This is a genomic window from Oerskovia sp. Root918 (assembly GCF_001428945.1).
Lineage (GTDB): Bacteria > Actinomycetota > Actinomycetes > Actinomycetales > Cellulomonadaceae > Oerskovia > Oerskovia enterophila.
The window spans coordinates 977,428-1,034,158 of record NZ_LMJG01000001.1 but is presented as its reverse complement, the minus strand read 5'-3'; the positions used below and the strand labels follow the sequence as shown (position 1 = coordinate 1,034,158).

The window sequence follows — 56,731 nt, the reverse complement described above, 5'->3', positions numbered from 1 at the left end:
GGGACGGACGAGAGCGAGGCGGCGCCGGGCCGGAGGGGCAGACGAGCCGCTGCCGGACAGCCAGGCTACGGCCAGGCCCTCAGACGACCACGCCGCGACGCCCGGGAGGGGCCGCCTCGAGCCACGATGCCAGACCCGCGTAAGCACCGCTCGACATGAGCAGCTCGAACCGTGTGCCCTCGTACGAGCACTCGACCAGGAAGAGGTCGCGGTCAGGGGCCTCGACGGGGCGACGGGACACGATCACGAGGTCCTGGCGCCGCCAGGACCTCGCGGGGCGCAGGGACAAGGACCAGCAACGCCACCAGTCGATGCGTCCGACGCCGTAGTGCGCGATGCCGAGCGACCACGAGGCCTGCTCGGCGCCCGCCGGGCGGGCGCTGCACTCGAACGAGCCGACCCGGTGGGCGATGGCCCGAAGACGCAGCGCCCCCAGCCCGACCACGACCAGGACCACCAGAAGGAGTCCGATCGCGATCCAGGCGGGGAGCGGCACGTGTGCTACCTGGTCCCGTCAGTGGCCGGAGACGGCGGAGGCGTCGAGCACCTCGGCGTCGTCGACCACGAGCATGACCTGGTTGGAGTCCACCGAGAGGAAGCCGCCGGTGACCTTGACGGCGATCTTCTCGCCGGAGACCCCGGTGATCCGGACGGTGCCCGCCTCCAGGACGGACAGGACCGGTGAGTGGTCCGCGAGGATCCCGATCTCACCGTCGGCGGCCGGCGCGCTCACTGCGCGCGCGGTCCCGGACCAGATCTTGCGGTCCGCCGCCACGAGGTCGACGTTCAGTTGTGCCACTTGAACTCCTTCATGTCGGTGCACGGGTCTGACGAAGCGCGCCGCGTGCTCGGCCGGTGGGCCGAGCGCGCGGCGCGCTCACGTCGAATCAGACGCCGTACTCCTTCTGGATGCGGGCCCAGTTGCGCTCGAGGTCCTCGAGGCCACCGATGTTGAAGAACGCCTGCTCCGAGATGTGGTCGAACTCGCCGTCCGCGATCTTCTTGAACGCCTCGATGGTCTCCGTCAGCGGAACCGTCGAACCCACGACACCCGTGAACTTCTCGGCCATGTAGGTGTTCTGCGAGAGGAACTGCTGGATGCGGCGCGCACGCGCCACGACCGTCTTGTCCTCCTCGGAGAGCTCGTCCACACCGAGGATCGCGATGATGTCCTGGAGCTCCTTGTTGCGCTGCAGGATCGACTTGACGCGCGTCGCGACGTCGTAGTGCTCCTGGCCCACGTAACGCGGGTCGAGGATGCGCGACGACGAGGTCAGCGGGTCGATCGCCGGGTACAGACCCTTCGAGGCGATCTCACGCGAGAGCTCGGTGGTCGCGTCCAGGTGGGCGAACGTGGTCGCCGGCGCCGGGTCGGTGTAGTCGTCGGCAGGGACGTAGATCGCCTGGAGCGACGTGATCGAGTGACCACGCGTCGAGGTGATGCGCTCCTGGAGCAGACCCATCTCGTCGGCCAGGTTCGGCTGGTAGCCCACCGCGGAGGGCATGCGCCCGAGCAGCGTGGAGACCTCGGAACCGGCCTGCGTGAAGCGGAAGATGTTGTCGATGAAGAGCAGCACGTCCTGCTTCTGGACGTCACGGAAGTACTCCGCCATGGTGAGCGCGGAGAGCGCGACGCGAAGACGCGTGCCCGGCGGCTCGTCCATCTGGCCGAAGACGAGTGCCGTCTTGTCGAAGACGCCTGCCTCCTCCATCTCGACGATCAGGTCGTTGCCCTCACGCGTGCGCTCGCCGACACCGGCGAACACCGAGACACCACCGTGGTTCTGCGCCACACGCTGGATCATCTCCTGGATGAGGACCGTCTTGCCGACGCCCGCACCACCGAAGAGGCCGATCTTCCCACCCTGCACGTACGGCGTCAGGAGGTCGATCGACTTGATGCCGGTCTCGAACATGTTGGTCTTCGACTCGAGCTGGTCGAATGCCGGGGGCTTGCGGTGGATGGGCCAGCGCTCGGTGATCTCGAGCTTCTCGCCCTCCGCGAGGTTGAGCACGTCACCGGTCACGTTGAACACGTGGCCCTTGGTGACGTCGCCCACGGGGACGCTGATCGGCGCGCCCGTGTCGGTGACGACCGCGCCACGGACCAGGCCGTCGGTCGGCTTGAGGGCGATCGCACGGATGAGCGAGTCACCCAGGTGCTGTGCGACCTCGAGGGTCAGTCGGAAGGACTTCTCCCCCTCGCCCTGGCCGGACAGGTCGATGTCCACGGTCAGTGCGTTGTAGATCTCGGGGATGGCGTCGGACGGGAACTCGATGTCGACGACGGGGCCGATCACGCGGGCGACACGGCCCACGCCGGGTCCGCTCTGGTGCTCGACCTGGGCTTCCACGGTGGTGGCGGTCATTACTGGCCTCGCTTCGCAGGGCCGGAGAGAGCTCCGGCAGGTTCGGTGCAGGTGATGGAGATCGACGTGTTCGTCGTGCGGTACCTCACGACGCCGCCAGGGCGTCGGCACCCGAGACGATCTCGCTGATCTCCTGGGTGATGTCGGCCTGTCGTGCCTGGTTCGCAAGTCGCGTGTACATGCGGACCAGGTCCTCGGCGTTGTCCGTCGCGGTGTGCATCGCGCGCTGGCGGGCGGCCAGCTCCGACGCGGCCGCCTGCAGCAGGCAGCTGTAGATGCGGCTGCGCACGTAGCGCGGCAGCAGTGCGTCGAGGACGGCCTCGGACGAGGGCTCGAAGTCGTACAGCGGGAGCACGTCGTGCTGGCCCGCAGGAGCGACACCCTCGACGACCTCGAGAGGGAGCATCCGCACGACCCGGGGACGCTGCGTCACCATGTTCACGAACTGCGTGTACACGATGTGCAGCTCACCGACGCCACCCTCGTCCGCGGGGGCGAGGAACGCCTCCAGCAGGGTGTCGGCGATGTCGCGGGCGACGTCGGCAGTAGGTGCGTCCGAACCGCCGGTCCACGACTGGGCGAGCTCACGGTGACGGAACGTGTAGTAGGTCACGGCGCGACGCCCGGCGGCGTAGAGCGCGACCTCCTTGCCCTCGTGCGTGAGGCGCTCGACGAGCCGCTCCGTCTCGCGGATGATCGACGCCGAGTAGGCGCCGGCCATGCCGCGGTCCGAGGCGACCACGAGCACCGCGACACGGTTCGTGTCGGTGCGCTCGGACGTCAGCGGGTGCCGCGTCGTGGAGTGCGTCGCGACCGCCGAGACCGCCTGCGTGATCGCCTGGGCGTACGGTCCGGCCTCGGCGGACCGGGCGCGGGCGCGCCCGATCCTCGACGCCGCGATGAGCTCCTGCGCGCGGAACATCTTCTTCAGGGACTGCGTCGACTTGATCCGCTGCTTGTAGACGCGCTGGGATCCGGCCATGTCAGGCCTTCTTCTGCCGGACGATCTGCTCCTGCTCGACGACGACGCCCTCTTCCTCGTCAGCGTCTCCACCGATGAGCGGCGAACCGTCGCCCTTGAGGAAGCCGTTGCGGAAGTCGTCGATGCCCTGAGCGAGCGCAGACTCGACCTCGTCCGAGAGCTTGCCGGTCGAGGCGATCGTGCCGAGCACGTCCGTGTTGCGGCGCAGGTGGTCGAGCAGCTCGCTCTCGAAGCGGCGCACGTCCTCGAGCGGAACGTCGTCCAGCTTGCCCTTGGTGCCGGCCCAGATCGAGGCGACCTGGTCCTCGACCGGGTACGGCGAGTACTGACCCTGCTTGAGGAGCTCCATGAGGCGAGCGCCACGGGTCAGCTGGCCGCGCGAGGCCGCGTCGAGGTCCGAGGCGAACATCGCGAAGGCCTCGAGCGAGCGGTACTGGGCGAGCTCGAGCTTGAGCGTGCCGGAGACCTGCTTCATGGCCTTGACCTGTGCGGCACCGCCGACTCGGGAGACCGAGATGCCGACGTCGACCGCGGGGCGCTGGTCGGCGTTGAAGAGGTCCGACTGGAGGAAGATCTGGCCGTCGGTGATCGAGATGACGTTGGTCGGGATGTACGCCGACACGTCGTTCGCCTTGGTCTCGATGACGGGCAGGCCCGTCATGGAGCCCGCACCGAGCTCGTCCGAGAGCTTCGCACAACGCTCGAGCAGACGGGAGTGCAGGTAGAAGACGTCACCGGGGTACGCCTCGCGGCCCGGCGGGCGGCGGAGGAGCAGCGACACGGCACGGTAGGCCTCGGCCTGCTTCGACAGGTCGTCGAACACGATGAGGACGTGCTTGCCGCCGTACATCCAGTGCTGGCCGATGGCCGAGCCGGTGTAGGGCGCGAGGTACTTGAAGCCTGCCGGGTCGGAAGCCGGGGCCGCGACGATCGTCGTGTACTCGAGCGCTCCGGCCTCTTCCAGCGCGCCGCGGACGGCGGCGATGGTCGAGCCCTTCTGGCCGATCGCGACGTAGATGCAGCGGACCTGCTTGGTCGGGTCGCCGGTCTCCCAGTTCGCCTTCTGGTTGATGATCGTGTCGATCGCGATCGCGGTCTTGCCGGTCTGGCGGTCACCGATGATCAGCTGGCGCTGACCGCGGCCCACCGGGATCATCGAGTCGATCGCCTTGAGGCCGGTCTGCAGCGGCTCGTGGACCGACTTGCGGTCCATGACGCCAGGGGCCTGCAGCTCGAGGGCGCGGCGGCCCTCGGTCGCGATCTCACCGAGACCGTCGATCGGCTGGCCCAGCGGGTCGACGACGCGACCCAGGTAGCCGTCGCCGACGGCGACCGAGAGGACCTCGCCGGTCCGGCGGACCTCCTGGCCCTCCTCGATCCCGGTGAACTCACCCAGGACGACGACACCGATCTGGCGAACGTCCAAGTTCAGGGCAAGGCCGAGGGTGCCGTCCTCGAAGCGCAGCAGCTCGTTGGCCATTGCGCCCGGAAGGCCTTCCACCTGGGCGATGCCGTCAGCGGCAAGGGTGACGCGACCGACTTCCTCGGTCACCGCACCCTGGGGCTCGTAGGACTTCACGAAGCTGTCCAGCGCGGCCCTGATCTCGTCGGGCCGGATCGTCAGCTCAGCCATTGCTCTTCTCCTGTCGTGGCCGCCCCGCGAGGTGCGGGAACGGTCGAACGTTCTTGTCAGTTCGCCGGCTCGGGAGCCGGCAGGGTGTCGACGACACCGGGGGCCGCGAGGACCTCAGTGTTCGGGCGAACAGGTCAGCTGACCAGTCGTCTGCGTGCATCGGCCAGGCGGGAGAGCACCGTCGAGTCGACGACGTCCGCTCCGACCTGGACGCGCAGGCCGCCGAGGACCTCGGGGTCCACGGTGACGTTCAGCTGGACTGCCCGGCCGTACGCGCGCTCGAGGAGCGCGGACAGACGGTCCTGCTGTGCCTGGCTGAGCACCGCACCGGTCGTCACCGAGGCGACGAGACGACGACGACGCTGTGCGGCGACCTCCCCGAGCCACACGAGGGTCGCCACGAAGCGACGCCCCCGGGGTGCGATGGTCGCCCGCTCCGCGAGGAACTGGGTGACCGGGTCGACCTTGCCCGCGAGCAGCGCGTCGACGAACGCCTTGCGACGAGCGGGGTCCGTGGAGGTCTCGGTGAGCACTCGACGTGCCTCGCGCTCCCCGACGAGCGACCGCGTGATGCGGAAGAGCTCGTCCTCGACGCGCTCGAGCGCGCCGCGGGCCTCGGCCGAGGCCAGGACCGCGTCGACACCGAGGTGCTCGACGGCGTCCGCGATGTCCACGTCGCGCGCCCAGCGTCCGCGGGCGACGCCCGAGACGAGGTCGACCACACGACCGTCGAAGCCCTCCCGGAGGAGGTCGGCGGCCAGGGCCGCCTTGTCCTCGCCCGACCGCGACGGGTCGGCGAGGGCGCGACGCAGGGGCACCGAGGCGTCCAGCGCCGCGGCGACGGTGAGGAGCTGCTCGCCCAGGGCGAAGGCTCCTTCACCCGCCGCGCGCAGCACCGGCTCGAAACGCTCCTGAGCCTGCGCGAGGGAGGCTCCGCTCGTCCCGCGCATCAGCCCTCCTTGCCGTTGGCCGCCGCGCTGGCAGCCCCGGCTCCCGCAGCCTCGAGCTCGTCGAGGAAGCGGTCCACGACACGCGACTGACGTGCGGAGTCCTCGAGGGACTCGCCGACGATCTTCGACGCGAGCTGGGTCGCGAGCGTCCCCACGTCGTTGCGCAGCGAGACCGACGCCTGCTGGCGCTCGGCCTCGATCTGGCGGTGTGCCGTCTCGACGATGCGAGCGGCCTCCTCGCCGGCCTTGACCTTCTGGTCGGCCACGATGGCCGTGCCCTCGGCGCGCGCGTCCTCACGGATCTTCGCGGCCTCGGTGCGTGCCTCCTGGAGCTGCTGGTGGTACTCCGCCAGCGCTGCCGCGGCCTCGGCCTGAGCGGACTCAGCCTTGGCCAGGCCACCCTCGATCTTGGCCGTGCGCTCGTCGAGCACCGCCTGGAACTTGGGAAGGACCATCTTGTAGAAGACGACCGCGATGATGATCAGGACGACCGCCGACCAGAAGAGGTCGTAGAACGGCGGAAGGAACAGCTGGATGGGGTCGACCTCGCCAGACTCTGCGGCGAGGACCGCCTGGGGGCCGATGGTCGACATCAGAAGATGAAGCCAGCGACGAAGCCGAGCAGGGCGAGGATCTCGACGAAGGCCAGACCGATGAACATGGTGCCGCGGAGCTGGCCGGCGACCTCGGGCTGGCGGGCCATGCCCTCGACCGTCTTGCCGATCAGGATGCCGAGGCCGATGCCCGGGCCGATCGCGGCGATGCCGTAGCCGATGGTGTTGATGCTGCCTTCGACAGCGGCGAGGGTGGTGACGTCCACGGTGTTTCCTTCCGTTGGGCGCCCGGTCGTGCGAACGGGCGTCAGGTGCGTTGCGTCAGGTGGAGCTCAGGGACGGCGCCGACGCCGAGGCGGCGGAACCAGGGTCTGCGGTGCGGGTCAGTGCTCTTCTTCGATCGACATGTTGATGTAGACCGTGGCGAGGAGCGCGAAGATGTACGCCTGCAGGCCCGCGACGAAGACCTCGAAGAGGGTGATCGCGATGCCCCCGGCGAGCGTCAGGGCGCTGATCGCCTTGAGGGCCGGAGCGGCCTCGAGCAGGAGGAAGTTCGTGGCGGCGAAGCACAGGACCAGCATGATGTGGCCGGCGACCATGTTCGCGGTCAGTCGGATGACCAGCGAGGCCGGGCGGATGATCAGGAGCTGGAGCAGCTCGATCGGCGCCAGGATGAAGTAGATCGGGAACGGCACGCCCGGGGGGAACAGGTTCGCCCGGATGTAGCCCCACAGGCCGTGCTGGCGGATGCCCGCGGCCCAGTAGGCCACGAAGACCCACAGGGCCAGGAGGATCGCCACGCCGGCGACCGAGGTGCCCGAGAGGTTCAGCCCGGGCACGACACCCGTGAGGTTGAACGCGAGGATCGTCACGAAGATCGTCGTGATCATCGGGACGTAGCGGCGAGCCCGCTCGGTCCCCATGATCTCCTCGACGATGTTCACGCGAGCGAAGTCGAGGACCATCTCGACGCCGTTCTGGAACCTGCCGGGCACGAGCTTGGCGCGCCGGGCCGCGATGAGGAAGATCGTCAGCAGGACGATCGTCGCGATCACACGGATGAGCTGCAGCCGGTTGAACTCGAACGGGGTGCCGGCGAAGAGGATGGCGTCGGGGAAGAACTCACCGATCGTCGGCGCGTGGAAGCCGCCTTCGCCTTCTGCAGCGGCAACGAAGGGAGAGGGGGTCGCGAGCGTGAACAGGGTGGACTCCCAGTGGTCGTCGGTTTCCGGGGCCGTGCGCGGGCACGCCGTCGGACCAGGCCTTCATGGATTCGCCGATAGCCTAACGCATGTTCGGACCTTCACAGGTCACTCACGTCGGGCAGATCTGCGCGAGGTGGGTCTAAGATGCCCCGGCGCCGGTCGCTGTGCGTCCCGGCGGCCGAGCCTCGCTGCGCCGTCGGGGGCGGCCCCGACCGGCCCGCGACCTCAGGACTTGGGCGTCACGTACGGGATACGACCGCGGTCGACCGCACGGTAGTCGAGCAGCGCCGAGCCGATCACTCCCACGAGGAGCACCACGGCGAACACGACCCGGTCGTAGAACTCGTAGTTCCGCAGGACCGCGAGGACGATCCCGAGCAGCACGATCTTGACGAGCCAGCTGCCCAGCACCACGGCGGCGGTGGTCGTCGGGGTCGAGCGGGCCGTGCGGGCCATGGCCACGATCGTCGTCCCGGAGAAGACGAGCGCGATCCCGACGCCCATGAGAGCTCCCCACACGCCGGCCGTCCCGGCCAGGAGCGCGCCGAGCGCGACGCCCAGGACGAGCAGCCCGACGAGCAGGATCAGGGTGTCGCGCAGCGCGGTGCGGAACACGGCGCTCACGGCGTCACCGACCGCGTCGGCCGTGACCTCGCCGGGCTGGGCCTGCGAGGCCGGCTGCTCCGGAGGGGTCGTGGGGTCGTCGGCGCCGTGGGGCGTGGGAGTCGTCATCGGGAGGTTCCTTCAGGGTGGGCCGGGCCCGTGCGGGCCGGTCGGGGGTCAGGATCGGGGACGGGCGCGGCAGTGCTCGGCGTCGCGCCGGAGACCGGGCTGCGGACGACGGGCGAGGCGCCGCTCGGCACCCCAGCGCGCCGCGGGACGGTCGTCGGGATGCCCTCGGGCGCGGTCACCGCGTCGTCGTCGAGGAAGCGGCCACGGGAGCGCAGGGGCCCGAGCGTGAGCAGCAGCGCGATCACGATCGCCACGCCCAGCCCGATCGCCACGGTCTCCGCGGGCCACCACACGAGCGACACGGCCCCGAACGCGAACACCGCGGTCCACAGGTACATGATGATCACGGCGCGGCGGTGGGAGTGCCCGAGCGCGAGGAGCCGGTGGTGCAGGTGGAGCCGGTCCGGGTGGAAGGGGGACTTGCCCGTCCCGACCCGGCGGAGCACCGCGAGGACCATGTCGAGCAGCGGGAGCAGGATCACGGCCAGGGGCAGCAGGATGGGGATGAGCGTGCGCTGCTTGCTCGGGTCCACCGCGACCCCGGGGTCGATGTTGCCCGTCACGACGATGACCGCCGCGCCGAGCACGAGCCCGAGCACCATGGAGCCCGAGTCCCCCATGAAGATCCGGGCCGGGTAGAAGTTGTGGGGCAGGAACCCGAGGCAGATGCCGACGAGCCCGGCCATGACGAGCGTCGCGAGGTTCGAGTAGTCGGTCGGGCTCGCCGCGACGGTCAGGCTGTACGTGTAGACGAAGTAGGCCGTGCCGCCGATCGCGATGAGCCCCGCGGCCAGGCCGTCGAGCCCGTCGACGAAGTTGACGGCGTTCATCACCACGACCACCACGAGCACCGTGACGATGAGCGAGAGCCGGGGCGAGCCGATCGTGAGCCCGCCGATGGGGAACGTCACGAGCTGCACGCCCTGCCAGGCGATGAAGAGCGCCGCGAGCACCTGTCCCGCGAGCTTGGTCATCCAGTCGAGGTCCCAGATGTCGTCGGCGACACCGAGCAGGCACACGATCACCGCGCCGCCGACGATTGCCCAGGCCTGCTGGTCGGTCGCGAAGACCCCGCTGAGGAAGGGCATCTGGGACGCGAACGTCACCGCGACCACGAGGCCCGCGGTCATCGCGAGCCCTCCCAGGCGGGCGGTCGGGACGGTGTGCACGTCGCGGTCGCGCACGGCAGTGATGGCGCCCGTCCTCGCCGCGACCCAGTAGGCGAGGGGCGTCAGGAGGTACGTGACCGCGGCCGCGATCAGCAGGACGAGCAGATAGACCCTCACCCGTCGTTCGCCTCCGGGTCGCTCGTCGTGGCGGTCGGGGCGGCGTCCGTGGTGGGTGCGGGCACGAGCCCGGGCTCGGACGGCGCGTCGCCGACCACGGCTGCACCGTCTGAGGGCACCTCGTCGGAGCCCGCGGCGTCCGAGGCCGGCTCGGGGGCCTGCGCCTCGTCGTCGGGCTCCTGCGGCTCCTCGCCGAGCCCGAGCACCGGCGCGATCACGCGCATGCGCTCGAGCGAGACGGCCCCCTCCCGGACGACGCGCAGGTGCGGACCGGTCGCGTCGACGATGGTCGAGGCCACTCCCCCGGGTGCGTCGCCGCCGTCGAGGTAGACCGTGACCGAGTCGCCGAGCTGCTCCTGCGCCGTCGTCACGTCGAGGGCTGCGGGGCGCCCCGTCGCGTTCGCGCTCGAGACCGCGAGCGGTCCGGTGCGGCGGAGGAGCGCGAGGGCCGCGGGGTGGTCCGGCATGCGCAGCGCGACCGTGCCGTGCGTCTCCCCCAGGTCCCAGGCGAGCGACGGCTGGGCGGGCAGGATGATGGTGAAGCCACCGGGCCAGAACGTCTCGACGAGCGCGCGGGCGTCCGCGGACACGTCGGTCGCGAGGCCGTCGAGCGTCCGCGTGTCCGGGACCAGGACGGGCGGGGGCATCTGCCGCCCGCGCCCCTTCGCGGCGAGCAGGGCCGCGACGGCCTGGGCGTCGAACGCGTCGGCGCCGATCCCGTAGACGGTGTCGGTCGGCAGGACGATCAGCCCGCCGCGCGAGACGGCGTTCACCGCCTCGTCGATCGACGATCCCCAGGCGTTCGGGTCGGTGACGGGGTGCACAGAGCTCACGGTTCTCAGTCTTCCATGTCCGAAGGGTCCGCTTGCGCGGCCGGTGCGTCGCTCGTCGCGCGCACGCGGCGCGCGACGACCATGCGGGGTCTGCCGGTCAGGTCGTCGACGGTCCGGATCTCGTCGAACCCGCCGACCCGGGCCACCATGCCACGGGCCGCCTCGGCCTGGACCTCGGCGTGCTCCATGACGTAGAGCCCGCCGTCGGCCAGGAGCCGGGCCGCGGCGCGCGTCACGCCGCGCGGCACCTCGAGACCGTCGTCGCCCAGGCCGTAGAGCGCGACCTGCGGGTCGTGCAGCGCGACCTCGGGGTCGCGCGGGACCGCGCCCGGCGGGACGTAGGGCGGGTTGGACACGACGACGTCGCACGCCCCGTCGAGGTCGGCGAACGCGGTGCGCGCGTCGCCGCGCACGAGGTGCACGACGGCGCCGCTCTCCGCGCGCGTGCGCGTCACGTTGCGCTCGGCCCAGGAATGGGCATCGCGGTCGAGCTCGACCGCGTGCACCCGGGCCGTGGGGACCTCGGTCGCGAGGGCCAGGGCGATCGCGCCCGAGCCCGTGCACAGGTCGACGGCGACGACGGGCGCCCCGGGCCTGCGCGCGGCGACCTCGAGGGCCTCGTCGATCGCGACCTGCGCTACCTGCTCGGTCTCGGGGCGCGGGACGAACACGCCCGGCCCCACGAGGAGCTCGAGGTGCCGGAACGGCGCCGAGCCCGTCAGGTGCTGGAGCGGGACGCGCGCGGCGCGGGCCGCGAGGAGACGGGACATCTCGTCGAGCACCTGTTCGGCCGTCCGGTCGGCGCCCGGCGCGCTCCCGCTCGCGAGCAGCAGCGACGCGACGGGCCTGCCGAGCACGGCTGCGGAGACGACCCGTTCACGCGGCACGCCCGCGACGTGCGCGAGCAGCAGCTCGGCGTCCACGCGCGGGGAGTCGATGCCCGCCTGCGCCAGACCGGCCGCAGCCTCCCGCAGGAGGCGCGAGACGTCGTCGGGCAGGCCTGGGGGCATCGGGGCCGGGCCCGGGACCCCGACCGACGTCACGACGCCGCTGCGGCGAGGCGTGCCGCCTCGTCGGCGTCGATGGCCGAGCGGATCACGGGCTCCAGGTCGCCGTCGAGGACCTGGTCCAGGTTGTACGCCTTGTACCCCGTGCGGTGGTCCGCGATGCGGTTCTCCGGGTAGTTGTACGTCCGGATGCGCTCGGACCGGTCGACCGTGCGCACCTGGGAGCGGCGCAGGTCGTTCGCGGCGGCCGCCTCCTCCTCCTGGCGCGCCGCCAGGAGGCGGGCGCGCAGCACGCGCATGGCCTGCTCGCGGTTCTGGAGCTGGGACTTCTCGTTCTGCATCGAGACCGTGATCCCGGTGGGCAGGTGCGTGATGCGCACCGCGGAGTCCGTCGTGTTGACCGACTGCCCGCCCGGGCCCGAGGACCGGTAGACGTCGATGCGGAGCTCGTTCTGGTCGATCTCGATCTCGCCCGCGTCCTCGACCTCGGGGAACACGAGCACGCCCGCGGCCGAGGTGTGGATGCGGCCCTGCGACTCGGTCACGGGCACGCGCTGGACGCGGTGCACGCCGCCCTCGTACTTGAGGTTGGCCCACACGCCGTCCGCGGGATCCGTGGCGCCCGCTCGCGCCTTGACCGCGACCTGGACGTCCTTGTAGCCGCCGAGGTCCGAGTCGGTGGCCTCGATGATCTCGGTCTTCCAGCCCCGGCGCTCGGCGTAGCGCAGGTACATGCGCAGCAGGTCGCCCGCGAACAGCGCGGACTCCTCGCCGCCCTCGCCCGCCTTGATCTCGAGGATCACGTCGCGCCCGTCGTCGGGGTCGCGCGGCACGAGGACCCGGCGCAGCTTCTCGGTCGCGGCCGCGGCCGTCTCCTGGAGCGCGGGCAGCTCGGCGGCGAACGAGCTGTCCTCAGCCACCAGCTCGGCTGCGGCCTCGACGTCGTCGGTCGCGTCGCGCCAGGCGCGGTAGGCCGCGACGACCTGGCCCAGCTCGGCGTAGCGGCGCCCGAGCGTGCGCGCCCGGCCGGCGTCCGCGTGGACCGCGGGGTCGGCGAGCAGCGTCTCGATCTCGGCGTGCTCGGCGAGCAGGTGTTCGACGGCGGCGAAGGACTCGGTCACGAGGGTGTCCTGACGAGAGGGATGGTTAGGGCTGTCCGGCGGCGTGCGGCCGGTATGGCTGGGTGCGGCTCGGTGCGGGAGCCTCCGGCACGTGCGCGCCGGGCACCCGCCCACCGGGAAAGACGACAGCGCCGGTGGAACGAGCACGCCGCCTGCCCCTGGAGAGGTTGGACGGGCGCTCGGACCACCGGCGCTGGAGAGTCGCTACTTGTCGGCGGCCTTCTTGCCGTAACGAGCCTCGAAGCGAGCCACACGGCCACCGGTGTCGAGGATCTTCTGCTTGCCCGTGTAGAACGGGTGGCAGGCGGAGCAGACGTCGGACGAGATGCGCCCGGACGTCTCGGTGCTGCGCGTGACGAACGTGGAACCGCAGGTGCAGGTCACCTCGGTCACGACGTACGTGGGGTGGATATCAGCCTTCACAGGACTCTCCTCAGTGGGGTGCCCCCGGGTCGCCTGCCTGGACAGCAGCCGTGAACCGGGGACGGGGAAACCAACAGGACATTGTGCCAGACGGGTCCGGCACACGAAAAATCTGCGGGTCGGCCGGCCGTCAGGACGAGGGCGCGACCGACCCGCAGGACGGATCAGACGGCGCGGCCGACCTCTTCGTCGTTGTGGATACCGCCCGGCGTCGTCTTCTGCACCTGGAGCAGGAACTCGACGTTGGACTTGGTCTCCTTGAGCTTGCCGAGCAGCAGCTCGATCGCCTGCTGCTGGTCGAGCGCGCCCATCACGCGGCGCAGCTTGTAGACGATGCGGAGCTCGTCCTGCGGCATGAGGATCTCCTCGCGGCGCGTGCCGGACGCGTTGACGTCCACGGCCGGGAAGATGCGCTTGTCCGCGAGCGAGCGGGAGAGCCGGAGCTCCATGTTTCCCGTGCCCTTGAACTCCTCGAAGATGACCTCGTCCATCTTCGAGCCGGTCTCGACGAGCGCCGAGGCGAGGATCGTGAGCGACCCACCGTTCTCGATGTTGCGCGCCGCACCGAAGAAGCGCTTGGGCGGGTAGAGCGCCGAGGCGTCGACACCACCGGACAGGATGCGCCCCGAGGCCGGAGCCGCGAGGTTGTAGGCGCGCGAGAGACGCGTGAGCGAGTCGAGCAGCACGACGACGTCCTGGCCCAGCTCCACGAGACGCTTGGCGCGCTCGATCGCGAGCTCGGCGACGATCGTGTGGTCGGAGGCCGGACGGTCGAAGGTCGAGGCGATGACCTCGCCCTTGACCGTGCGCTCCATGTCGGTGACCTCTTCGGGTCGCTCGTCCACGAGCACGACCATGAGGTGGACCTCAGGGTTGTTCGTCGTGATCGCGTTGGCGATCTGCTGCATGATGATCGTCTTGCCGGCCTTGGGCGGCGCGACGATCAGGCCACGCTGCCCCTTGCCGATCGGCGCGACGATGTCGATCACGCGCGGCGTGAGTCGACCGACCTCGCCCGTCTCCAGACGCAGGCGCTCCTGCGGGTAGAGCGGCGTGAGCTTGTTGAACTCGGCGCGGTTGCGGGCGGCCTCGGGGGCCATGCCGTTGACCGAGTCGAGACGGACCAGCGCGTTGAACTTCTGGTTGCGCGGTCCCGTCTGCTGGAAGCTCTCGCCGTCGCGGGGCTGACGCACGGCCCCCATGATCGCGTCGCCGCGGCGCAGGCCCGCCTTCTTGACCTGTCCGAGCGAGACGTAGACGTCGTTCGGTCCGGGCAGGTAGCCGCTCGTGCGCACGAACGCGTACTGGTCGAGGACGTCGAGGATGCCCGCGACGGGCAGCAGGACGTCGTCCTCGGTGACCTCGATCTCGTCGAGGCCCGCGACGTCGATGTTCCCGCCGCGCGTGCGTCCGCGCTTGCGGTCGCGGTCGCGGTTGCGGTCGCGACCCCGACGGCGGCGTCCGCCGCGCTCGTCGTAGTCGTCGCCGCCCTGCTGGTCACGCTGACCCTGCTGACGGTCGGTGCGCTGACCGCCCTGCTGGTTGCCCTGCGCCTGCTGGTCGCGCTGACCCTGCTGACGGTCGGTGCGCTGACCGCCCTGCTGACGGTCGCCGCCCTGCTGGTCGCGCTGCCCCTGCTGGTCGCGCTGACCCTGCTGACGCTCGCCGCCCTGACGGGCCGCGCCGCCCTCGGGGGCCGTCTCGCGAGCCTGCTCGGCCTCGCCGCCGCGCGGAGCACCGGCGCCCCGACCGGAACGACGCGAACCGCGCTCGGAGCCCGTGACGAGACCGACCGCAGCGGCTGCGCGTGCAGCGCGCTCGTCGGGGGTCTCACCGGCGACCGGACGGTCGCCGCCGTCGCGAGCCGCACGCGCGGTCTGCTCGAGCAGCGGGGCGATGATGTCGGCTGCCTTGTCGCTGCTCTCGCCCTTGCCGGCGCGCTCGGCGCGTGCGCCTCGCTCGCGGCGAGGACGCTCGATGTTCTCGGTCGCCTGACGTGCGGGCGCCTCGACGGCGGGCAGCACGACCTTCTCGGTCGAGGTGTCCTTCTCCGGCGCGCGACGCGCAGGAGCGGACGCTCCGGCGGGGCGCCCGGAGGCGCTCGTCTCGCCGGAGGTGGAACGGATGACGTCGACAAGATCGCTCTTGCGCATCTTGGACGTGCCCTTCACACCGAGCTGCGAGGCGAGTGCCTGCAGCTCGGGGAGGCGCAGCGTCGAGAGTGCGCCTGCACGGGCGGTGTCGGTGGTGTCTGTCACGAAGGACCCTTCCCCTCGTTTGCGCCCACTTGCTCTGTGCGAGGGGTGGGCCGCGGGTGATCGACGCTCGGCACGTGACGGCCGGAACGCAGTGGAACCACGCGTCAGTGGTACGACGACGTCAGCTGACGTGGGCTGGATTGCCTTCTCGCGGGGTATGAGGCGCAGTCAGTGGTTGCTCTGCCGATGCCCGGGGACTCGGCGGAGATTCGTCGAGGAATCACCGAGGCATCATCACGAACCTGCGAAGGCTCAATGGATTCTACCATCCGTAGCACCCGGGAAGACCAGTCGCCGCACCGGTCGACGCGTCGCTCAGCGCATCGATGCCGGCAGGCCCGTGCTGCCGACGACCCGCTCCGAACGGACGCCCTCCAGGTCGATCCCCGGACGGTAGGCCCGCCACAGGTCCGAGCCGTGCAGCAGCTCGCGCAGGACCGCGTCCGCGTGCTCGCGGTCCTGTGCACGGCCCAGGAGCAGGACCGTCGGCCCGGCCCCCGAGATGGTCGCGGCGAGGCCGTCGAGACGCAGCGCGCGCACGAGCTCCCACGAGGCAGTCATGACGCCCGCGCGATACTCCTGGTGGAGACGGTCCTCGGTGGCCTCGAACAGGTGCTGGGGCGAGCGCGTCAACGCGTCGACGAGCAGCGCCGCGCGGCCCGCGTTGAGCGCTGCGTCGGCGTGCGGGACGGTCTGCGGCAGCACGCCTCGAGCACGGCTCGTGGCGAGCCGCGTCGAGGGGACCAGGACCGTGGCCTCGATGTCCGGGTGGACGTCGAGCCGCACGGCGTGCGCGCCCTCGCGCCCCTCGACCGTGCTGGTCCAGGCGATGGTCGCGCCGCCGTAGATCGCCGGGGCCGCGTTGTCGGGGTGCCCCTCGAACTCGGTCGCGAGCTGCAGGACCGCCGCGTCGTCGAGCGCCGCGGGGTCCGCGACGAGCGCGCGGGCCGCGGCGATGCCCGCCACGACCGCGGCCGCGGACGAACCGAGCCCCCGACCGTGCGGGATCGCGTTGGTGCAGGTCAGGTGGAGCCCGGTCTGGGGAGCCCCGACGAGCTCGAGGGCCGCGCGCAGCGCGCGCACCACCAGGTGCCGTTCGTCCCCGGGGACCTCGCCGGCCCCCTCCCCCTCGACGTCGACGACCACGTCACCGTTGCCCAGCGCGCGGACCTCGAGGACGTCGTAGCGCGCGAGCGCCAGCCCCAGGGCGTCGAACCCGGGCCCCAGGTTCGCGCTCGTGGCGGGCACGCGCACCCGCACATGGTCGGCTCCGAGCTGCATCGCGGTGACCTCTCGTCAGGTGAAGGGTGGGGAGGCGCCCGTCCGCTGCCCGCCCCGGCGGGCAGCCGGGGCGGGCAGGACGTGCGAGGTGTGCTCAGCCGAGCTGGAGCGCGTCGGCGATCGAGACGACGTCGGCGCTGACCCGGATGGGGGTGACGTCGGCGCCGTCGAGCGTCTTGAGGGCCCACTGCGGGTCCTTGAGGCCGTGGCCCGTGACCGTGACGACGATGCGCGCACCGGCCGGGACGAGGCCACGCTCTGCCCGCGAGAGGATGCCCGCGACGCCCGCCGCCGAGCCGGGCTCGACGAACACGCCGGCCTCGGCCGACAGGATGCGGTGCGCGGCGAGGATCTGCTCGTCGGTCACGGCCTCGATGACGCCGCCCGACTCGTCGCGAGCAGCCTCCGCCTGGGCCCACGACGCGGGGTTGCCGATCCGGATCGCGGTCGCGATGGTCTCGGGGTGCGTGATGGGGTGGCCCGCGACGATCGGGGCCGCGCCGGCAGCCTGGAAGCCCCACATGATGGGGGTCCTGGTGCTGACCGCAGGCAGGTGCGCCCCCGGCGCGTCCGGGTCGCCGAGGCCCGCGTACTCGCGGAAGCCCTTCCAGTACGCCGTGATGTTGCCCGCGTTGCCCACGGGCAGCGCGTGGATGTCCGGGGCGTCGCCCAGCGCGTCGACGATCTCGAACGCGCCGGTCTTCTGGCCCTCGATGCGGTCGGGGTTCACGGAGTTCACGAGCTCGACCGGGTACGCCTCGGCGAGCTTGCGCGCCGCGACCAGGCAGTCGTCGAAGTTGCCGTCGACCTGGAGCAGCTTGGCGCCGTGCGCGATCGCCTGGCTCAGCTTGCCCATCGCGATCTTGCCGTCCGGGACCAGGACGGCGCAGACCATGCCGGCCTTGGTCGCGTACGCGGCGGCCGACGCCGACGTGTTGCCCGTCGACGCGCACACCACGGCCTTCGCCCCGCGGCCCGCGGCCGAGGAGATCGCGGCGGTCATGCCGCGGTCCTTGAACGAGGCGGTCGGGTTCATGCCCTCGACCTTGAGGAAGACCTGGGCCCCGGTCCGGGCCGAGAGCGCGGGCGCCTCGACGAGGGGCGTGCCACCCTCGCCGAGCGTCACGATGCGCTCCTGGACGTGGGCGGGCAGGCGGTCGGCGTACTCGGCGATGATGCCTCGCCACTGGTGGGCCATCAGGCTCCCTCGACTCTCAGGACGGACGTGATCTCTTGGACGGGTTCGAGCACCGCGATCGCGTCGACCGTCGCGGCGAGCGCGGCCTCCGCAGCGGCGTGGGTCGTGATGACCAGGTGGGCGACGCCGGTCGACCCGTCGTCCTCCGCACCGTCGGCCCCGGGCACCGAGGGCTCCGACGGCTGGCGGACGGCCTCGATCGAGACGCCCTTCGAGGCCAGGACCTGAGCCACCTGTGCCAGGACGCCGGGACGGTCGTCGACCGCGAGGCGGACCTGGTAGCGCGTGACCGCGGTGCTGGCCGGCAGGATCGGCAGGGCAGCGTAGGTGGACTCCTCGGGGCCCTTGCCACCCAGGACCCGGTGGCGGGCCGCCGACACGACGTCGCCCAGCACGGCCGAGGCCGTGGGGGCGCCGCCCGCGCCACGGCCGTAGAACATGAGCTCGCCCGCGGCGTCGGCCTCGACGAAGACCGCGTTGAAGGCTCCCCGGACCCCGGCGAGCGGGTGCGTGAGCGGCACGAGCGCGGGGTGCACGCGCACCGAGACGCCGTGCGCGCCGTCGTCGCCCGTGACGGACTCCGCGATCGCGAGCAGCTTGATGACGTGGCCGGTCTGCGCGGCCCACGCGACGTCGTCGGCCGTGATGCGCGTGATGCCCTCGCGGGCGACGTCCTCGAGCGAGACCCGCGTGTGGAACGCGAGGCTCGCGAGGATCGCGGCCTTGGCCGCGGCGTCGAAGCCCTCGACGTCGGCCGTGGGGTCGGCCTCGGCGTAGCCGAGGTCCTGGGCCTGCTTGACCGCGTCGTCGAACGACATGCCCGTGCTGGCCATCTGGTCCAGGACGTAGTTCGTGGTGCCGTTGACGATGCCCAGGATGCGGCGCACGCTGTCGCCCGCGAGCGACTCGCGCACCGGACGGACGATCGGGATCGCGCCCGCGACCGCGGCCTCGAAGTAGATGTCGACGCCCGCGGTGTCCGCGGCCTTGTAGAGCGTGGGGCCGTCCTCGGCCAGGAGCGCCTTGTTCGCGGTCACCACCGCGGCGCCCGACTCGATCGCGCGCAGCAGCAGCGAGCGGGCCGGCTCGATCCCGCCCATGACCTCGATGACGATGTCGGCGCGCGCGACGAGCCCCTCGGCGTCCTCCGTGAGGAGCGAGCGGTCGACCGACGCGGCGAGCGGGCGCGGCGCGGACGCGTCGCGCACCGCGATCCCCACGAGCTCGAGCGGCGCCCCGACGCGCGAGGCCAGGTCCGCGCTCTGCTGCGTCAGCAGCCTGGCCACCTCGGACCCCACGACGCCGCACCCGAGCAGCGCGACGCGCAGCGGACCTTGCTCCTGCTGGCTGGCTCCCACGAAGCTCCTCCTCCATCACCCCGGCCCGCACGGTCAGCGGTGCCGTCGTTCTCGGCCCCTGCCGGACGCGGTCGCGTCGGAGGTGGCCGCTCGGTCCCGACGGGTCACGACGCCGTGCGTCGCTCCCCGACCGGTCGATCCTGAGCGTGTCGATCCTCGCTCTGCTGCCCGGATCCTGGGCGCCCGTCTCAGGATACGGGTGCCGGACGCGGGCCCGGCGAGAGCCGCGCGCCCGGCCGCTAGCCCTGGTCGAGCGCGAGCAGGTCGTCCTCGCTCTCACGACGGACCAGGACCCTGGTCCCGCCGTCGACCACGGCCACGACCGGGGGCCGGGGCACGTGGTTGTAGTTCGAGGCCATCGAGCGTCCGTAGGCTCCCGTCGCCGCGACGGCCAGCAGATCGCCCGCCCGGACGTCTCCCGGCAGGAGCACGTCGTGGACCACGATGTCACCGCTCTCGCAGTGCTTGCCGACCACGCGCGCGAGCACGGGCGCGGCGTCCGAGAGCCGGTTCGCGAGCTCGGCGTGGTAGTCCGCGCCGTACAGGGCGGGACGGATGTTGTCGCTCATGCCGCCGTCGATCGAGACGTAGGTCCGCACGATCGTGCTCCCAGCCTCGCCGTCCGGTCCGCCGACCCGCACGGGCTTGACCGTGCCGACCGTGTAGAGCGTCAGGCCTGCGGGGCCGACGATCGCCCGGCCCGGCTCGATCGAGAAACGCGGCAGGGGCGTGCCGAGGTCCGCCGACGAGGCCGCGACCGAGGCCGCGACGTCCTTCGCGATGCGGTCGGGGTCGAGCGCGACCTCTCCCGGCAGGTAGGCGATGCCGTACCCGCCGCCCAGGTCCACCTCGGGGACGAGGAAGCCCGTGCGCTGCGCGAGCGCGGCCCGCAGCTCGAGGACCTTGCGCGCCGCGACCTCGAAGCCCGAGGGGTCGAGGATCTGTGAACCGATGTGCGAGTGGATGCCCAGGAGCTCGAGCTCGGGGTGCGCGAGCACCGCGAGGAGCGCGGTCATGGCCGGGCTGTCCTCGGTCTGCGCGCCCGTCCCCGTCGCGACGTGGCCACCGGTCGCGAGCGAGAGCCCGAACTTCTGGTCCTCGTGCGCGGTCGAGATGTACTCGTGACCGCCCGCGTGCACGCCCGTGGTCACGCGGATCATGACCGGGGCCGGAGCCCCGCCGCGTGCGCGCGAGGCTGCGGCCACGCGCTCGACCTCGACGAGCGAGTCGACGATGATCCGGCCCACGCCCGCGTCGAGCGCTCGCGCGATCTCCGCGTCGGACTTGTTGTTGCCGTGCAGGCCGATGTGCTCTCCGGGCACGCCCGCGCGCAGCGCGACCGCGAGCTCGCCGCCCGTCGCGGTGTCGACCCGCAGGCCCTCGGCGTGGACCCAGCGGGCCACGGCGACCGACAGGAACGCCTTGCCCGCGTAGTACACGTCGACGCCCGCGCCGACCTCGGCGAACGCGGCCTCGAACGCGCGACGGTACGAGCGGGCGCGCTCGCGCAGGTCGGCCTCGTCGAGCACGTAGGCCGGGGTGCCCTGGGCGACCGCGAGCTCACGCACGTCGACCCCCGCGACCGTGAGCGCGCCGTCGGGCCCGCGGCGCACGCCGCTCGACCACGGCTCGCCCGGCACGTAGGTGCCGGTCGGCGAGAAGGCGGGCGGCGTCGTCGGGCCTGCCGACGCGCTCACATGCGCTCCGGCGCGGACACGCCCAGCAGGCCGAGGCCGTTGGCGAGGACCTGACGCGTCGCGTCGTTGAGCCACAGGCGCGTGCGGTGCACGTCCGTGACCTCCTCGTCGCCCAGCGGCGTCACGCGGCACTCGTGGTACCAGGAGTGGTAGTCGCCCGCGAGCGCCTCGAGGTAGCGAGCGACGCGGTGCGGCTCGCGCAGCTCGGCGGCCTGGCCCACGACGCGGGGGAACTCGGTGAGCGCACCGAGCAGGATCGACTCGGTCTCGTGCGTCAGGAGCGACGGGTCGAACGCCTCGCTCCCGTCCTCACGGAACCGCGAGACACCGTGCGCCTCGGCGTTGCGCGCGACGTTCGCGGTGCGGGCGTGCGCGTACTGCACGTAGAAGACGGGGTTCTCGTTGGTCGCCTTGGACAGCAGGTCGAGGTCCAGGTCGATGCTCGAGTCGGTCGAGGAGCGCGCGAGCGAGTAGCGCGCGGCGTCCACGCCCACGGCGTCGACCAGGTCCTCGAGCGTCACGACCGTCCCGGCGCGCTTGGACATGCGGACCGGCTGGCCGTCCTTGACCAGGTTGACCATCTGTCCGATGAGGATCTGCAGGTTCTTGCCCGGCTCGTCGCCGAACGCCGCGCACACGGCCATCATGCGGCTCACGTACCCGTGGTGGTCCGCGCCGAGCATGATGATGACGTCGTCGAACCCGCGCTCGCGCTTGTCGAGGTAGTACGCGATGTCGCCCGCGATGTACGCGGCCTCGCCGTCCGACTTGATGATGACGCGGTCCTTGTCGTCACCGAAGTCGGTCGTGCGCAGCCACGTCGCGCCGTCGGCCTCGAACACGTGGCCGCCCTCGCGCAGGCGCTGGACCGCGCGCTCGACCGCGCCGGACTCGTGCAGCGAGTCCTCGTGGAAGTAGACGTCGAAGTCGACGCCGAAGTCGTGCAGCGCGGCACGGATCTCGTCGAACATGCGCTCGACGCCGCGCGCCCGGAAGACCTCCTGGGCCTCGTCGTCGGGCAGCGTGCGCGGGTCCGGGTCGCCCGCGGCGATCGCGTCGGCGATGACGGCCTCTGCGATGTCCGAGATGTACTGGCCGCCGTAGCCGTCCTCCGGGGCGTCCTGACCCTTGGCGCGCGCGAGCAGCGAGCGCGCGAAGCGGTCGATCTGCGCGCCGTGGTCGTTGAAGTAGTACTCGCGCTCGACGACGGCGCCCGAGGCCTGGAGCACGCGGGCCAGCGAGTCGCCGACCGCGGCCCAGCGCACGCCGCCGATGTGGATGGGGCCCGTGGGGTTCGCCGAGACGAACTCGAGGTTGATGCGCGTGCCGGCCTCGGAGTCGTTGTTCCCGTAGGTCGCGCCCTGGGCGAGGATCGTGCGGGCGAGCTCGCCCGCGGCCGCCGCGTCGAGCGTGATGTTCAGGAAGCCCGGTCCCGCGATGTCCACGGACTTGATGCCCGGGTGCGCGGCGAGGCGCTGCGCGAGGTCCTCGGCCAGGACGCGCGGGGCGACGCCGGCCTTCTTCGCGAGCTGCAGGGCGACGTTCGTGGCCCAGTCGCCGTGCTCGCGCTGGCGGGGTCGCTCGACGTGGACCGACGCGGGGACCGCGTCGGCAGGCAGGGCGAGGGTGCCGTCGGCGACGGCGGAGGCCAGGGCAGCGCTCAGCGCTTCGGAGAGCTCGTTGGGGGTCACCCGACGATTCTAGCGAGGGACGCCAGGGCTTTGCGTCGCCGTCCGCGACGGGCGGACGGGCGGCCACCGGTGCGTGCTGCGACGTCGCGCCGCGCGTCGCCCGGCGGGTCTGCCCCACCGGCCCGACGGCGTCGCTCACCTCGCGTCGTCGCCCTCCCCCGGCGTCACTCCCCCGGGCGGGCCCTGCGTCCCCACGAGTCCTCGATCATGGACGGCCGGCAGCCCGCGACCGCGGCGAGGAGGATCACGACGAGCGTGCCGAACAGGAAGACGAAGGTGCTGGTCCAGGTGCCGCTGCGCCCGTAGAGGATGCCCGCGGTCAGCGGCCCTGCCCCCGCGATGAGGTAGCCGACGCCCTGCACGAATCCCGACAGCGCCACGGCCCCTGCCGAGGTACGGCTCCGCAGGTTGATGAGCGCGAGGCCCAGGGGGAACGTCGAGGCCCCGAGCCCCGCGAGGACGACCCACACCCAGGTGGCGGGGCCGGCCTGGGCGCCCATGAGCCCGGCGTAGCCGACCGCGAGCATCGCGACGAAGAGCACGACCAGCAGGTACGGGTTGCGCATCCGGGCCGCGAGCAGCGGCGTGACGATCGACATGGGCATGCCGACGAAGGCGTAGAGCGCGAGCGCGCTCGCCGCGACCGGCTCGGACATGCCCGAGTCGATCAGGACGTGCGGCAACCACGCGAACATCACGTAGGTGTTGAGCGAGTTGAGCCCGAACATGACCGCGATGCCCCATGCGAGCGGGCTGCGCCAGGCGCGGCCCGCGTGGCGGTGACGTCCGTCGAGGCCCACGGTGTGCTCGGGCGAGTGCTCGAGCACCGACGCGAGCTCGGCACGGGCGCGCGCCGAGCGCACGATCACGACGGTCCACGGCACGGCCGCGAGCAGCCCCACGAGCGCCCACCCGCCCAGCGCCGGGCGCCAGCCCAGCGACGACGCCATGCCGACCACGAGGAGCGGCGGGATCGCGGTGCTCAGCGAGAGCGTCACGGTGTAGGCCGCGGTCACCGCGCCGATGCGGTCGGGGAAGTACCTCTTGACGAGCGGCGGGAGCAGCACGTTACCCATGCCCATGCCCGCGAGCGCCACCGCGGTCCACACCAGGAAGCCGGGGGCCGAGGTCGAGACGGACCGCAGGATCTCGCCGACCGCGCTGATCAGGAGCGCCGCGACGAGCGTGGGCTCCAGACCGAAGCGGCGGGAGAGGGCAGGCACGAGCGAGCCGAAGACCGCGAACGCGATCACGGGGACCGTGCCGAGCAGCCCCGCGAGCTGGTCGCTCAGGTCGATGTCGACCCGGACGACGTCGAGGATCGGGGAGACCGCGGCGACCGCGATCCGCAGGTTGAACGCGGCGAGGACGATCCCTGCGAGGACGACGAACCGCCCTCTCCACGGCCGGAGGGTGCTGTCGGGGGTCGAGCTCGAGTCCTGGCGATCCACTCAAGGAGGGTACGCACCGGTCGCCTCGGGCATCCGTCCCGAGGGGTCTCCTGGGGTGGTGAGTCCGGTCACCCCGCCCCGACGGGCGGGCAGAACGTGCGGATCCGGGCAGGTGGGAGCACGAACCCGCCGGAGGCTGGTAGTCTCGTGCACCGTGCCGGATGCTCGTCAGAGCGAACGCATGCTGCCCTCGTAGCTCAGTGGATAGAGCGTCTGCCTCCGGAGCAGAAGGTCGTAGGTTCGAGTCCTATCGAGGGCACCGCAGACCAAGCCCCTGGACCCTCGGGTCCGGGGGCTTCGTCGTGCCCGGGAGCCGCCGAGACCTGGACCCGGGTGGTCCCCGCGCCCTCCGCACCGGTGTAGCGTCCGCACTACAGGGCCACCGTGGTCTCGTTGACGGGACAAGCGTGACAACAGCATCGAACGACTCCATCCTGGGCCTCCTCGGAGCGTCGCGGAAGCCCGACGAGCGCAGGCTCCCCCTCCATCCGGACCACCTCGAACGGATCGCGCCCGAGCTGCGGGCCCGGATCGTCGTCGAGCGCGGCTACGGCGAGCGCTTCGGGGTGAGCGACGAGCAGATCGCTCCCTGGGTGCGGTCGCTGGGTACGCGCGCCGAGGTCATCGAGGCCGCCGACGTGGTCCTGCTGCCCAAGCCGCAGCACGAGGACCTGCGCGACCTGCGCCCCGGGCAGACCCTGTGGGGCTGGCCGCACTGCGTCCAGGACCGTGGGCTGACGCAGCTCGCGATCGACAAGAGGCTCACGCTCGTCGCGTTCGAGGCCATGCACCACTGGGCGGCCGACGGCGGGTTCGGCCTGCACGTCTTCCACAAGAACAACGAGATGGCCGGCTACTGCTCGGTGCTGCACGCGCTCGAGCTGTGCGGCTCGACGGGCGACTACGGCCGGCGCCTGACCGCGGTCGTGATCGGGTTCGGCGCCACGGCGCGCGGGGCCGTGACGGCCCTCAACGCGCACGGCATCCACGACGTCCGCGTGCTGACCAACCGCCGGGTCGCCGCGGTCGCGGCGCCCATCCACTCGGCGCAGATCGTCCAGTTCGACCACGACGACGGCCCCTACCTCAGCGAGGTCATCACGGACGACGGCCGGCTGCCGCTCGCGCCGTTCCTCGCCGAGAGCGACATCGTCGTCAACTGCACCCTCCAGGACCCCAACGCCCCGCTGCTGTACCTGCGCACCTCGGACCTGGGCGCCTTCCGGCCCGGCAGCCTGATCGTCGACGTCTCGTGCGACGACGGCATGGCGTTCGACTGGGCCCGCTCCACGACCTTCGCCGACCCCCTGGTCACGGTCGGCGAGAGCATCAACTACTACGCCGTGGACCACAGCCCGTCCTACCTGTGGAACTCGGCGACCTGGGAGATCAGCTCCGCCGTGCTGCCGTTCCTCCCGGCCGTCATGGCAGGCCCCGCGGGCTGGGACGAGAACGAGACGGTCCGCCGCGCGATCGAGATCCGCGACGGGGTCGTGCTCAACCCCGCGGTGCTCGAGTTCCAGCACCGCGAAGCCGCGTACCCGCACCTGCCGGTCACGGACCCCGCGTGAGCGAGCGCGTACGGTATGTCCCATGACCGACGGTGGTAACGGAGACTTCGAGTTCGAGCGTCGCTTCCTCCTGAAGGACGTCCCGGTCGACCTGCTCGACGCGCCGGCCCTGATCGTGCAGAGCTACTTCCTGGCGCAGGACGGCTTCGCGATCCGCCTGCGGGTCCAGGCGAGCGCGACCGACGCGACGCTCGCCGCGAGCACGTCTCCTCTGCACGTCCTGGAAGAGCACGCGTTCGACTTCTGCGCCCTCACGGTCAAGGGCCCCACGAACGGCGGCACGCGGTACGAGGCCGAGCGCGAGATCGACGTCAACGTGGGGATCGAGATGATCCGGCGCGGTGGCGGTCGCATCGTCAAGACGCGCTACTCCGCGTGGTTGGGCGCGGACGGCTGGGTCATCGACGTGTTCGGGGGCGCCAACCACCCCCTGGTCATCGCGGAGTGCGAGCGCTCGGGGCCGGTCGTCGACCTGCAGATCCCGTCGTTCTGCGTCACCGAGATCACCGACGACCGCCGGTTCTCCAACGACTACCTCTCGCACACCCCGTACTCGGGGTGGGCGGCCTCGTTCGCGGCCGAGCTCGCGGTGTCCGGGCCGCGCTTCCGCCAGGACTTCGGGCACAACGCGCGCCTGCCCGGGGAGTAGTCGGGCAGGCCAGGGCGACGGCGGCCGGGCCGTGCACGGAGCGACCCGGCCCGTGCACGGCCCCTCGCCGCTCAGGACAGGTCGTCCTCGACCGGTCCGCGCTGCCCCACGGGCGTGGTCCCCAGGCCACGCGCGTAGTAGACCCACGGGAACCACGTCCCGATCCGCTCCCACCCCTCGGCCTCGAGCCCGAACCTGCTCGCCCCCAGGACGTAGACGCGCTTGTGCTCCCACTGCTGGGTGGTCCGCTCGATCGTGTGGAACGCCGCGCCGAACCCGATCGAGCGCCACCCGTGACGCCCGTAGACCTCGAGCGCGGCCATCTCGGTCAGGGCCGTGACAGGGGCGAGGGTCCGGGTGTCACCCGGGACGGCGCCCGCGATCAGGTCGTCCACGAGGCCCGGAGCCCCGTCGCCGGGCCCGGCGGGTCGCCCGAACCGCTGCTGGGCCGCCTGCCGTGTGATGCCGAGGGCCGTCCCCACGGCCTCCCAGCTGTGCCCTGCGGAGCGGGCCGACGACACGGCCGTCGCGAGCAGCTCCTCGGTCGCGAGATGGGCGCGCGCCGTGAGGGCCACGAGCTCGAGGTGCGCGGCGGGCTGGGTCGCGATGCGGTCGCCGATCCCGGGGTCGGCGGCTGCCACGGCCTCGGCGAGCAGGTCGTCGAGCGACCGCGGGTCGCGGGGTTCGAGGCTGCCCCAGGCGGGTGCGCCGCTCACGGCTCGCGACCCTCGTCGATGCCCGACGCCGGAGCACCGGTTGATTCTTCTGCCCGCCACTGGTTCGCCATGTGTCAACCCTGGCTTGACACGATAGCCCTGTCAAGAGGTGGTTGACACCCAAGGTGCGGCGCGCGCCCGGTGGGGAACACGCCGTCGGGCCGTCCCCCGCGCCTCACTGCCGACCCGGGCGGAGAATGCAGGGCATGGACGAGGCCGTCGTACTCCTGGTCATCACCGGTGCCCTGGCCGTCACGGCCGTGGCGCGGCACTGGGACCTGCCCGCTCCCCTCCTGCTCGTCGTGGTCGGGCTCGGCGTCTCGCTGATTCCGGCGGTCCCGCACGTCGAGCTGGCCCCCGAGGTGCTGCTCGGCGTCATCCTGCCGCCGCTGCTCTTCTCAGCGGCCACCGGGAGCTCCTACCAGGACTTCCGCACGTCGCTCAACGCGATCGTTCGTCTGGGCGTCGGGCTCGTGGTCGTCACGGCGCTCGCCGTGGCCTGGGTCGCGACGATCCTGCTCCCCGACCTCCCGTTCGCCGCAGCGCTCGTCCTGGGCGCCGTGGTCGCCCCGCCCGACGCGGTCTCGGCAGCCGCGGTAGGGCGCCGCCTCGGCCTGCCCCGCCGCGTCATGACGCTCCTGGGCGGAGAGAGCCTCATCAACGACGCGACCTCGCTCACGCTCTACAAGGTCGCGCTCGCCGGGGTCGCCACGGGCGCCTGGGTCTGGACCGAGGGGATCGGGGTCTTCGCGCTCGCGGTCGTGGTCGGCGTCGGGATCGGGCTCGTCATGGGCATCGGCATGCACGCTGCCCGGCTACGGCTCGCCGACCCGCTCCTGACGAGCGTCGCGGGGATCATCCTCCCCTTCGCGGCCTACTGGATCGCCGAGGAGCTCAGCGGCTCGGGCGTGCTCGCGGTCGTGGCTGCGGGCCTCTACCTGGGGCACACCGCGCCGACGGCCGGCTACGAGACACGGCTCGTCGAGGAACCCCTGTGGGACAGCCTCGACCTGCTGCTCGAGGCCATCACGTTCGCGCTCATCGGGCTCCAGCTCAAGTTCGTGGTCCAGACCGTCGTGACGTCCGACGAAGGGCTCCGCACGGCCGTCTGGGTGTCCCTCGCAGCCCTCGCGGTCACCATGGCGATCCGTCCCGTGTACGTGTTCGCCACGTCCTGGCTCGACCGCGTGCACCTGCCGGGTTCCAAACGCACCCGGGCCGACGAGCTCGGTTGGCGCGAGTCGCTCGTGGTCTCGTCGGCCGGGATGCGCGGCGTCGTGACGCTCGCGGCGGCGGCCGCCATCCCCGCGACGCTCGGCGGCGCCGAGTTCCCCGGCCGCGCCACGATCCAGCTCGCGGCCTTCACGGTCGCGATCGGCACGCTCCTGCTGCAGGGCGCGACGCTGCCCTGGGTCATCCGACGTCTCGGGGTGGGCGGGGAGGACGAGGCCGCGAGCGACGCGGCCGAGGAGGCGCGCGTCCGCCGTCTCATGGCCGAGGCGCAGGCCGAGGCCATCTCGCGCGCCACGAAGGAGTGGGCTCCCCTGATCGGCGAGGAGAAGGCCGAGGCGACGCGCGCGGCCATGTCGGCCGCGATCGTGGGGCGCGCCCAGGCCGCGGCCCGACTGCTCTCACCCGAGTCCGAGGCCGAGGAACCGGCCGAGCAGGCCCCGTCCCGGGCGCGCCCCACGGGCGGCCGGGCCTATCCGATGGCTCGCCTCGGGGACCGGTCGGACGACCTGCGCCGGCTCCGCGCGCTGCGCGCCGACATGAACAGGGCTCAACGCCAGGTGCTCGTCGACGAGCGCGACGCGGGTCGCCTCAACGAGACGGTGATGCGCAGGATCCTGCGCGAGCTGGACATCGAGGCCGAGGCGCTGGCCGAGTCGTGGGTCAACCGGATCTGACGACTCCCTCGCGGTTGGCGCGGTCGGCGCGGGCCGGCGCGGGCACAGCCGGGCAAGGCCGCTCGGACGGGACCGCTCAGGTGAGACCGCCGAGCGCGATGACGCCCTCGGTGAACTCGAAGTGCCACGGCTCGTACGCCCCGCCGCCGCCGCGCTTGGCCCACGACGGGTTGGCCCAGCCGTACAGCTCGCCGTTCTTGTTGATCCAGGAGTAGACCTCCCGGTTGCCCGTCTCGGTCGAGCACAGGTCGATCGCGAGGCCCCAGCCGTGGAACGACGTGCCCGGCTTGGCCGCGAAGCCGCCCCGCGTGCCCTTGAGCGAGACCTGGGACGCCAGGGTCCGGTAGCTCGACACGAGGCAGATGTCCCGGCCGAACGTCGCACGGAACGACTCGTTCATCGCGGACAGCGCGACCGCGGCGTCCGGACGCAGGGACTCGCCCGCCTGCCACAGGTCGCACAGCTCGTGCCCCGTGAGCTTGCCGTTGCCGCTCGTGACCTCGACGCTCGGGTCGCAGTTCGGGAGCGGTGCGCGCTCGACCGAACGGCTCGCGGCCTGGGCCCGGCCCTCGATCTTGGGCGCCGACGCCACGTACTCGGACGTGGGCTCGGCCGCGACGGGCGCGCTCACCAGGTCCAGGGCCGTGGGCCCGACGGGCTTGCCGTCCGGGGCGTAGGGAGAGACGGGACCGTCCTGCGCGCCCGCGGAGAGCGGCATGGCGATGGTCGCGACCGCCAGGGTCCCGAGGACGGCCATGCGGGGTGCCCAGCGCTGGTGGGAGGGGATCTCGGCCCGACGACGGCCCTTGTGCCCGGTCTCCGCCTCGCGTCGGGCGCGGCGTGAGTCGGAGGTCGAGGACGACGACTCCACCAAGCCTCCACTCCGAGCGGCCGCCCGACCGCCCGCAGGCAGCCCCTGGACGACCAGGACCGACGAGCGCGTGGACCGCGCCCAGCCTCGCAGACCGGACGACCCTCCCGTTGCAGGAGGAACCGTGCGAACGAAGCAACGAAACAATAACGGGGGGTGACAGGGAAACCAAGTCCCCAGTTCAGAGCCCCGGGGGGCGCCGACTCAGTGCACTCGGCGCTGCATCGCGTCCCGCACCTCGCCCACGAGCTCCTCGAGGATGTCCTCGAGGAAGACGACTCCCACGGCACCCTGCGCACCCGCGGGCGCTCCGTCGTCGGGCACCGTGCCCGTGGAACCCTGGACCGGGACCGCGTCCACGCGGGCCAGGTGAGCCCCCGACTGCTGCATGGCGCGCAGCGCGTCCTCGATCTCGTCCCCCGGCTCGGCCGTCGCGAGCGCGCGCACGCGCCAGGACGGGACCGGCCGGAACCGGTCCTCACCGCTCGCGTAGAGCACGTCCTTGAGGTGCAGGTACCCGACCAGCTCGCCCCGCGCGTCGGCCACGGGGAAACGGCTGAAGCCGGTCTTCGCGACCAGGCGCTCGATCTCGTCGGGCGTGCAGCCCTCGACCACGGTCACGAGCCGGTCGACCGGGACCATGACCTCGGCGGCCGTGCGCTCCGAGAACTCGATGGCCCCCGAGAGCAGCCCCTGCTCGTCGCGCAGCAGGCCCTCGGCCTGCGAGTGCTCGACGATCGACTGGACCTCCTCGGCCGTGAACACCGACGCGACCTCGTCCTTGGGCTCGACGCCCGCCCAGCGGACCACGTGGTTCGCGAGCCAGTTGAGCGCGACGATGATCGGCTTGAGGATGCGCCCCAGGACCACGAGCGGCGGGCCGAACCACATGACGGCCTTCTCCGGCCCCGCGACCGCGAGGTTCTTGGGGACCATCTCGCCCAGCACCACGTGCAGGTAGACGACGATCGCGAGCGCGACCACGAACGCGATCGGGTGGACGAACGCCTGGCTCACGCCGAGCGCGTGCAGCGGCACCTCGAGCAGGTGCGCGACCGCGGGCTCCGCGACCACGCCCAGGCCCACCGAGCAGACCGTGACGCCCAGCTGGGCGCACGCGAGCATGAGCGAGACGTGCTCCATGGCCCACAGGACCGTCTGCGCGCGCCGGTTGCCCTGCGCCGCGAGCGGCTCGATCGAGCTGCGACGGGCCGAGAGGATGGCGAACTCCGCGCCGACGAAGAACGCGTTGGCCGCCAGGAGGACGATGCCGAGGATCAGTGCGGGAGTCGTGCTCATCGTGCACCTCCGGCAGGCTCGGAGCCCTGGTCGCCCGAGCGCGGGCGAGCGCCCGGCGGGCGCTCGGGGGCGGGCCAGCGCGTCGTACCCGGCCTCTCGCCCTCGATGCCCTGGTCGGGGACGATGTCCGGACGGTCGCCGTCGGGCGACTCGAGCCGGACCCGCAGGCGCTCGACACGACGCCCCTCCATGGCCTCGACCCGCAGCACCACGCCACCCGCACGGACCTCGTCGCCCGCGACGGGCACCCGGCCGAGGTCGGCCATGACGAGCCCGCCGAGCGTCTCGTACGCACCGTCCTCGGGGACCTCGAGGCCCGTCGACTCGACGAGCTCGTCGGGCCGCAGGACGCCCGGCACGATCCACGAGCCGTCCGCGCTGCGGGCCACCCCGGCCCGCCGCGGGTCGTGCTCGTCCGCGACGTCGCCGACGAGCTCCTCGACGACGTCCTCGAGCGTCACGACGCCCGAGGTCCCGCCGTACTCGTCGACGACCACGGCCATCTGCAGGCCGAAGCCGCGCAGCTCGACCAGCAGCGGCCCCAGCGCGACCGTCTCCGGGACGCGCGGGGCGTCGACCATGAGCGCGGCCGCGGGGACCTCGGAGCGCCGCTCGTGCGGCACACCGATCGCGCGGCGCAGGTGCACCAGCCCGACGACGTCGTCCCTGTCCTCGCCGATCACCGGGAAGCGCGAGTGCCCCGAGGTCCGGGCCAGGGCCACGACGTCCTCGGCCGTGTCCTCGCGGCGCAGCACCACCATGCGCATGCGGTCCGTCATGACGTCCACCGCGCTGAGCTCGTCGAGCTCGATGGAGTTGGTCAGGAGCGTGGCGACCGAGGTGTTCAGGGTGCCCTCCTGGGCGGAACGCTTGACGAGCGCCGCGAGCTCGGAGGCCGAGCGTGCGCCCGAGAGCTCCTCGCGCGGCTCGACGCCCATGCGCCGCAGGATCGCGTTGGCCGACCCGTTGAGCACCGAGATCACGGGCCGGAAGAGCTTGGTGAACTGGCGCTGGATGGGCACGACCTGCCGCGCGGTCTGGTAGGGGAGCGAGAGCGCGAAGTTCTTGGGGATGAGCTCGCCGAACAGCATCGAGAACAGGTTGACGACGACCAGCGCGAGGACCACGGCGAGGACCGTGGCCGCGCCGGCGCCGAGCGCCGTGCTCCCCAGCGCGTCGCCGATCAGGTTCGCCAGCGCGGGCTGGGCCGTGTAGCCCAGCAGGATCGTGGTGATGGTGATGCCCACCTGTGCCGAGGACAGCTCGGTCGACAGGTGCTTGAGGCCGGCCCGGACGCTGCGGTCACGACGGCCGCTGCGCTGCTCGGCGGCCGTGGCCCCCTCGCCGTCGCCCTCCTCGTCACGGTCGCCCGTCCTGGACAGCACGGCGGGGTCCAGGGTGACGAGGGCGAACTCGCTCGCCACGAAGACGGCGGTCCCTGCGGTCAGGAGCACCCCCAGCGCGACCATCAACCAGTCGCCTACCACGGGGTGCTCCACGGATATCGGGATTTGCTCTTCATCGTGGCAACGATGTTATCCGCCGTCGGGCCGCCGTCCATCCGGAAACTCCGCCCGGCGACGGCCGTCGCGAGGCGGACGGGCGCCCGACATCCCCCGGTTTCGCCCCGACCTCCGACCATCGCAGGCCGGTTTGTGCCACGCTGGTGCCATGACAGCCAGCGCATTCCCCACCGGCAGCGGCGCGACGAGCGGGGCCGGACCTGCGGGTACGCCCGCGCAGCAGGCCGCGAACATCCTCGTCGTCGAGGACGAGCCGGCGATCGCCACCGCGATCGCCCAGCGGCTGAGCGCCGAGGGGTGGCGCGTCGAGGTGGCGCGCGACGGGCTCTCGGGGGTCGAGGCCGCGACCCGCCTGCGCCCCGACGTGATCGTGCTCGACGTCATGCTCCCCGGCATCGACGGGCTCGAGGTCACGCGCCGCATCCAGGCCGAGCAGCCCGTGCCGATCCTCATGCTCACGGCGCGCGACGACGAGACCGACATGCTGATCGGGCTCGGCGTGGGGGCCGACGACTACATGACCAAGCCCTTCTCGATGCGCGAGCTGGTCGCGCGGGTCAAGGCGCTCCTGCGGCGCGTGGACCGCGCGGCCCAGGCTGCGACGTCGACCCCCACGGACCCGCCCATGGTCGTGGGCGACGTCGTGATCGACCGCGCCCAGCGGCGCGTGCACCGGGCCGGCGAGGAGGTCCACCTGACCCCCACCGAGTTCGAGCTGCTCGTCATGCTCGCCAGCTCCCCCAAGACCGTCCTGACGCGCGAGCGCCTCCTCGCCGAGGTCTGGGACTGGGCCGACGCGAGCGGGACCCGCACGGTCGACTCCCACATCAAGGCGCTGCGCCGCAAGCTCGGCCCGGACCTGATCCGCACCGTCCACGGCGTCGGCTACGCGTTCGAGCCCCCGGTCGCGTGACCTCCGGACCCCGGACGCTGCGCCCCCACCTCCCGGACGTCCGGCCCCTCGACTCCTTCCGGTCGCTCAAGATCAAGCTCGGCGTGCTGGTCTTCGCGACCGTCACGCTCGCCGTCCTCATCACGTGGCTCGGCCAGCAGAACAAGCTCGGGCCGACGCGGACCTTCCCCCTCGCGATCGTGCTCTCGCTCCTGCTCACCCAGATCCTGGCGCGCGGCATGACCTCACCCCTGCGGGAGATGACGGCCGCCGCGCGCTCGATGGCCGACGGCGACTACACGCGCCGCGTGCGGGCAACGAGCCGTGACGAGGTGGGCCAGCTCGCGGTCGCGTTCAACATCATGGCCGAGGACCTCGCCTCGTCCGACCAGATGCGGCGCGAGCTCATCGCCAACGTGTCGCACGAGCTGCGGACCCCCATCGCAGCGCTGCAGGCCCAGCTCGAGAACGTGGTCGACGGTGTGAGCGAGGCGAACCCCGCGACCATGGAGATGGCGCTCGCGCAGACCGAGCGCCTGACCCGCCTCGTGACGTACCTGCTCGACCTGTCGCGGATCGAGGCCGGCGCCGCGGCGCTCAACATCCAGGACGTCCCGCTCGGCGACTTCCTCGAGGAGAACGCCGACGCGGTCTCCATGGTCGAGGCTGGCAAGCACCTGCAGTACGTGATCGACGTGACGCCCGAGGACCTGACGCTCCCGGCCGACCCGGAGCGCCTGCGCCAGATCATCACCAACCTCCTCCAGAACGCGATCCGGCACTCCCCGCAGAACGGCGAGATCCGGCTCGAGGCCTACCCCGTGGACGACGAGGTCGTCATCGAGGTCATCGACCAGGGGCCGGGCATCGCGAAGAAGGACCGTGAGCGGATCTTCGAGCGCTTCGCGCGCGGCAACGCGCCCTCGCACGGGCACACCTCGACGGGCGGCACCGGGATCGGCCTCGCGATCGTCCGTTGGGCCGTCGACCTGCACGGCGGGCGGATCGAGGTCGCCGACTCGCTGCAGGGGGCGACCATGCGCCTGACGTTCCCCGCCCACCCCCACCCGCACACGACGGGACTCCCGGACGACCTGCCGGAGATCCTGGGCACGGCCCTGGGCGAGCCCCGGCCCACCCGGCGTGACACCGGGGAAGAGGGGCGACCCGACGCCAGCGCGTGAGACCTTCGTCACACTGACGGTCGTGCATACCCGGGGATGGCCTAACCGGCCTCGTCTTTGGCCGGTGAACAGGTCGTCGTTGCCCCCCGTTTGCCTCAGGTAGACATCCGGTGAAGAAGGACCGCACGCCTTGCGCCGACTGGCGTCCCGGGGCGCCCCGCACCGCCCTCGAGGGCCTACGCTTGACGGGTCCGGTTCCGGACTAGGTACCCGATATCCAGTGACGATCAGTGGTGAAAGTGGGCGATCCTCGCGTGTCCCCGAAGGCTGAGTCAGAGTCGATCAGCGCAGCTAGTTCTGTGTTCGGCGCCAACGAATGGCTTGTCGACGAGCTGTACGAGCAATACCTCCAGGACAAGAACGCGGTCGACCCCGCGTGGTGGGACTTCTTCGCGGACTACCGTCCCGGGGAGAAGTCTGCCGAGGTGAACGGGAGCCCTGCCCCCGTGAACGGCGCGTCGGCCCCCGCCGCCGCCGGCCCTGCTCCTGCCGTCCAGATCCCCGCGAAGGCCCCTGCAGAGCCGCCGGTCGCCGCAGCGCTCCCCACCCCCGCGACCGACGGCTCGGCCGCCGGTGAGTCGGCGCAGCGACGCAGGTCGCCCGTCGTCCCCGCGGACCCGACCGTCAACGCGGCGATCGCCGCGATCAAGGCCACCCGACCGGTCGCGACGGCACAGCCCGCGACCGCGCCGTACGCAGCGGTCGCGACCGCGCCGTCCCGCTCCGACTCGCCCGAGACCGGCGACGACGTGCAGAAGCTCCGCGGCCCGGCCGCGCGCGTCGTGGTCAACATGGAGGCCAGCCTCGAGGTGCCCACGGCGACCTCGGTGCGCGCCGTCCCGGCCAAGCTCATGGTCGACAACCGCATCGTCATCAACAACCACCTCGCCCGTGGGCGCGGCGGCAAGATCTCGTTCACGCACCTCATCGGGTTCGCGCTCGTCGAGGCGCTCACCGAGATGCCCGCGATGAACGCGAGCTACACGCAGATCGAGGGCAAGCCGGCGGTCAAGAACCCCGCGCACGTCAACTTCGGTCTCGCGATCGACCTCGCCAAGCCGGACGGCACCCGCCAGCTCCTCGTGCCGAGCGTCAAGAGCGCCGAGCAGATGGACTTCGCGCAGTTCTGGGCCGCCTACGAGGACCTCGTGCGCCGGGCGCGTGGCAACAAGCTCACGGTCGACGACTTCGCGGGCACCACGATCTCGCTGACCAACCCGGGCGGGATCGGGACCGTGCACTCGGTCCCCCGCCTCATGCAGGGTCAGGGCACCATCATCGGCGTCGGCGCCATGGACTACCCCGCGGAGTTCGCGGGCGCCTCGGTCGAGCAGCTCGCCCGCCTCGGCGTCTCGAAGGTCCTGACGATCACGTCGACCTACGACCACCGCATCATCCAGGGCGCGCAGTCCGGTGAGTTCCTGCGCATCCTCGGGACCAAGCTGATCGGCGAGGACGGTTTCTACGACCGCGTCTTCGCCGCCCTGCGGATCCCCTACGAGCCGGTCCGCTGGACCCGCGACAACACGACGGACGCCGAGATCGAGGCGGCCAAGCCCGCCAAGATCGCCGAGCTCATCCACTCGTTCCGCTCGCGCGGCCACCTCATGGCCGACACGGACCCGCTCGCCTACCGTCAGCGCAAGCACCCCGACCTGGACGTGCAGACGCACGACCTCACGCTGTGGGACCTGGACCGCTCCTTCCCGACCGGCGGTTTCGGCGGCAAGACGAAGTCCACGCTTCGCGACATCCTCGGCCTGCTGCGCGACTCGTACTGCCGCTCGATCGGCATCGAGTACATGCACCTGGCCGACCGCGCCCAGCGTCGCTGGCTCCAGGAGCGCCTCGAGTCGGGCTACGCCCGCACGCCGCGCGAGGACCAGCTGCGCATCCTGCGCCGCCTGAACTCGGCCGAGGCGTTCGAGACGTTCCTCCAGACCAAGTTCGTCGGGCAGAAGCGCTTCTCGCTCGAGGGCGGCGAGTCCGTCATCCCGCTGCTCGACGCCGTCCTGTCCAAGGCGGCCGACGGGGGCCTCGACGAGGTCTGCATCGGCATGGCCCACCGTGGTCGCCTCAACGTCCTGGCGAACATCGCCGGCAAGAGCTACGCGCAGATCTTCGCGGAGTTCGAGGGCAACCAGGACCCCAAGAGCGTCCAGGGCTCGGGCGACGTCAAGTACCACCTCGGCACCGAGGGAACGTTCTCCGCCGAGTCGGGTGCGCAGACGCGCGTCTACCTCGCGGCGAACCCCTCGCACCTCGAGGCCGTGGACCCCGTGCTCGAGGGCATCGTGCGAGCCAAGCAGGACCGTATCGACCTGGGCGGCGACGGCTTCTCGGTGCTGCCGATCCTCATCCACGGCGACGCGGCCTTCGCGGGCCAGGGCGTGGTCCCCGAGGTCCTGAACCTCGCCCAGCTGCGCGGCTACCGCACCGGCGGCACCATCCACGTGATCATCAACAACCAGGTCGGCTTCACCACGGGCCCGTCCTCGTCGCGCTCCACGCTGTACTCGACGGACGTCGCCAAGGGCTACCAGGTCCCGATCTTCCACGTGAACGGTGACGACCCCGAGGCGTGCGTGCGCGTCGCCGAGCTCGCCTTCGCGTTCCGCGAGCAGTTCGACCGCGACGTGATCATCGACATGATCTGCTACCGCCGCCGTGGTCACAACGAGGGCGACGACCCCTCGATGACCCAGCCGCTCATGTACAACCTCATCGAGGCCAAGCGCTCGGTCCGCAAGCTCTACACCGAGAACCTCGTCGCCCGCGGAGACATCACGCTCGAAGAGGCCGAGCACGTCCTGCAGGACTACCAGGCCCAGCTCGAGCGCGTGTTCACCGAGACCAAGGAGGGCGGCTTCACCCCGTCGCCGTCCTCGGAGCCCGTCGCGGGCCTCGAGCGTCCCGAGTCCCAGCGCGAGGACGCCGGCACGATGGTCGGTTGGAAGACCGCGATCGACCAGTCGGTCATCGAGCGGGTCGGCCAGGTGCACGTGGCACCGCCCGAGGGCTTCACGGTCCACCCCAAGCTCGCGCAGCTGCTCGAGAAGCGTCACCAGATGTCTGCGAACGGCGGCATCGACTGGGGCTACGGCGAGCTGCTCGCGTTCGGCTCGCTCCTGGTCGAGGGCACCCCGGTGCGCCTGGCCGGGCAGGACTCGCGACGCGGCACGTTCGTGCAGCGTCACGCGGTGCTGCACGACCGCGAGACCGGCGCCGAGTGGACCCCGCTGCTGTACCTGTCGGCGGACCAGGCCAAGTTCTGGGTCTACGACTCCTCGCTGAGCGAGTACGCGGCCCTGGGCTTCGAGTACGGGTACTCGGTCGAGCGCCCCGACGCCCTGGTCCTGTGGGAGGCGCAGTTCGGCGACTTCGTCAACGGCGCCCAGACCGTCATCGACGAGTTCATCTCCTCGGCCGAGCAGAAGTGGGGCCAGAACTCCTCGGTCGTCATGCTCCTGCCGCACGGCTACGAGGGACAGGGACCCGACCACTCGTCGGCCCGAATCGAGCGCTTCCTCCAGCTGTGCGCCGAGAACAACCTCACGGTCGCCCAGCCGTCGACGCCGGCGTCGTACTTTCACCTGCTGCGTCAGCAGGCGTACGCCCGCCCGCGCCGCCCGCTCGTGGTCTTCACGCCCAAGCAGCTGCTGCGCCTCAAGGCCGCTGCCTCGGCGGTCGAGGACTTCACGACGGGCACGTTCGAGCCCGTGATCGGGGACGCCTCGGTGGACCCGGCGAACGTGGACCGGGTCCTGCTCTGCACGGGTCGTGTCTACTACGACCTGCTCGCCGAGCGGACCAAGCGCGGCGACGACAAGACCGCGATCGTGCGCCTCGAGCAGCTCTACCCGCTCGACGTGGACGGCATCCGCACGGAGCTCTCCAAGTACGCGGGAGCCGACGTCGTGTGGGTCCAGGACGAGCCGGAGAACCAGGGTGCGTGGTCGTTCATCCACGTGAACCTGCCCGAGGACATGCCGCGCGTGCGCGTCGTCTCGCGTCCCGCCTCGGCCTCGACCGCTGCGGGTACCGCCAAGAAGCACCAGGCCCAGCAGGCCGTCCTCCTCGAGCAGGCCTTCGCCCGCTGACCGGACGCTCTCGCTGAGCGCTGCACGACGAAGGCCGCCTCCCCGTCCGGGGAGGCGGCCTTCGTCGTGGTGGGCGCCGGACCTACCAGCGTGCGTGGATCGACTCGCGCAGGTACCGGTCGTAGATCTCGCGGATACCGGACGTGAAGAGCGGACCGAGCACCTCGGCCGACCCGGCTTCCGCGTTGGCCCGCGCCTGCTCGACGTTGCGCGCCCCGGGGATCACGGTCGAGACCCCGGGCTGCTGCCAGATCCAGGCGATCGCGGCCTGCGCGGGGCTGACGTCGGGGCCGAGCACGTCGTGCACGAGCGCGGTGAACTCCCCCGCGGCCGTGATCCCGGTCTCGAAGTCGACCCCGGAGAACGTCTCGCCGACGTCGAACGCCGAGCCGTCCCGGTTGAAGCTCCGGTGGTCGTTCTCCGCGAACGTCGTCTCGCGCGTGTACTTCCCGGTCAGCAGACCCGAGGCGAGCGGGACGCGGGCGATGATGCCGACGCCTGCCTCGGAGGCAGCGGGGAGCACCTCGTCGAGCGGCTTGAGCCGGAACGGGTTGAGGATGATCTGCACCGTCGCGGTCCCGGGTCGAGCGATGGCCGCGAGCGCCTCGTCGACCGTCTCGACGCTCACGCCGTAGGCCGCGATCGCCCCCTCGGCCACGAGCGTGTCGAGCGCGTCGTAGACCTGGTCGTCGTCGACGACCGACGAGGGCGGGCAGTGGAGCTGGACGAGGTCGAGCCGGTCGGTCCGCAGGTTGCGGCGCGAACGGTCGATCCACTCGCGGAAGTTCGCGAGCGTGTAGCTCTCGGGTACCTGTGGTGCCCGCCGACCCATCTTGGTCGCGACCGTGATCCCTGCGCCGGGGTTGTCGGCGAGGTAGGAGCCGATGATCTCCTCGCTGCGGCCGTCTCCGTAGACGTCGGCGGTGTCGAAGAACGTCACGCCCGACTCGGCCGAGGCGTCGAGGACGGCGCGGGCGTCGTCCTCGCTGACCTCTCCCCAGTCGGCCCCGAGCTGCCAGGTGCCGAGCCCGACGACCGAGACCAGCCTTCCTGTGCGTCCGAGCACTCCTCGTTCCATGTGTTCCTCCTCGTCCTGCGGTGGTGCTCCCGTCGCCCGGGGGCCGGGGACGGTGCGTCGCTCGGCCTGCTGCCCGCGGTGAGCGGCACGACCGGGTTCTACTGTCGCTGCTCGCGCGGTGTTCCGCACCCAGTAACGTATGTGATCGTGAACATCAAACCACCGTCCGGCGCCCAGATCCGCATCGAGCACGGGGACCACCGCGTCACCGTCACGGAGGTCGGCGCAACGATCCGCGAGTACTCGGTCGGGGGGCGCGACGTCTTCACCCCCTTCGCCGAGACCGAGCTCGCTCCCGCGTCCCACGGAGCGGTGCTGCTCCCCTGGCCCAACCGGCTGCGCGACGGGCGGTACACGTTCGACGGCGTCGAGCTCCAGCTCCCCCTCACCGAGGTCCCCCGCAGCACCGCGATCCACGGCCTGGTGTGCTGGGAGCGCTGGGACGTCGTCGAGCAGTCCGCGTCGGCCGTGACCCTCGAGCTGCACCTCGTCCCGACCCCCGGCTACCCGTTCGACCTCCTCGCTCGCGTGTCCTACGCACTGTCCGACGCCGGCCTGCGCGTCACGACCCGCACGACCAACGTGGGCGGCACCGACGCCCCCTACGGCGTCGGGTTCCACCCGTGGCTCTCGCCCGGTGACGCGTCGGTCGACGAGTGCACGCTGCGCCTCGACGCGAGCACCCGGGTCACCACCGACGAGCGCCTCCTGCCCACGGGCACCGAGCCCGCGACCGGCGACTTCGACCTGCGCGAGCCGCGCCTGCTCGCAGGGATCGACCTCGACGACGCCTACGTCGACGTCCTGCGCGACGAGGACGGCCTGTCCTGGATGCAGCTCAGCGCCCCCGACGGCCGCACGGCCGCGGTCTGGATGGACTCCTCGATGGACACCTGGCAGGTCTGCACCGGAGACCACGTGTCGGCCACGGCGTACCGGCGCACGGGTGTGGCGGCCGAGCCCATGAGCTGCATCGCGGACGCGTTCCGCTCGGGCGAGCGCCTGGTGCGCCTCGCTCCGGGCGCGTCGCACGAGGCGACGTGGGGCGCCACGCTGCTCTGAGCCGGTCGGGCCCTGCGCGACGCTGTGCCGCCGGTCACCTTCATGGTCGCCTCCGGCACCAGTTGCCGTCCGTCGGGCCCGACCTCCCGCACGGGACCCCAGTCGTGACAGACAATGGTGTGCGAGCGAACGAGGAGCACATCACCGTGGGAGAACCTGAAGTACGGATCTGCGTGGTCGGCGACGAGCTGATCGCGGGCGTCGGCGACGCCAAGGGCCTCGGCTGGGTGGGGCGCGTCGTCGCCCGCACCCGTTTCCCCGGGACGGCGATGGTCTTCCCGCTCGCGATCCCGGGCGAGACGACCACGGCGATGAGCCAGCGCTGGGACCTCGAGTCGGCCAAGCGGTTCCACCCGGACCCGGAGTCGGACAACCGTCTCGTCATCGCGCTCGGGCGGCACGACCTGGACGCCGGCCTGTCGGTGGCCAGGTCGCGCCTCAACCTCGCGAACGTGCTGGACGTGGCCGAGCAGCGCAGGCTCCCGGTGTTCGTGGTGGGCCCCCCGCCGGGCCGCCCCGAGGACAGCGACCGCCTCGCCGAGCTGTCGGGGGCGTTCGCCGACGTGGCGAACCGGCGACGGGTCCCGTACGTCGACACGTTCACGCCGCTCGTGACGCACGAGCAGTGGCTCGCGGACCTCGCGACGGGGGTGGGCGGGTACCCGGGGCAGGCGGGCTACGGGCTCATGGCCTGGCTCGTCCTGCACACGGGCTGGCACGCCTGGTTGGGCCTGCCCGACGACGTCGCGTAGGCCGGGCGAGCACGTCGCCCCGCGTTGGCCGAGGACGGCCGTCGTGCGGCGGCCGATCAGGACGACGACAGACCACAGCGGCTCGTGCCCCTACCCGGGGCACGAGCCGCTGTTCGTCGCGCCCCTGCGGGCGATGGAGCCTCAGGCCCGCGAGACCGTGAGGTTCCCCGAGATCGAGCTGGCCGAGACGTAGGCACCGCTCGTGCCGTCGGAGTGGTCGACCGCCGTGGTGCGCGACTGCGTGCTGGGCAGCGGGGCGCCGTCGAGCACGACCTTGCCCGTGACGGCACGCGCCTTGAGGTTGACCCCCGCCCCCGGTCCGAGGCGGAGCGTCACGTCTCCCGAGACGGTCTTGGCGGTCACGAGCGGCGTGGTCTCGCGGGCCTCGACGACCACGTCTCCCGTGACCGTGCTGGCCGTGACCCGGCCGAGCCGTCCGCCGACCTCGACGCGGCCCGAGGCGGTGCCGACCCGGACGTCCCCCTCGTGCGCGGTCACGGCGACCCGTCCGGCCGCGGACTTCACCGCGAGCACGCCGGCCGTGTCGTCGACCGTCACGGCACCGTCCGCCGTGGTGACCGAGACGTCCGCGCGGGTGCCCGTCACGGAGACCGCGGCGCGTGCCGTGGAGACCTTCACGGGCAGGTGCGCCGGGAGCACGACGCGCAGGGTCGCGGTGTCCTTGTCCTTGAGACCGCGGACGCGGTCCACGACGCCCTCGACCCCGGCGAAGTCGTAGGCGATGCGGAGCTCGCCCGCGTGCGACGTGACGTGCAGGGGCCGCGGGCCCACCTCGGTGACGTCGACGCTCGCGCCGGACTCGCGTGTCGGGTCGCTCACGACCTCGACAGCGCCGTTCGTGAGGCCCACGACGAGCGAGGCCACCTCGCCGACCTCGATCTGCTGCGGTGCTGCGATGACCCAGGACTCGGTGCCCATGTCGTTCTCCTTCTGCGTCTGCGTGTCGTGCCGGTCGTCGTGCTGCTGGACGTTCTGGTGGTGCTGGTCCTCGGTTCCCTGGTCGCCCGGACGCGGATCAGGGGGCGGCGGCGGCGTGTCGTGGCCCGTCATCGGAGCGTCCCCCGGACGGCCCGGCGTGCCGAGTCGAGCACGGTGCGCAGCGTCTCGAGGGTCAGGTCCGTCACGGCGCTGCTCGCGTCGGCCTGCCGCAGGTCGGCGCGCACGTCGTCGCGGAACCGCTGGACGAGCGCCTCGGCCTCGACGCGTCGCGCGTAGGACTCGCCGCGCCGGGGGTCCGGGGGCGCCGCGGGGCGCGGTCGCACCCGGGCTTCCTGGGCCGCGGCCGCGAGCTCGGCGCGCAGGCCCTGCATCGAGCCCTCGATGTCGGTGCGCAGCGCCTGCGCCCGTGTCCGGACGGTCTGCGCGATCCCGTCCTCGAGCGCCGCGACGTCGGCCTGGCGGGCCATGACCTCGGCCCGGCCCGCGGGCGTGAGCTCGTAGGTGGACTTGCGGGCCTCGTCGCTGCGACGCACGAGCCCCTCCTCCTCGAGCCGTGCGAGGCGCGGGTAGATGGTGCCCGCGCTCGGCCGGTAGGTGCCGCCGAAGCGGTCGGAGAGCTCGGTCATGAGCTCGTACCCGTGCTTGGGGCCCGACTCGAGCAGCGCGAGGAGGTAGAGGCGCAGCTCGCCGTGGGCGAAGACGGAGGCCATCAGCGGTCCGCCGGTCCGTCCGCGGGCCCGCCTGCCGTCCACGGCGCCTGCACGCCTGCGGTGCCCCACGGCGCTCCGTAGCCTGGGTACGCGTCGGTCGGGGCGTCGTCGGGGACCCCGTGCCCGGTCGGCGCCCCCCATGTCACGGGCTGCTCGGGATCGCCGCGCAGGACCGTCACGTTGCCCGAGACCGAGTTGACCTGGAGCCGCTTGCCGGGGGCCGCGGCCGGACCACCCTGGCGGTAGGCGCCCCCGGGCGTGCCCCGGTGCTCGACGCCGTCGACCACGAGCCGGCCGCTCACGCAGCGCAGCGCGTAGTCGAGCGCGTCGGGCTCGGGGACGCGGACCAGGACGTCGGCCGAGACGGCGTTGACGTTCATGGAGTCGGGCGTGCTGCTCGAGTCGAGCGTGACGTTCCCGGACACGGTGTTGAGCTTGACGTCGCTGAGCGCGCCCGAGGCCGTGAGGTCACCCGAGACCGAGTCCATGACGAGCGTGCCGACGTGGTCACGCACCGTGACCTCGCCCGAGACGGTGTCGACCCGCACCGCGCCCGTGGTCTGGGTCGTCATCACGGACCCGCCCACGGTCGCGACCGAGACCTTGGCGTGCGTCCCGGCGACGAGGCCGTCGCCGCGCACGGTCGCGAGCTTGACCGCGACGTGGGCCGGCACGCCCACGTAGACGTCTGCACGGTCCTTGCCGCGGTAGTTGCGGAACGAGTCGAGGAAGCCCTGCCAGCCACCCGTGGGCGAGTACCCGACCCGGAGGCGGTCGCCCTCGAGACGCACCTCGAGCGGCCGGCCCTCGATCGAGTGGATCTCGACGCGGACGCCGGGCTCGTCGTGCACCACGACGTCGATGCGCCCGTTGAGCAGGTTCGCGTCGAGGCGGCTCACGGGCCCGACGTCGATGGTCTGGGGACCCGTCACGGTCCAGCTCTCGGTCGCCATGTCTCTCCTCGCGCTCCTGCGGTGTCCCGCTCGGTAGTCGATGACGCGATGTATCGCGTCTTTCTCCACACGATATATCGCGTCTTGGACCAGGACAAGCCCTGGATGTGGGAACATTGAGCAGACAGAATCCGGCGTGAGGAGCAACCATGAGCAAGCGCGGACGCAAGCGTCGCAGCCGTAAGGGCAGCGCAGCGAACCACGGCAAGCGCCCCAACGCCTGATCACGAGCCCGCCAGGGCCGCGATCACGCGCCTGAGGGCGAGTGCGACGAAAGGGCCTGTCCTCACTCCGGTGAGGACAGGCCCTTTCGTCGTTCTCGGTGCTTCTCGCCGCCACGCGGCGAACCGTCGGTAGCGGCCGGTCCGCCGTCGGGCGGTACATGCCCCGCCCGACGGCGTCACGCCCGCAGGCGCGCCGACGTCAGAAGGTCTCGATCACCGCGGTGGTCCGCAGGACCGTGAACTGCGCCTGGATGCGCAGCCGCAGCTCCGCAGGCGCCTGCTCGTGGCACGAGCGGCGCACGAGCTGCTTGACCAGCTCCTCCGCGCTCAGCTCCGCCAGGCACGGCGAGCAGTGCGCGACGTGCGCGCGCATGCGGACCTCGTCGTCGGAGGTCATCTCCGAGTCGAGGTACTCGTACAGGTGCTTGAGCGCGTGCTCGCACTCCGTCTCGCCCTCGGTCGAGTGAGGGATCGGCACGATGACGGGTTCCTCCGCCTCCGTGCTCACGTTCTGCTTGCTCACGACTCACCTCCGGGGGTCTTGGCCCCCACCAGTCCTCGGTCCTTTGCGTAGTCGCTCAGCAGATCACGCAGCTGGTGCCGACCACGGTGGAGCCGCGACATCACGGTCCCGATCGGCGTGCCCATGATCTCGGCGATCTCCTTGTACGGGAACCCTTCGACGTCCGCGTAGTACACGGCCATGCGACGGTCCTCCGGCAGCTCCTGGAGCGCCTTCTTCACGTCGGAGTCCGGGAGCCTGTCGAGCGCCTCGGCCTCGGCCGAGCGCAACCCCTGCGACGTGTGGGACGCCGCACGGTGGATCTGCCAGTCCTCGACGTCCTCTGCCGCGGACTGCAGCGGCTCGCGCTGCTTCTTGCGGTAGTTGTTGATGAACGTGTTCGTGAGGATCCGGTAGAGCCAGGCCTTGAGGTTCGTGTCAGGACGGTACTGGTGGAACGCCGCGAACGCCTTGGTGAAGGTCTCCTGGACCAGGTCCTCCGCGTCGGTCGGGTTGCGCGTCAGGCGCAGCGCGGCCGAGTAGAGCTGGTCGAGGTACACCAGGGCGTCCTGCTCGAAGCGCGCCGAACGCGCCGCGTCACTCTCCGTGGCCGGAGCCCGGTTGGTGTCCTCGGCGTCGTCGGCTCCCGCGAGGTCGCCTGCGCTGCTGCTGATCTGATCCGTCATCGACAACGAGCCTAGTCCCCCAGATGGTCGGGCGTCCGCCGAGAGCGCTGAAGGGGCGATCGCGCCGAACGGCACGACCTCCAGGCTCGGTGCAGCGGTGGCGCTCTTGTCGGCTTCCGCTTCCAGTACACATGTCACGCTCAGCACAACCGTCGGGCCTCTGCCGGCATTCCCACGGCGCCTCGGCGGGCCGCTCGTCGCGAACCTCCACCAGGCCTCTCGGCCCGGGCTCCTCCGGCCGGACGGACCCGCTCCCCCGCACACCACGCCGGGCACAGGCAAGGCTGCGCTCGGTGAGGACAGGCAACCATCGGGTGTGCTCCGTGCCGATCCTCGCTAGCGTGAGGCGCATGACGACCACGACTTCCGACTCCAGGTTCCGCACGCTCCTGCGCGAGCAGGTCGGCCACGAGCTCGACGCCCACCAGCAGTACATCGCCATCGCCGTGTGGTTCGACTCCCACGACCTGCCCCAGCTCGCGGCGCACTTCTACCGCCAGTCGGTCGAGGAGCGCAACCACGCCATGATGATCGTCCAGTACCACCTGGACCGTGACCTCGACATCACGATCCCCGGCACGGGCGCGGTCCGCAACGACTTCGACTCGGTCATCGAACCGCTCCAGCTCGCGCTCGACCAGGAGAAGCAGGTCACCGACCAGATCGAGGCCATCTTCCGCGCGGCCCGCGAGGAGGGCGACGCGCTCGGCGAGCAGTTCCTCCTGTGGTTCCTCAAGGAGCAGGTCGAGGAGGTGGCCTCGGCCACCACTCTCCTGACGGTCGCCCGACGCGCGGGCGAGAACCTGTTCGACCTCGAGAACTACGTCGCGCGCGAGACCATCGGGGATGCCGGCGAGTCCGCCGACGCCCCCGAGGCAGCGGGCGGCGCGATCTGACCTGACGCACCGAGGGCGGAGCCGGGCTCGTCCCGGCTCCGCCCTCGCCGTGCGCGGCCCTGGAGCGTCGTGCCCGACGGCGGCGCTCGCCCCGGGCGCTGACCGGCGCCTGGCCCTCGATCACCCCGCTCCCCCGGCGCGCGTCGCCGTGAGGTGGCACGCCCGGTGGCATGCTGAGCAGCGATGGGACAGGCTGGACGCACCGACGACGTCCCCGGCGTCCCGGACCCGGCCGCTGCCCGCGGCCCCCGCTCGACGAAGGAGATCCACCGATGCTGCTGCGTCACGTCGCGAGGCCCATGCTGGCCTCCTGGTTCATCTACGACGGCGTGCAGGCCGCCCTCAAGCCCGCCGAGCACGTGCGCGCCGCCCGCCGCGGCGTGAGCCTGGTCGGGCAGCAGCTCGGCGTCGAGGACCCGCTCAGCGAGAAGCAGGTCGCGGCCCTGGTCCGTGTGCACGGCGCCACGACCGCTGTCGCCGGACTCTTCCTCGCGTTCGGCAAGGCCCCCCGCACGGCCGCGCTCACGCTCGCGGCGCTCAGCGTGCCGCTCGCGGTCGTCAACCAGCCCTTCACCCCGAGCGACGTGCCCCGCGACGTGCGCACCCGGAAGTTCGTCGCGAACGTCGGTGCGATCGGCGCAGCGCTCATCGCCGGTGCCGACTACGAGGGCCGACCCGGCGTCCGCTGGCGCGTGGACCGCGCGCGCAAGGACCTCGCGCTGGCCAAGAACGTCAAGCACCAGGTCGACACCGCCAAGCACACGATCAGCTCCACGGCCGAGAAGGCCGCGCACACCGTGTCGGACAGCGCCGCGCATGCCTCGCGGAAGGCCCGCCGCGCCGCGAGCTCGGCGACCCGGTCCACCGTCGACACCGTCAAGGGCGCCGTCTCCTCCTGACGACGCCTGTGCGGTCGCTCGCAGCCGGACCCCTGGGCGACCCGCACGGGACCTGGACCGCTGCACCACGGCGAGCGGCGCCGTCGGGCCGGTGAGAGCGCGCAGCAGGTGACGGTGCGCTGGCGGTGCGCCGCGCCGTCGGGACCCCGCCGCGCACGGGACGGAAGCCCGCTCCTCGCACCCCGTGCAATAACCTGGGGCATGTGACCAGCGACCTTCCTGCCGCCCGCTCCGACGAGACCGCCCTCGACCCGGCCGCCTGGCCCGCGCCCAGCCGGACCGGCGCGACCGCCGGCTCCCCGCTCGACGCGACCGTCGCGGTCCCCGGCTCCAAGTCGCTCACCAACCGCCTCCTGGTCCTCGCGGCCCTCGCCGACGGGCCGGGCGTGCTGCGCGGCGCGCTGCGCAGCCGCGACACCGACCTCATGGCCGGCGCGCTGCGCGACCTGGGTGTGGGCATCACCGAGGGCGACGTCCCCAGCGAGCTGCACGTCACGCCCGGTGCACTGCGCGGCCCGGCACAGATCGACTGCGGGCTCGCGGGCACGGTCATGCGCTTCGTGCCTGCGGTCGCCGCCCTGGCCGACGGCACCGTGCGGTTCGACGGCGACGAGGGCGCCCGCGTGCGCCCCATGGGACCCGTCCTCGACGCGCTGCGCGACCTGGGCGTGCCCGTCGAGGGACAGGACACCCTGCCCTTCACCATCACGGGCCACGGCGCGGTGCGCGGCGGGACCGTCGACGTCGACGCGTCGGGGTCGAGCCAGTTCGTCTCGGGGCTCCTCCTGGCCGCGGCCCGGTTCGACCAGGGCATCACGCTGCGCCACGTCGGCCCCACGCTCCCGAGCGTGCCCCACATCGACATGACCGTGGAGGTCCTGCGCGAGGTCGGCGTGCAGGTCGACGACTCGCGCCCCCTGACCTGGACCGTGTCGCCCGGGCCCATCGCCGCGCGCGACGTCTACGTCGAGCCCGACCTCTCGAACGCGGGACCGTTCCTCGCCGCGGCCCTCGTGGTCGGCGGCACGGTGCGCGTGCCGGGCTGGCCCTCGGTCACTACCCAGCCGGGCGCCATGATGGCCGAGCTCCTCACCGCGATGGGCGGCCGGGCCGAGCTGGCGGGCGGCGTCATGTCCGTGACCGGGACCGGCGAGATCCGCGGGATCGACATCGACCTGCACGAGGCCGGCGAGCTCGCCCCGACCATCGCGGCGCTCGCCGCGCTGGCCGACTCCCCCAGCCGGCTGCGCGGCATCGCGCACCTGCGCGGGCACGAGACCGACCGTCTGGCAGCGCTCGCGACCGAGATCACGCGCCTCGGCGGGCAGGCCGAGCAGACGCACGACGGCCTCGTCATCACCCCGCGCCCGCTGCACGGCGCCACGTTCCGGACGTACCACGACCACCGCATGGCGACCTCGGGGGCACTGATCGGGCTGCGCGTGCCGGGCGTGCTCGTGGAGGACGTCGAGACGACCGCCAAGACCCTGCCCGGTTTCACGGCCATGTGGGACCGCATGCTGACGGCCGAGGGATCGGCGAGCTGATGGCTCGGCGCGTCCGCGACGAGTCCGACTTCCACGACCGGGCGAGCAACAAGAACTCGCGCCCGCGGACCAAGCAGCGCCCTCAGCACGAGGACGCCGAGACCGGGCTCGTCACGGGCGTCGACCGCGGGCGCTACACGCTCCTGCTCGACGAGAACACCCCCGAGGAACGCACCATCCTCGCGATGAAGGCCCGCGAGCTGACCCGCAACCGCGTGGTGTGCGGGGACCGCGTGGACATCGTCGGGGACACCACGGGCGAGGACGGCACGCTCGCGCGGATCGTGCGCATCCAGGAGCGCACCTCGACCCTGCGCCGCACGGCCGACGACACCGACCCGTACGAGCGCATCATCGTGGCGAACGCGGACCAGCTCGTGATCGTCACGGCCCTGGCCCAGCCCGAGCCCCGCACGCGCATGATCGACCGCTGCGTCGTGGCCGCGTACGACGCCGGCATGGACGTCCTGCTGTGCCTCACCAAGGCGGATCTCGCGGACGCGACGCCCCTGCGCGAGCTCTACGAGCCCATCGGGGTCAAGGTCGTCGTGACGCGCCGGGTGCACGACGACGCGACTGCCGACGCCTCCGACGGGGCAGGGCAGGGCGGGCACGGCGACGAGCCCGGGCACAACAGCTCGGACACGACCGAGGACGCGTGGCGCATCGAACCGCTCGAGGCCGTGCGGGCCGAGCTCGAGGGCCGCACGTCGGTGCTCGTGGGCCACTCGGGGGTCGGCAAGTCGACGCTCGTCAACGCGCTCGTCCCGGACGCGTATCGCGCCACGGGCGTCGTCAACGACGTGACGGGACGCGGTCGGCACACCTCGACGTCGGCGGTCGCGCTGCGCCTGCCCGACGCCGACGGCAACCCTGCCGGCTGGGTCATCGACACGCCCGGCGTGCGCTCGTTCGGGCTCGCGCACGTCGACGTCGAGAACCTCCTCAAGGCCTTCGACGACCTCGACGTGGTCGCCGAGGACTGCCCCCGCGGCTGCACGCACCTCGACGGCGCGCCCGACTGCGCGCTCGACGACTGGCTCGAGGCCTCGCCCGAGGACGAGAAGGCGGCGCGCACGACGCGTGTCGAGTCGTTCCGCCGCCTGCTGGCCGCGCGCACCGGTACGGTGTGAGCCATGCCGACCTACGACGACGACCTGCGCCTGGCTCACGTGATCGCCGACCAGGTCGACTCCCACACCATGTCCCGCTTCAAGGCCCTCGACCTGACCGTGGAGTCCAAGCCGGACAACACCCCGGTCAGCGACGCGGACCGCACGGCTGAGGAGATCATCCGCAGCCACCTCTCGCGGGCTCGGGGTCGCGACGCGATCGTCGGTGAGGAGTTCGGCGAGTCCGGGCACGGTGCGCGGCGCTGGATCGTCGACCCCATCGACGGGACCAAGAACTTCGTGCGCGGCGTCCCCGTGTGGGCCACGCTCATCGCGCTGGCCGACGGCGACGAGGTCGTCGTGGGGCTCGTGTCGGCCCCCGCGCTGGGCCGCCGCTGGTGGGCCGCCAAGGGCACGGGCGCATGGACGGGGCGTTCGCTCGCGGCCGCGAGCCGCCTGAACGTGTCCAAGGTCAGCAGGCTCGAGGACGCGTCGCTGTCCTACTCGTCGCTGTCCGGCTGGGAGGAGCGCGGCAGGCTCGACGCGTTCCTCGACCTGACGCGCGAGACCTGGCGCACGCGCGCCTACGGCGACTTCTGGTCCTACATGCTCGTCGCGGAGGGTGCCGTGGACGCGGCGGCCGAGCCCGAGCTCGAGCTCTACGACATGGCCGCCCTGGTCCCCATCGTGACCGAGGCGGGCGGGACCTTCACGTCGCTCGACGGCGCGCCCGGACCGTGGGGCGGCAACGCCGTGGCGACCAACGGGCTGCTGCACGACGAGATCCTGGGCCGGCTGTCCTGACGGGTCCGTCGTGAGCCGCTGACGGGTGCCGGTGCACCTTGCTGTACCGGCCGAGAACGAGGTTGTGGTCGTTGTCCGTGGGATAGCGACCACAACCTCGTTCTGGGCACGACTACTTCGCGCGCGGCACGCTCTTGAGCTCCGACCAGTCGTACCAGAGCAGGTCGCGCTCGCTCACGCGGTCGAGGGCCGCGTCGAGGTCCTCGTCACGGTCCTCGTCGGCCGCCGCGAAGACGTCGGCGATGTCGGTCGCGGCCTCGGGCTCGTCGACGTGGACGCACACGATCCGCACCTCCGGGATGGTCGCGGTCACCTCGACCGCGCTGGGCGCGACGTCCTCGGCGGTCTCGCCGCCGCGGGGCTCGGTCAGCGAGACCATCTCGTCGGGCACGTCGACGGTCACGACGAGGCGCTGACGCGGGGCGCCGACCCGGCCGGCGATGAGGGCGAGGGAGTCGTCGGCGGCCTCGAGGGCCGCGGCGAACTCCAGGCCCTCCTCGTCCTCGTCGGGCAGCTCGCGGGAGAGGGCGGACGTGACGGCGTGAGCGGCTCGCGGAGCGAGGGACCACACGGCCTCGTCGCCGGTCACGGTGACGGCGTCGAGCTCGTCGACGGTGGCGGGAACGTAGATGCGCATGGGATCAGTGTGCCGGTTCCGGGACGCGTTCGCGTGGTCCGCCCGGCGCGGGAGCCACCGGCACTGCTCCGAGCTCGGTCCGTACCCGCTGCGCCAGGGCCGCGATCGCACGCCGCACCGGCGCCTCGGGGGCGGACTCGGCGAGTGTCCGCCCCGCGAGGAGCACCGCGTCGAGCGAGGACCGGTCGTCGGGCAGCGCGTGCAGGTCGACGACTCCCCCGTACCTGCCGAGGGCGTCCCGGACGGCCGCCTCGGGGCGTGGCCCGGCGGCCGAGGCGCGGACCCTGTTCGCGACGACGATCTTCAGCGCACCGGCCGCCGCACCCGACTCGGCGAGATCGGTGAGCCCCCGCACGAGCCGCTGGATCCCGACGGCGTCCGACCCGCCCACGACGAGCACGGCATCCGCCGCGGCGAGCGCGCTGAGCGTCGCGCCGTTGCGCTGGGGAGCCCGGGTGTCGTAGGTGAGGAGCTCGTCCTGCTCGATCCCGAACCCGCAGTCGATCACGGTCCAGTCCGCGAGCGCCCGACCGTGCTCCCAGACGACGTCGAGCGACGAGCCCGGGAGCTCGGGCCAGCGCGCGGCGCGGGCGATCCCGGTGAGCACGCGCAGGTGCGGGACGACCTCGGGGGCGAGGCGGGCAAGACCGGCCAGATCGAGCGTGCCGTTCCCCGCACTGCGGGCCGCGGCGGCGATCCCGGACGACTCGTCGAGCAGCCCGAGGTGCTGGGCCACGGATCCGGCGTAGGTGTCCGCGTCGACCAGGAGCACGTCGTCGGGACCGGATCCCGTGCCCGACGGCGGCCCCTCCTTCCGACGTCCTCGTCGCCGGGTCCCGCGTTCGGGTCCCAGTCCCGCCAGCTCTGCCGCGAGGTGCACCGCGACCGTGGTGCGCCCGGGGGCGCCCGTGGGACCCCAGACGGCGAGCACCCGTCCGCGTCGAGACTCGACCGGCACCGGTGGTTCGTCGCCCGGCCGACCGGGGCCTCGCCCTGGCGGGGGCGCTCCTGGCGCGTCGGCACGTCCTGCGCCGCCGCGCCCCCGCGCCTCGTCGCGCACCGTCTCGACGAGCACCGAAGCGGGGGTTTCCTCGTCGAGGACCACGTCGATCCCGATCGCCCGCAACCGGTCGGCGAGCCAGCTCTGCCCGTCGGTGAGGGCCACGACCCGCACCCCGTGCTCGTGCAGATGGGCCACGGCCTCCCGGTCGATGCCTGGCAGGTCGGCCGAGATCACCGCTGCGGTCCCCGCGCCCGCGCCCGCTGCGGCCAGGAGCTCGGTGAGGTCCGCGCAACGGCGCGCGACCGAGACCCCCGAACCTGGGCGGGTCAGGGCGGTCACGACGATCGTCTCGGTGTCGCCGCGCACGGCGCACAGGACGGAGGCCAGGGGCCCGGTCGGTCCGAGGGTCATGACGCTCCCCCGGCGACGGGCACGACGGCGATCTCGCCCTCGGCCGCGAGAGCCCCCAGGACCTCGGGCAACGAGTCGGTCGGGACGAGCACGTGGAGCGTCGTCGCGCCGCCGGTGACGAGGGTGCTCGACGCCTCCGCGACCTGTGCGACGACGACCTGGCCCACGAGCTCGTGCGGCGGCTCCGGCGCCGGGACGACGTCGTTGCCGGCGCCGCCCGCTCCCGTGGTGGTGTCCGGGTCCGGGACGAACCAGATGTCCACGAGGGCGCCGTCCGTGACCCGGTCCGACAACCCTCCGGTGACCGAGATCGCCACGGGACGGACTGCGAGCTCGGCCGCGTCACCGACGGCGCTGCGCGGGACGAGCTCTCCGTCCCCGACGACGCGCAGCGCCACGAGATCCTGGGGCACGGCCTCGCCCGCGACGAAGTAGTCGTCCTCCTGCGCCCCGAGGCGGACCTCGACGGTCCGGAGAGCTCTCACGTCGAGCGTCTCGCCGGGCGTGAGCGGCCCTGCCGCGGCGTAGACCGCGACCGTCCGTCCTGCGGTGGACACGGCCCACGACCCGAGCGCCACGGACCCGGCCACGAGGACGATCCCGAGCACGAGTCGCGGGTCGCGCCAGGTCGGCCTGCGCACGCGTGCCACCGTCGGGGTGGGCAGGCGGTCGATCGTGCTCGTCATGAGGATCCGTTTCGTCGGGTCGGTCCCAGGGTGGGCGGGGTCGGGCAAGGTCGGACGGTGCGGGTCGGCGCGTGCCACGACCCGGACCTCGAGCGGAGCCTGACGGCGTGCTCGTGCACATCATGGCCGCTGGGGCGTCGAGGTGGGAGGTGACCTCGGGGTGGCTGTGGACAACTCCGTCCATCTGGTGCCTCGTGGAAGAATGTCGCCATGGCACCGCGTTTCCTCACCCTCGCCGACGTGACGGAGGAGCTCAACATCTCCGCAGCACAGGCGTACGCCCTGGTCCGCAGCGGCGACCTGCCGGCGATCCAGGTCGGCGGGCGCGGGCAGTGGCGAGTCGAGGCCACCGAGCTCGAGGGATACATCCAGCGCCTGTACCAGCAGACGCGCACGCGCATCGACGCCGGCGACTTCGAGGGCTGAGACGGTCGACCTCGTCGAGATCGTCCCTCGACGAAGCCTGTCGTCCCGCGGCGCGTCTCCTCCGACCCGCGTCGCCGCCGGTCCCCTCTCCCCCTGCTCCCCTGCATCCCCCTGCGCCGTCCCCTAGGTCTCGCTCACGCACACCAGCGCGGAGAACGGCACGAGCCGACCCGTGCGCGCCGCTCTGCCCGGCTGCTCGTGGCTCAGCTCCTCGACGTCCAGGTGGTCCCTGCCGACCCGTGCGATCCGGCCGTCCACCTGCCCCGACCGGGTCCGGACGCGGACCGGCGCGCGGTCGCGCATGAGTGCACGCAGCGCAGCGCCGAGCGACCTGCCCGCCTCAGTGCGAGACGTCGGCGCCACGGCGTGACGGGTCAGGCCGTGGATCGACGCGATCGCCGTCAGCGGCACGACGTGCTGGCGTGACCTCTCGGCCAGGAGGACCCATTCGGGGGCCACGTCGCGCACCTCTGCTGCGAGGCGGTGACCGTCGACCAGGTGAAGGTCGAGCAAGGCGCCCACGGCCGCGCGCAGCCGGTCCGTCAGCAGGATCGTCCCCTGCTCCGCGCGGGTGAGCTCGGCGATGGTCTGCACCTCGTCAACGGCCTCGGCAGCGTCGAGCTGCGCCGCGAGATCGGCGAACAAGAGGTCCCAGCGCACGCGCACACGCTAGCGCCTCCCCGGGGGGTTTCGTCCAGACCTGTCCGCGGTGCGAACTTCCTCTGGACAGGGCAAGCGGGATCGAGTTTGATGTAACGAGATCAAACGCGATCAAACGCGATCAAACGCGATGATCGTCGTGCATGCACGGAAGTCACCGTCTTCAGGGGGAAGCAATGGCGCAACAGGTTCAGCACGGGCGGGACGACGAGCACGGTCGACGCGCACCACGGCTCGCAGCGCTCGTCGTCGTCTCGATGGCGACCGGGCTCGCTGCAGCCCTGCTCGCCGCACGGGGAGGCCGCATCGCCCAGTCGTTGCCGACGCCACGCGTCGAGGTGCACCTCGAGATCCTCGTGCTCGCCGTCGGCGCGGTGCTCGCCGCGTGGGTCGCCCTGACCTCGGCCCTGGCCCTCGTCTGCGTGGTCGCCCAGGCCCTCGGGCGACGATGGGACACAGGTGAGCGTCTCGTGCTGCGCCATGCACCTGCCGCCGTCCGTCGACTGGCCAGCATCGGCGTCTCGCTCTCGGTGGGAGCCGGGCTGGCCCTGGGGGGCGGCGCCGCGCAGGCAGCCGAGCTGCCGCCCGTACCGGAGGGCAGCACGAACGGATCCCTCGTCGTCGACCTGGGCTGGCAGCCCACCCCGCAGACCGACAGCTCGGTCGACGATGCGGGACACATGCCCGCCGTAGGCCCGTCCGCGAGCGATCCCCTGGCCGTGCCGGCACCTTCGTCCGGTCCCGCCCCCACCGGGGCCGCCCCCCGGTCACCCTCACCGACGTCCGGACCGTCCGCCGAGCCGACTCCCCACGCCGCAGCGCAGCCGCCTGCATCGACCACCCCGGTCCCGACGGTCAGGGAAGCACCGCCGGCCGACTCGCCCGAGGAGCCGGAACACAGCACGCCACGTCCCGCGCACGTCCCTCTCGGCACGCTGCTCGGTTCACCAGCGCGGGCCGCGACCCCTTCGCCGGCCACGGCGTCGGATCCCGCCGCGCCCGCACCTTCGGTCGTGGAGATCGTGGTGCTCCGCGGCGACACCCTGTGGTCGCTCGCAGAGCGACGCCTGGGCAGCGAGGCCTCGGACGCCCAGGTGGCCGCCGAGTGTCGGCGGTGGTTCGACGCCAACCAGGACGTCATCGGTGACGACCCCGACCTCATCAAGCCTGGCCAGATCCTCAGCGCACCCCCGTCCCCCTGATCTCACCCCGGGGCGACCGCCTCGGCAGACCTCCCGAACCGGCCACCAGGTCGGTTCAGCATCTCGTCACCGGCGCCCGCACGAGCGGCCCGGTCCCCTGCCGCACCCCGAAGGAGCACCATGTCGATCTCCACGGAGCACCCAGCCGTCCGTTCCGGCGCTGCCCCGCGTCACGAGTCCGTCGCGACCCTGCCGCGGGCCGCCCGCCGATCGGTACGCGTCCTGACGTTCGGCGGCCCACCCCAGTTCCCGCACTCCGAGGACCTGGCGGAGAGCGGGCGGCCCGTGGTCACCGCGACGGAGACAGTCCTACCGGACCCGACCTCGCTCTGCTGCTCGGTCGTGCGCGCCGCGGTCGAGGTCCTGCGAGGCGAGCGGCCTGTCGCACAGCTCCAGCGCTGGCTCGCCCCCGACGTGTTCGACGCGATCGGTCGCCGCGCCCAGCTCGCGCACGACGCGCCGGACCGCGTCGCTGCCTCCCGCCCCGTGGCGATCCGTCGGGCCCGGCTGCTGCGACTCGGCGACGCGGCCGCCGAGGCCACGATCGTCCTGGAGGACATGGAAAGAGTACGAGCGGCGGCCGTCCGACTCGAGGCCCGGCGCGGCGTGTGGCGCGTCGTGGTCCTCGAGATCGGCTGACCGCCGCTCGCAGTGCTCCTCGGGCGAGGACTACTCCTCTTCGTTCAACCCGTGGCAGAGCTTGTACTTCTTGCCCGAGCCACAGGGGCACTTGGCGTTGCGGGGCGTACCGGGGAACGTGCGCCCGTCACCCTCGACCGC

54 protein-coding genes and 1 tRNA gene (1 of these 55 cut by a window edge) are annotated in these 56,731 nt (G+C 72.2%); 18 read left to right on the top strand and 37 right to left on the bottom strand.

Annotated elements, in window-relative coordinates; genetic code table 11:
* Positions 1-79: 79 nt before the first annotated feature.
* The 22 genes from ASE27_RS04400 to ASE27_RS04295 form a co-directional block, all read right to left on the bottom strand.
* Positions 80-496, bottom strand: a complete 417-nt coding sequence (locus ASE27_RS04400) for a DUF2550 domain-containing protein (RefSeq protein ID WP_056646196.1) — start codon at positions 494-496, stop codon at positions 80-82.
* Positions 497-514: 18 nt separating this feature from the next.
* Positions 515-799, bottom strand: a complete 285-nt coding sequence (locus ASE27_RS04395; protein ID WP_056646193.1) for a F0F1 ATP synthase subunit epsilon — start codon at positions 797-799, stop codon at positions 515-517.
* An 88-nt stretch (positions 800-887) separates the two neighbouring features.
* Entirely contained in the window at positions 888-2,369 is a 1,482-nt protein-coding gene (atpD, locus tag ASE27_RS04390) for a F0F1 ATP synthase subunit beta (protein WP_056646189.1), read from the bottom strand.
* A gap of 85 nt (positions 2,370-2,454) precedes the next feature.
* A complete protein-coding gene (locus ASE27_RS04385) occupies positions 2,455-3,351 on the bottom strand; it encodes a F0F1 ATP synthase subunit gamma (RefSeq protein WP_056646186.1) in 897 nt (298 codons plus the stop codon).
* Between the two features lies 1 nt (position 3,352).
* Complete coding sequence (atpA, locus tag ASE27_RS04380) at positions 3,353-4,984, bottom strand: F0F1 ATP synthase subunit alpha (RefSeq protein WP_056646183.1); 1,632 nt, start codon at positions 4,982-4,984, stop codon at positions 3,353-3,355.
* Positions 4,985-5,118: 134 nt separating this feature from the next.
* Positions 5,119-5,934, bottom strand: coding sequence for a F0F1 ATP synthase subunit delta (locus ASE27_RS04375; RefSeq protein ID WP_056646180.1), 816 nt, complete (start codon positions 5,932-5,934; stop codon positions 5,119-5,121).
* The gene (locus tag ASE27_RS04370) at positions 5,934-6,527 is read right to left on the bottom strand and encodes a F0F1 ATP synthase subunit B (RefSeq protein ID WP_056646177.1); all 594 of its coding nucleotides are present in this window, start codon (positions 6,525-6,527) and stop codon (positions 5,934-5,936) included. Before ASE27_RS04370 ends, ASE27_RS04375 begins: the two co-directional genes overlap by 1 nt.
* Positions 6,527-6,754: an ATP synthase F0 subunit C gene (atpE, locus tag ASE27_RS04365; protein ID WP_030149959.1), complete on the bottom strand. Its 228-nt coding sequence runs from the start codon at positions 6,752-6,754 to the stop codon at positions 6,527-6,529. Before atpE ends, ASE27_RS04370 begins: the two co-directional genes overlap by 1 nt.
* A gap of 117 nt (positions 6,755-6,871) precedes the next feature.
* The gene (atpB, locus tag ASE27_RS04360) at positions 6,872-7,618 is read right to left on the bottom strand and encodes a F0F1 ATP synthase subunit A (RefSeq protein ID WP_331709602.1); all 747 of its coding nucleotides are present in this window, start codon (positions 7,616-7,618) and stop codon (positions 6,872-6,874) included.
* Between the two features lie 300 nt (positions 7,619-7,918).
* Entirely contained in the window at positions 7,919-8,425 is a 507-nt protein-coding gene (locus ASE27_RS04355; protein WP_056646171.1) for a hypothetical protein, read from the bottom strand.
* Positions 8,422-9,711 (bottom strand): MraY family glycosyltransferase, encoded by a 1,290-nt coding sequence (locus ASE27_RS04350; RefSeq protein WP_082608487.1) that lies wholly within the window; start codon positions 9,709-9,711, stop codon positions 8,422-8,424. Before ASE27_RS04350 ends, ASE27_RS04355 begins: the two co-directional genes overlap by 4 nt.
* Entirely contained in the window at positions 9,708-10,544 is an 837-nt protein-coding gene (locus ASE27_RS04345) for an L-threonylcarbamoyladenylate synthase (protein WP_369800617.1), read from the bottom strand. Before ASE27_RS04345 ends, ASE27_RS04350 begins: the two co-directional genes overlap by 4 nt.
* Positions 10,545-10,549: 5 nt before the next feature.
* Entirely contained in the window at positions 10,550-11,554 is a 1,005-nt protein-coding gene (prmC, locus tag ASE27_RS04340; protein WP_056646814.1) for a peptide chain release factor N(5)-glutamine methyltransferase, read from the bottom strand.
* Positions 11,555-11,583: 29 nt separating this feature from the next.
* A complete protein-coding gene (gene prfA / locus ASE27_RS04335) occupies positions 11,584-12,672 on the bottom strand; it encodes a peptide chain release factor 1 (protein ID WP_056646168.1) in 1,089 nt (362 codons plus the stop codon).
* Between the two features lie 204 nt (positions 12,673-12,876).
* Positions 12,877-13,095, bottom strand: coding sequence for a 50S ribosomal protein L31 (gene rpmE, locus ASE27_RS04330; RefSeq protein ID WP_056646165.1), 219 nt, complete (start codon positions 13,093-13,095; stop codon positions 12,877-12,879).
* Between the two features lie 164 nt (positions 13,096-13,259).
* A complete protein-coding gene (gene rho, locus ASE27_RS04325; RefSeq protein WP_056646162.1) occupies positions 13,260-15,353 on the bottom strand; it encodes a transcription termination factor Rho in 2,094 nt (697 codons plus the stop codon).
* Positions 15,354-15,668: 315 nt separating this feature from the next.
* Entirely contained in the window at positions 15,669-16,634 is a 966-nt protein-coding gene (gene thrB / locus ASE27_RS04320; protein ID WP_056646158.1) for a homoserine kinase, read from the bottom strand.
* Positions 16,635-16,728: 94 nt separating this feature from the next.
* Positions 16,729-17,832: a threonine synthase gene (gene thrC / locus ASE27_RS04315; RefSeq protein WP_056646156.1), complete on the bottom strand. Its 1,104-nt coding sequence runs from the start codon at positions 17,830-17,832 to the stop codon at positions 16,729-16,731.
* The gene (locus ASE27_RS04310; RefSeq protein WP_056646153.1) at positions 17,832-19,190 is read right to left on the bottom strand and encodes a homoserine dehydrogenase; all 1,359 of its coding nucleotides are present in this window, start codon (positions 19,188-19,190) and stop codon (positions 17,832-17,834) included. The genes thrC and ASE27_RS04310 overlap by 1 nt, the downstream gene beginning before the upstream one ends.
* A gap of 239 nt (positions 19,191-19,429) precedes the next feature.
* Positions 19,430-20,887: a diaminopimelate decarboxylase gene (gene lysA / locus ASE27_RS04305; protein ID WP_082608485.1), complete on the bottom strand. Its 1,458-nt coding sequence runs from the start codon at positions 20,885-20,887 to the stop codon at positions 19,430-19,432.
* A complete protein-coding gene (argS, locus tag ASE27_RS04300) occupies positions 20,884-22,578 on the bottom strand; it encodes an arginine--tRNA ligase (protein ID WP_056646150.1) in 1,695 nt (564 codons plus the stop codon). Before argS ends, lysA begins: the two co-directional genes overlap by 4 nt.
* Positions 22,579-22,742: 164 nt before the next feature.
* The gene (locus ASE27_RS04295) at positions 22,743-24,029 is read right to left on the bottom strand and encodes a CynX/NimT family MFS transporter (RefSeq protein ID WP_082608484.1); all 1,287 of its coding nucleotides are present in this window, start codon (positions 24,027-24,029) and stop codon (positions 22,743-22,745) included.
* 186 nt (positions 24,030-24,215) lie between these two features.
* Here ASE27_RS04295 and ASE27_RS04290 point away from each other — a divergent pair.
* The 3 genes from ASE27_RS04290 to ASE27_RS04280 all read left to right on the top strand — a co-directional run bounded on the left by ASE27_RS04290 (position 24,216) and on the right by ASE27_RS04280 (position 26,249).
* Positions 24,216-24,288, top strand: a tRNA-Arg gene (locus ASE27_RS04290).
* 148 nt (positions 24,289-24,436) lie between these two features.
* A complete protein-coding gene (locus ASE27_RS04285) occupies positions 24,437-25,600 on the top strand; it encodes a N(5)-(carboxyethyl)ornithine synthase (protein ID WP_056646147.1) in 1,164 nt (387 codons plus the stop codon).
* A gap of 22 nt (positions 25,601-25,622) precedes the next feature.
* Positions 25,623-26,249: a CYTH domain-containing protein gene (locus tag ASE27_RS04280; RefSeq protein WP_056646144.1), complete on the top strand. Its 627-nt coding sequence runs from the start codon at positions 25,623-25,625 to the stop codon at positions 26,247-26,249.
* Positions 26,250-26,320: 71 nt separating this feature from the next.
* On the opposite strand, the gene ASE27_RS04275 is transcribed toward ASE27_RS04280, so the two are convergent.
* The gene (locus tag ASE27_RS04275) at positions 26,321-26,965 is read right to left on the bottom strand and encodes a hypothetical protein (RefSeq protein ID WP_056646141.1); all 645 of its coding nucleotides are present in this window, start codon (positions 26,963-26,965) and stop codon (positions 26,321-26,323) included.
* Positions 26,966-27,171: 206 nt separating this feature from the next.
* Here ASE27_RS04275 and ASE27_RS04270 point away from each other — a divergent pair, with 206 nt between their 5' ends.
* Positions 27,172-28,872, top strand: a complete 1,701-nt coding sequence (locus ASE27_RS04270; RefSeq protein WP_056763979.1) for a sodium:proton antiporter — start codon at positions 27,172-27,174, stop codon at positions 28,870-28,872.
* 76 nt (positions 28,873-28,948) lie between these two features.
* Here the strand turns inward: ASE27_RS04270 and ASE27_RS04265 are convergent, their stop codons facing one another.
* From ASE27_RS04265 to ASE27_RS04255, 3 genes are all read right to left on the bottom strand, one after another.
* Complete coding sequence (locus ASE27_RS04265; RefSeq protein ID WP_157257366.1) at positions 28,949-29,743, bottom strand: M15 family metallopeptidase; 795 nt, start codon at positions 29,741-29,743, stop codon at positions 28,949-28,951.
* A 204-nt stretch (positions 29,744-29,947) separates the two neighbouring features.
* A complete protein-coding gene (locus tag ASE27_RS04260) occupies positions 29,948-31,042 on the bottom strand; it encodes a hemolysin family protein (protein ID WP_056646132.1) in 1,095 nt (364 codons plus the stop codon).
* A complete protein-coding gene (locus ASE27_RS04255; protein ID WP_200955875.1) occupies positions 31,039-32,529 on the bottom strand; it encodes a hemolysin family protein in 1,491 nt (496 codons plus the stop codon). Before ASE27_RS04255 ends, ASE27_RS04260 begins: the two co-directional genes overlap by 4 nt.
* Before the next feature lie 184 nt (positions 32,530-32,713).
* On the opposite strand from ASE27_RS04255, the gene ASE27_RS04250 reads away from it, so the two are divergent.
* From ASE27_RS04250 to ASE27_RS04240, 3 genes are all read left to right on the top strand, one after another.
* Positions 32,714-33,478 (top strand): response regulator transcription factor, encoded by a 765-nt coding sequence (locus tag ASE27_RS04250; protein WP_225219744.1) that lies wholly within the window; start codon positions 32,714-32,716, stop codon positions 33,476-33,478.
* On the top strand, positions 33,475-34,641 hold the full coding sequence (locus ASE27_RS04245; RefSeq protein WP_082608481.1) for a cell wall metabolism sensor histidine kinase WalK: 1,167 nt from the start codon (positions 33,475-33,477) through the stop codon (positions 34,639-34,641). Before ASE27_RS04250 ends, ASE27_RS04245 begins: the two co-directional genes overlap by 4 nt.
* A gap of 254 nt (positions 34,642-34,895) precedes the next feature.
* Complete coding sequence (locus ASE27_RS04240; RefSeq protein WP_056646129.1) at positions 34,896-38,741, top strand: multifunctional oxoglutarate decarboxylase/oxoglutarate dehydrogenase thiamine pyrophosphate-binding subunit/dihydrolipoyllysine-residue succinyltransferase subunit; 3,846 nt, start codon at positions 34,896-34,898, stop codon at positions 38,739-38,741.
* Positions 38,742-38,823: 82 nt separating this feature from the next.
* Here ASE27_RS04240 and ASE27_RS04235 read toward each other — a convergent pair whose 3' ends face one another.
* Positions 38,824-39,819, bottom strand: coding sequence for an aldo/keto reductase (locus ASE27_RS04235; protein WP_056646126.1), 996 nt, complete (start codon positions 39,817-39,819; stop codon positions 38,824-38,826).
* A gap of 147 nt (positions 39,820-39,966) precedes the next feature.
* Here ASE27_RS04235 and ASE27_RS04230 point away from each other — a divergent pair, with 147 nt between their 5' ends.
* Both ASE27_RS04230 and ASE27_RS04225 read left to right on the top strand, forming a co-directional pair.
* Positions 39,967-40,881, top strand: a complete 915-nt coding sequence (locus tag ASE27_RS04230; protein ID WP_056646804.1) for an aldose 1-epimerase family protein — start codon at positions 39,967-39,969, stop codon at positions 40,879-40,881.
* Positions 40,882-41,000: 119 nt separating this feature from the next.
* On the top strand, positions 41,001-41,633 hold the full coding sequence (locus ASE27_RS04225; RefSeq protein WP_235534437.1) for a GDSL-type esterase/lipase family protein: 633 nt from the start codon (positions 41,001-41,003) through the stop codon (positions 41,631-41,633).
* Between the two features lie 141 nt (positions 41,634-41,774).
* On the opposite strand, the gene ASE27_RS04220 is transcribed toward ASE27_RS04225, so the two are convergent.
* Genes ASE27_RS04220 through ASE27_RS04210 form a run of 3 tightly spaced genes read right to left on the bottom strand, consistent with a single transcriptional unit; the run spans position 41,775 to position 44,256 of the window.
* Complete coding sequence (locus tag ASE27_RS04220) at positions 41,775-42,704, bottom strand: DUF4097 family beta strand repeat-containing protein (protein WP_056646123.1); 930 nt, start codon at positions 42,702-42,704, stop codon at positions 41,775-41,777.
* On the bottom strand, positions 42,701-43,303 hold the full coding sequence (locus ASE27_RS04215; protein ID WP_056646799.1) for a PadR family transcriptional regulator: 603 nt from the start codon (positions 43,301-43,303) through the stop codon (positions 42,701-42,703). The genes ASE27_RS04220 and ASE27_RS04215 overlap by 4 nt, the downstream gene beginning before the upstream one ends.
* A complete protein-coding gene (locus tag ASE27_RS04210) occupies positions 43,303-44,256 on the bottom strand; it encodes a DUF4097 family beta strand repeat-containing protein (protein WP_068625390.1) in 954 nt (317 codons plus the stop codon). The genes ASE27_RS04215 and ASE27_RS04210 overlap by 1 nt, the downstream gene beginning before the upstream one ends.
* 149 nt (positions 44,257-44,405) lie before the next feature.
* Here ASE27_RS04210 and ASE27_RS21155 point away from each other — a divergent pair, with 149 nt between their 5' ends.
* Positions 44,406-44,480 (top strand): 50S ribosomal protein bL37, encoded by a 75-nt coding sequence (locus tag ASE27_RS21155; RefSeq protein ID WP_156968370.1) that lies wholly within the window; start codon positions 44,406-44,408, stop codon positions 44,478-44,480.
* A 199-nt stretch (positions 44,481-44,679) separates the two neighbouring features.
* Here the strand turns inward: ASE27_RS21155 and rsrA are convergent, their stop codons facing one another.
* Together rsrA and ASE27_RS04200 are read right to left on the bottom strand one after the other, a co-directional pair.
* The gene (gene rsrA / locus ASE27_RS04205) at positions 44,680-45,003 is read right to left on the bottom strand and encodes a mycothiol system anti-sigma-R factor (RefSeq protein ID WP_082608480.1); all 324 of its coding nucleotides are present in this window, start codon (positions 45,001-45,003) and stop codon (positions 44,680-44,682) included.
* Positions 45,000-45,806, bottom strand: a complete 807-nt coding sequence (locus ASE27_RS04200) for a sigma-70 family RNA polymerase sigma factor (protein WP_056646784.1) — start codon at positions 45,804-45,806, stop codon at positions 45,000-45,002. Before ASE27_RS04200 ends, rsrA begins: the two co-directional genes overlap by 4 nt.
* Positions 45,807-46,018: 212 nt before the next feature.
* On the opposite strand from ASE27_RS04200, the gene ASE27_RS04195 reads away from it, so the two are divergent.
* From ASE27_RS04195 to hisN, 5 genes are all read left to right on the top strand, one after another.
* Positions 46,019-46,564, top strand: coding sequence for a ferritin (locus tag ASE27_RS04195; RefSeq protein WP_056646120.1), 546 nt, complete (start codon positions 46,019-46,021; stop codon positions 46,562-46,564).
* Positions 46,565-46,836: 272 nt separating this feature from the next.
* The gene (locus tag ASE27_RS04190) at positions 46,837-47,463 is read left to right on the top strand and encodes a DoxX family membrane protein (protein ID WP_056646116.1); all 627 of its coding nucleotides are present in this window, start codon (positions 46,837-46,839) and stop codon (positions 47,461-47,463) included.
* Positions 47,464-47,666: 203 nt separating this feature from the next.
* Positions 47,667-49,010 (top strand): 3-phosphoshikimate 1-carboxyvinyltransferase, encoded by a 1,344-nt coding sequence (gene aroA / locus ASE27_RS04185; protein ID WP_056646113.1) that lies wholly within the window; start codon positions 47,667-47,669, stop codon positions 49,008-49,010.
* Positions 49,010-50,143, top strand: coding sequence for a ribosome small subunit-dependent GTPase A (locus ASE27_RS04180; protein ID WP_056646781.1), 1,134 nt, complete (start codon positions 49,010-49,012; stop codon positions 50,141-50,143). The genes aroA and ASE27_RS04180 overlap by 1 nt, the downstream gene beginning before the upstream one ends.
* Before the next feature lie 3 nt (positions 50,144-50,146).
* On the top strand, positions 50,147-50,926 hold the full coding sequence (hisN, locus tag ASE27_RS04175) for a histidinol-phosphatase (RefSeq protein ID WP_056646111.1): 780 nt from the start codon (positions 50,147-50,149) through the stop codon (positions 50,924-50,926).
* A 112-nt stretch (positions 50,927-51,038) separates the two neighbouring features.
* On the opposite strand, the gene ASE27_RS04170 is transcribed toward hisN, so the two are convergent.
* From ASE27_RS04170 to ASE27_RS04160, 3 genes are read right to left on the bottom strand one after another with little or no spacing between them, the layout of a single operon-like run.
* Positions 51,039-51,563 carry a hypothetical protein gene (locus ASE27_RS04170; protein WP_056646107.1) on the bottom strand — a complete coding sequence of 175 codons (525 nt, stop codon included), beginning with the start codon at positions 51,561-51,563 and terminating at the stop codon, positions 51,039-51,041.
* 4 nt (positions 51,564-51,567) lie between these two features.
* Positions 51,568-52,977 (bottom strand): hypothetical protein, encoded by a 1,410-nt coding sequence (locus ASE27_RS04165; protein WP_056646104.1) that lies wholly within the window; start codon positions 52,975-52,977, stop codon positions 51,568-51,570.
* The gene (locus ASE27_RS04160) at positions 52,974-53,663 is read right to left on the bottom strand and encodes a hypothetical protein (RefSeq protein ID WP_056646778.1); all 690 of its coding nucleotides are present in this window, start codon (positions 53,661-53,663) and stop codon (positions 52,974-52,976) included. Before ASE27_RS04160 ends, ASE27_RS04165 begins: the two co-directional genes overlap by 4 nt.
* A 210-nt stretch (positions 53,664-53,873) precedes the next feature.
* Here ASE27_RS04160 and ASE27_RS04155 point away from each other — a divergent pair, with 210 nt between their 5' ends.
* Complete coding sequence (locus ASE27_RS04155) at positions 53,874-54,089, top strand: helix-turn-helix domain-containing protein (RefSeq protein ID WP_056646101.1); 216 nt, start codon at positions 53,874-53,876, stop codon at positions 54,087-54,089.
* Positions 54,090-54,212: 123 nt separating this feature from the next.
* Here the strand turns inward: ASE27_RS04155 and ASE27_RS04150 are convergent, their stop codons facing one another.
* The gene (locus ASE27_RS04150; protein WP_235535345.1) at positions 54,213-54,749 is read right to left on the bottom strand and encodes a hypothetical protein; all 537 of its coding nucleotides are present in this window, start codon (positions 54,747-54,749) and stop codon (positions 54,213-54,215) included.
* Between the two features lie 176 nt (positions 54,750-54,925).
* On the opposite strand from ASE27_RS04150, the gene ASE27_RS04145 reads away from it, so the two are divergent.
* Together ASE27_RS04145 and ASE27_RS04140 are read left to right on the top strand one after the other, a co-directional pair.
* Positions 54,926-55,951 carry a LysM peptidoglycan-binding domain-containing protein gene (locus ASE27_RS04145; protein ID WP_056646095.1) on the top strand — a complete coding sequence of 342 codons (1,026 nt, stop codon included), beginning with the start codon at positions 54,926-54,928 and terminating at the stop codon, positions 55,949-55,951.
* A gap of 120 nt (positions 55,952-56,071) precedes the next feature.
* A complete protein-coding gene (locus tag ASE27_RS04140) occupies positions 56,072-56,590 on the top strand; it encodes an Rv3235 family protein (protein ID WP_235535344.1) in 519 nt (172 codons plus the stop codon).
* Between the two features lie 30 nt (positions 56,591-56,620).
* On the opposite strand, the gene secA is transcribed toward ASE27_RS04140, so the two are convergent.
* On the bottom strand, positions 56,621-56,731 hold the final stretch of the coding sequence (gene secA / locus ASE27_RS04135; RefSeq protein WP_056646093.1) for a preprotein translocase subunit SecA. The gene runs 2,889 nt beyond the window's last position; only the last 111 of its 3,000 coding nucleotides appear in the window; its start codon lies off the right edge, out of view — the gene reads right to left on this strand; it ends in the stop codon at positions 56,621-56,623.

What these genes read in the sequence shown, in the direction of transcription:
- thrC (WP_056646156.1), bottom strand. Translation starts at nt 17,832, where the DNA reads ATGGCCCACCAGTGGCGAGGCATCATCGCCGAGTACGCCGACCGCCTG.
- ASE27_RS04235 (WP_056646126.1), bottom strand. Translation starts at nt 39,819, where the DNA reads ATGGAACGAGGAGTGCTCGGACGCACAGGAAGGCTGGTCTCGGTCGTC.
- ASE27_RS04215 (WP_056646799.1), bottom strand. Translation starts at nt 43,303, where the DNA reads ATGGCCTCCGTCTTCGCCCACGGCGAGCTGCGCCTCTACCTCCTCGCG.
- ASE27_RS04195 (WP_056646120.1), top strand. Translation starts at nt 46,019, where the DNA reads ATGACGACCACGACTTCCGACTCCAGGTTCCGCACGCTCCTGCGCGAG.
- ASE27_RS04145 (WP_056646095.1), top strand. Translation starts at nt 54,926, where the DNA reads ATGGCGCAACAGGTTCAGCACGGGCGGGACGACGAGCACGGTCGACGC.
- ASE27_RS04370 (WP_056646177.1), bottom strand. Translation starts at nt 6,527, where the DNA reads ATGTCGACCATCGGCCCCCAGGCGGTCCTCGCCGCAGAGTCTGGCGAG.
- atpD (WP_056646189.1), bottom strand. Translation starts at nt 2,369, where the DNA reads ATGACCGCCACCACCGTGGAAGCCCAGGTCGAGCACCAGAGCGGACCC.
- hisN (WP_056646111.1), top strand. Translation starts at nt 50,147, where the DNA reads ATGCCGACCTACGACGACGACCTGCGCCTGGCTCACGTGATCGCCGAC.
- ASE27_RS04155 (WP_056646101.1), top strand. Translation starts at nt 53,874, where the DNA reads ATGGCACCGCGTTTCCTCACCCTCGCCGACGTGACGGAGGAGCTCAAC.
- ASE27_RS04250 (WP_225219744.1), top strand. Translation starts at nt 32,714, where the DNA reads ATGACAGCCAGCGCATTCCCCACCGGCAGCGGCGCGACGAGCGGGGCC.
- ASE27_RS04190 (WP_056646116.1), top strand. Translation starts at nt 46,837, where the DNA reads ATGCTGCTGCGTCACGTCGCGAGGCCCATGCTGGCCTCCTGGTTCATC.
- ASE27_RS04260 (WP_056646132.1), bottom strand. Translation starts at nt 31,042, where the DNA reads ATGAGCACGACTCCCGCACTGATCCTCGGCATCGTCCTCCTGGCGGCC.
- ASE27_RS04375 (WP_056646180.1), bottom strand. Translation starts at nt 5,934, where the DNA reads ATGCGCGGGACGAGCGGAGCCTCCCTCGCGCAGGCTCAGGAGCGTTTC.
- atpA (WP_056646183.1), bottom strand. Translation starts at nt 4,984, where the DNA reads ATGGCTGAGCTGACGATCCGGCCCGACGAGATCAGGGCCGCGCTGGAC.
- ASE27_RS04280 (WP_056646144.1), top strand. Translation starts at nt 25,623, where the DNA reads ATGACCGACGGTGGTAACGGAGACTTCGAGTTCGAGCGTCGCTTCCTC.
- ASE27_RS04355 (WP_056646171.1), bottom strand. Translation starts at nt 8,425, where the DNA reads ATGACGACTCCCACGCCCCACGGCGCCGACGACCCCACGACCCCTCCG.
- ASE27_RS04270 (WP_056763979.1), top strand. Translation starts at nt 27,172, where the DNA reads ATGGACGAGGCCGTCGTACTCCTGGTCATCACCGGTGCCCTGGCCGTC.
- ASE27_RS04385 (WP_056646186.1), bottom strand. Translation starts at nt 3,351, where the DNA reads ATGGCCGGATCCCAGCGCGTCTACAAGCAGCGGATCAAGTCGACGCAG.
- ASE27_RS04180 (WP_056646781.1), top strand. Translation starts at nt 49,010, where the DNA reads ATGGCTCGGCGCGTCCGCGACGAGTCCGACTTCCACGACCGGGCGAGC.
- thrB (WP_056646158.1), bottom strand. Translation starts at nt 16,634, where the DNA reads ATGCAGCTCGGAGCCGACCATGTGCGGGTGCGCGTGCCCGCCACGAGC.
- ASE27_RS04220 (WP_056646123.1), bottom strand. Translation starts at nt 42,704, where the DNA reads ATGACGGGCCACGACACGCCGCCGCCGCCCCCTGATCCGCGTCCGGGC.
- ASE27_RS04140 (WP_235535344.1), top strand. Translation starts at nt 56,072, where the DNA reads ATGTCGATCTCCACGGAGCACCCAGCCGTCCGTTCCGGCGCTGCCCCG.
- ASE27_RS04165 (WP_056646104.1), bottom strand. Translation starts at nt 52,977, where the DNA reads ATGACCCTCGGACCGACCGGGCCCCTGGCCTCCGTCCTGTGCGCCGTG.
- ASE27_RS04170 (WP_056646107.1), bottom strand. Translation starts at nt 51,563, where the DNA reads ATGCGCATCTACGTTCCCGCCACCGTCGACGAGCTCGACGCCGTCACC.
- ASE27_RS04210 (WP_068625390.1), bottom strand. Translation starts at nt 44,256, where the DNA reads ATGGCGACCGAGAGCTGGACCGTGACGGGTCCCCAGACCATCGACGTC.
- prmC (WP_056646814.1), bottom strand. Translation starts at nt 11,554, where the DNA reads ATGCCCCCAGGCCTGCCCGACGACGTCTCGCGCCTCCTGCGGGAGGCT.
- ASE27_RS04160 (WP_056646778.1), bottom strand. Translation starts at nt 53,663, where the DNA reads ATGACGAGCACGATCGACCGCCTGCCCACCCCGACGGTGGCACGCGTG.